Source organism: Nocardia sp. CY15 (genome assembly GCF_009829295.1).
Taxonomy (GTDB): Bacteria; Actinomycetota; Actinomycetes; order Mycobacteriales; family Mycobacteriaceae; genus Nocardia; species Nocardia sputi.
The window spans coordinates 1-55,839 of sequence record NZ_VUOT01000028.1 but is presented as its reverse complement, the minus strand read 5'-3'; the positions used below and the strand labels follow the sequence as shown (position 1 = coordinate 55,839).

57 protein-coding genes, 1 tRNA gene and 2 pseudogenes (1 of these 60 only partly in view) are annotated in these 55,839 nt (G+C 68.1%); 26 read left to right on the top strand and 34 right to left on the bottom strand.

Annotated elements, in window-relative coordinates; all coding sequences use genetic code 11:
- From GVY39_RS25895 to GVY39_RS25875, 5 genes are all read left to right on the top strand, one after another.
- Positions 1-43, top strand: the 3' end of a protein-coding gene (locus tag GVY39_RS25895; protein WP_223517562.1) for a YegP family protein. Its footprint begins 62 nt before the window's first position; the window shows 43 of its 105 coding nt (coding positions 63-105); its start codon lies off the left edge, out of view; its stop codon occupies positions 41-43.
- A 410-nt stretch (positions 44-453) separates the two neighbouring features.
- Positions 454-1,008, top strand: coding sequence for a hypothetical protein (locus GVY39_RS25890; protein WP_159929008.1), 555 nt, complete (start codon positions 454-456; stop codon positions 1,006-1,008).
- Between the two features lie 325 nt (positions 1,009-1,333).
- A complete protein-coding gene (locus GVY39_RS25885; RefSeq protein WP_159929010.1) occupies positions 1,334-1,651 on the top strand; it encodes a hypothetical protein in 318 nt (105 codons plus the stop codon).
- Positions 1,652-1,926: 275 nt separating this feature from the next.
- Positions 1,927-2,562 carry a hypothetical protein gene (locus GVY39_RS25880; RefSeq protein WP_159929012.1) on the top strand — a complete coding sequence of 212 codons (636 nt, stop codon included), beginning with the start codon at positions 1,927-1,929 and terminating at the stop codon, positions 2,560-2,562.
- Between the two features lie 176 nt (positions 2,563-2,738).
- Complete coding sequence (locus GVY39_RS25875; RefSeq protein ID WP_159929014.1) at positions 2,739-3,422, top strand: hypothetical protein; 684 nt, start codon at positions 2,739-2,741, stop codon at positions 3,420-3,422.
- A 179-nt stretch (positions 3,423-3,601) separates the two neighbouring features.
- Here the strand turns inward: GVY39_RS25875 and GVY39_RS25870 are convergent.
- Both GVY39_RS25870 and GVY39_RS25865 read right to left on the bottom strand, forming a co-directional pair.
- Positions 3,602-3,827, bottom strand: a pseudogene (locus GVY39_RS25870) (IS1380 family transposase); the annotation flags it as partial.
- Positions 3,828-4,117: 290 nt separating this feature from the next.
- A tRNA-Asn gene (locus GVY39_RS25865) sits at positions 4,118-4,190 on the bottom strand.
- A gap of 203 nt (positions 4,191-4,393) precedes the next feature.
- On the opposite strand from GVY39_RS25865, the gene GVY39_RS25860 reads away from it, so the two are divergent.
- Positions 4,394-4,639: a hypothetical protein gene (locus GVY39_RS25860; protein ID WP_043688781.1), complete on the top strand. Its 246-nt coding sequence runs from the start codon at positions 4,394-4,396 to the stop codon at positions 4,637-4,639.
- Positions 4,640-4,723: 84 nt separating this feature from the next.
- Here the strand turns inward: GVY39_RS25860 and dnaG are convergent, their stop codons facing one another.
- The 4 genes from dnaG to GVY39_RS35070 all read right to left on the bottom strand — a co-directional run bounded on the left by dnaG (position 4,724) and on the right by GVY39_RS35070 (position 9,115).
- A complete protein-coding gene (gene dnaG / locus GVY39_RS25855; RefSeq protein ID WP_159929016.1) occupies positions 4,724-6,643 on the bottom strand; it encodes a DNA primase in 1,920 nt (639 codons plus the stop codon).
- A gap of 66 nt (positions 6,644-6,709) precedes the next feature.
- On the bottom strand, positions 6,710-7,459 hold the full coding sequence (locus GVY39_RS25850; RefSeq protein ID WP_159929018.1) for a Mut7-C RNAse domain-containing protein: 750 nt from the start codon (positions 7,457-7,459) through the stop codon (positions 6,710-6,712).
- Positions 7,456-8,610 carry an FIST N-terminal domain-containing protein gene (locus GVY39_RS25845; protein ID WP_159929020.1) on the bottom strand — a complete coding sequence of 385 codons (1,155 nt, stop codon included), beginning with the start codon at positions 8,608-8,610 and terminating at the stop codon, positions 7,456-7,458. The genes GVY39_RS25850 and GVY39_RS25845 overlap by 4 nt, the downstream gene beginning before the upstream one ends.
- A 379-nt stretch (positions 8,611-8,989) precedes the next feature.
- Positions 8,990-9,115 carry a hypothetical protein gene (locus GVY39_RS35070; RefSeq protein WP_255466274.1) on the bottom strand — a complete coding sequence of 42 codons (126 nt, stop codon included), beginning with the start codon at positions 9,113-9,115 and terminating at the stop codon, positions 8,990-8,992.
- A gap of 529 nt (positions 9,116-9,644) precedes the next feature.
- Between GVY39_RS35070 and GVY39_RS25840 the strand changes: the two genes are divergently transcribed.
- Positions 9,645-11,837 (top strand): hypothetical protein, encoded by a 2,193-nt coding sequence (locus tag GVY39_RS25840; RefSeq protein ID WP_159929022.1) that lies wholly within the window; start codon positions 9,645-9,647, stop codon positions 11,835-11,837.
- A gap of 27 nt (positions 11,838-11,864) precedes the next feature.
- Here GVY39_RS25840 and GVY39_RS25835 read toward each other — a convergent pair whose 3' ends face one another.
- The 3 genes from GVY39_RS25835 to GVY39_RS25825 all read right to left on the bottom strand — a co-directional run bounded on the left by GVY39_RS25835 (position 11,865) and on the right by GVY39_RS25825 (position 14,595).
- Positions 11,865-13,124 (bottom strand): deoxyguanosinetriphosphate triphosphohydrolase, encoded by a 1,260-nt coding sequence (locus GVY39_RS25835; RefSeq protein WP_159929024.1) that lies wholly within the window; start codon positions 13,122-13,124, stop codon positions 11,865-11,867.
- Between the two features lie 7 nt (positions 13,125-13,131).
- The gene (locus tag GVY39_RS25830; protein WP_159929141.1) at positions 13,132-13,812 is read right to left on the bottom strand and encodes a YdcF family protein; all 681 of its coding nucleotides are present in this window, start codon (positions 13,810-13,812) and stop codon (positions 13,132-13,134) included.
- Between the two features lie 105 nt (positions 13,813-13,917).
- Entirely contained in the window at positions 13,918-14,595 is a 678-nt protein-coding gene (locus tag GVY39_RS25825; protein ID WP_236565678.1) for an MBL fold metallo-hydrolase, read from the bottom strand.
- A 30-nt stretch (positions 14,596-14,625) separates the two neighbouring features.
- Here GVY39_RS25825 and GVY39_RS25820 point away from each other — a divergent pair, with 30 nt between their 5' ends.
- Both GVY39_RS25820 and GVY39_RS25815 read left to right on the top strand, forming a co-directional pair.
- Entirely contained in the window at positions 14,626-16,599 is a 1,974-nt protein-coding gene (locus GVY39_RS25820) for a TPM domain-containing protein (RefSeq protein WP_159929026.1), read from the top strand.
- A 47-nt stretch (positions 16,600-16,646) separates the two neighbouring features.
- Positions 16,647-17,465 (top strand): MerR family transcriptional regulator, encoded by an 819-nt coding sequence (locus tag GVY39_RS25815; RefSeq protein WP_159929028.1) that lies wholly within the window; start codon positions 16,647-16,649, stop codon positions 17,463-17,465.
- 60 nt (positions 17,466-17,525) lie between these two features.
- Here the strand turns inward: GVY39_RS25815 and GVY39_RS25810 are convergent, their stop codons facing one another.
- Positions 17,526-18,788 carry an acyltransferase gene (locus tag GVY39_RS25810; protein WP_236565679.1) on the bottom strand — a complete coding sequence of 421 codons (1,263 nt, stop codon included), beginning with the start codon at positions 18,786-18,788 and terminating at the stop codon, positions 17,526-17,528.
- 70 nt (positions 18,789-18,858) lie between these two features.
- Between GVY39_RS25810 and GVY39_RS25805 the strand changes: the two genes are divergently transcribed.
- Positions 18,859-19,467: a TenA family protein gene (locus GVY39_RS25805; RefSeq protein WP_159929032.1), complete on the top strand. Its 609-nt coding sequence runs from the start codon at positions 18,859-18,861 to the stop codon at positions 19,465-19,467.
- Between the two features lie 78 nt (positions 19,468-19,545).
- Positions 19,546-19,935: a DUF1707 domain-containing protein gene (locus GVY39_RS25800; protein WP_159929034.1), complete on the top strand. Its 390-nt coding sequence runs from the start codon at positions 19,546-19,548 to the stop codon at positions 19,933-19,935.
- Positions 19,936-19,983: 48 nt separating this feature from the next.
- Here GVY39_RS25800 and GVY39_RS25795 read toward each other — a convergent pair whose 3' ends face one another.
- On the bottom strand, positions 19,984-21,375 hold the full coding sequence (locus tag GVY39_RS25795; RefSeq protein WP_159929036.1) for a glycine--tRNA ligase: 1,392 nt from the start codon (positions 21,373-21,375) through the stop codon (positions 19,984-19,986).
- Positions 21,376-21,594: 219 nt separating this feature from the next.
- Here GVY39_RS25795 and GVY39_RS25790 point away from each other — a divergent pair, with 219 nt between their 5' ends.
- Positions 21,595-21,945, top strand: a complete 351-nt coding sequence (locus GVY39_RS25790; protein WP_159929038.1) for a helix-turn-helix transcriptional regulator — start codon at positions 21,595-21,597, stop codon at positions 21,943-21,945.
- A gap of 3 nt (positions 21,946-21,948) precedes the next feature.
- A complete protein-coding gene (locus GVY39_RS25785) occupies positions 21,949-22,383 on the top strand; it encodes a Fur family transcriptional regulator (protein WP_159929040.1) in 435 nt (144 codons plus the stop codon).
- 281 nt (positions 22,384-22,664) lie between these two features.
- Here the strand turns inward: GVY39_RS25785 and GVY39_RS25780 are convergent, their stop codons facing one another.
- Complete coding sequence (locus GVY39_RS25780) at positions 22,665-23,636, bottom strand: hypothetical protein (RefSeq protein ID WP_159929042.1); 972 nt, start codon at positions 23,634-23,636, stop codon at positions 22,665-22,667.
- A gap of 105 nt (positions 23,637-23,741) precedes the next feature.
- Here GVY39_RS25780 and GVY39_RS25775 point away from each other — a divergent pair, with 105 nt between their 5' ends.
- Positions 23,742-24,368 (top strand): TetR/AcrR family transcriptional regulator, encoded by a 627-nt coding sequence (locus GVY39_RS25775; RefSeq protein WP_159929044.1) that lies wholly within the window; start codon positions 23,742-23,744, stop codon positions 24,366-24,368.
- A gap of 7 nt (positions 24,369-24,375) precedes the next feature.
- Here GVY39_RS25775 and GVY39_RS25770 read toward each other — a convergent pair whose 3' ends face one another.
- Together GVY39_RS25770 and GVY39_RS25765 are read right to left on the bottom strand one after the other, a co-directional pair.
- On the bottom strand, positions 24,376-24,786 hold the full coding sequence (locus tag GVY39_RS25770) for a YbjN domain-containing protein (protein WP_159929046.1): 411 nt from the start codon (positions 24,784-24,786) through the stop codon (positions 24,376-24,378).
- Positions 24,787-24,800: 14 nt separating this feature from the next.
- The gene (locus GVY39_RS25765) at positions 24,801-25,616 is read right to left on the bottom strand and encodes an isoprenyl transferase (RefSeq protein WP_159929048.1); all 816 of its coding nucleotides are present in this window, start codon (positions 25,614-25,616) and stop codon (positions 24,801-24,803) included.
- A 122-nt stretch (positions 25,617-25,738) separates the two neighbouring features.
- On the opposite strand from GVY39_RS25765, the gene GVY39_RS25760 reads away from it, so the two are divergent.
- Entirely contained in the window at positions 25,739-26,119 is a 381-nt protein-coding gene (locus GVY39_RS25760; RefSeq protein ID WP_159929050.1) for a DUF1870 family protein, read from the top strand.
- A gap of 63 nt (positions 26,120-26,182) precedes the next feature.
- Here the strand turns inward: GVY39_RS25760 and recO are convergent.
- The 3 genes and pseudogenes from recO to GVY39_RS25745 form a co-directional block, all read right to left on the bottom strand.
- Positions 26,183-26,912: pseudogene (gene recO / locus GVY39_RS25755) on the bottom strand (DNA repair protein RecO); the annotation flags it as partial.
- Positions 26,913-27,002: 90 nt separating this feature from the next.
- Entirely contained in the window at positions 27,003-27,608 is a 606-nt protein-coding gene (locus GVY39_RS25750) for a TetR/AcrR family transcriptional regulator (RefSeq protein ID WP_159929054.1), read from the bottom strand.
- Positions 27,595-28,461, bottom strand: a complete 867-nt coding sequence (locus tag GVY39_RS25745; RefSeq protein ID WP_159929056.1) for an alpha/beta fold hydrolase — start codon at positions 28,459-28,461, stop codon at positions 27,595-27,597. Before GVY39_RS25745 ends, GVY39_RS25750 begins: the two co-directional genes overlap by 14 nt.
- Before the next feature lie 148 nt (positions 28,462-28,609).
- On the opposite strand from GVY39_RS25745, the gene GVY39_RS25740 reads away from it, so the two are divergent.
- Together GVY39_RS25740 and GVY39_RS25735 are read left to right on the top strand one after the other, a co-directional pair.
- On the top strand, positions 28,610-30,037 hold the full coding sequence (locus GVY39_RS25740) for an amidase (RefSeq protein WP_159929058.1): 1,428 nt from the start codon (positions 28,610-28,612) through the stop codon (positions 30,035-30,037).
- Positions 30,038-30,675: 638 nt separating this feature from the next.
- Entirely contained in the window at positions 30,676-31,239 is a 564-nt protein-coding gene (locus tag GVY39_RS25735; protein ID WP_240679472.1) for a hypothetical protein, read from the top strand.
- A 120-nt stretch (positions 31,240-31,359) separates the two neighbouring features.
- Here GVY39_RS25735 and GVY39_RS25730 read toward each other — a convergent pair whose 3' ends face one another.
- Both GVY39_RS25730 and GVY39_RS25725 read right to left on the bottom strand, forming a co-directional pair.
- Positions 31,360-31,578, bottom strand: a complete 219-nt coding sequence (locus GVY39_RS25730) for a hypothetical protein (protein ID WP_159929062.1) — start codon at positions 31,576-31,578, stop codon at positions 31,360-31,362.
- A gap of 4 nt (positions 31,579-31,582) precedes the next feature.
- Entirely contained in the window at positions 31,583-32,062 is a 480-nt protein-coding gene (locus GVY39_RS25725; protein WP_159929064.1) for a DNA-directed RNA polymerase subunit beta, read from the bottom strand.
- A 228-nt stretch (positions 32,063-32,290) separates the two neighbouring features.
- Here GVY39_RS25725 and GVY39_RS25720 point away from each other — a divergent pair, with 228 nt between their 5' ends.
- Positions 32,291-33,628 carry a DNA-binding transcriptional regulator gene (locus GVY39_RS25720; protein WP_159929066.1) on the top strand — a complete coding sequence of 446 codons (1,338 nt, stop codon included), beginning with the start codon at positions 32,291-32,293 and terminating at the stop codon, positions 33,626-33,628.
- Here GVY39_RS25720 and GVY39_RS25715 read toward each other — a convergent pair.
- The 8 genes from GVY39_RS25715 to GVY39_RS25680 all read right to left on the bottom strand — a co-directional run bounded on the left by GVY39_RS25715 (position 33,607) and on the right by GVY39_RS25680 (position 40,269).
- A complete protein-coding gene (locus GVY39_RS25715; protein WP_159929068.1) occupies positions 33,607-34,167 on the bottom strand; it encodes a GNAT family N-acetyltransferase in 561 nt (186 codons plus the stop codon). The genes GVY39_RS25720 and GVY39_RS25715 overlap by 22 nt on opposite strands.
- Before the next feature lie 90 nt (positions 34,168-34,257).
- Positions 34,258-34,659 carry a PPOX class F420-dependent oxidoreductase gene (locus GVY39_RS25710; protein ID WP_159929070.1) on the bottom strand — a complete coding sequence of 134 codons (402 nt, stop codon included), beginning with the start codon at positions 34,657-34,659 and terminating at the stop codon, positions 34,258-34,260.
- Between the two features lie 218 nt (positions 34,660-34,877).
- Positions 34,878-35,795, bottom strand: a complete 918-nt coding sequence (gene era, locus GVY39_RS25705; RefSeq protein WP_159929072.1) for a GTPase Era — start codon at positions 35,793-35,795, stop codon at positions 34,878-34,880.
- A complete protein-coding gene (locus GVY39_RS25700; RefSeq protein ID WP_159929074.1) occupies positions 35,788-36,174 on the bottom strand; it encodes a cytidine deaminase in 387 nt (128 codons plus the stop codon). Before GVY39_RS25700 ends, era begins: the two co-directional genes overlap by 8 nt.
- A complete protein-coding gene (locus GVY39_RS25695) occupies positions 36,171-37,535 on the bottom strand; it encodes a hemolysin family protein (RefSeq protein ID WP_159929084.1) in 1,365 nt (454 codons plus the stop codon). The genes GVY39_RS25700 and GVY39_RS25695 overlap by 4 nt, the downstream gene beginning before the upstream one ends.
- Positions 37,532-38,086, bottom strand: a complete 555-nt coding sequence (gene ybeY, locus GVY39_RS25690; protein ID WP_159929086.1) for an rRNA maturation RNase YbeY — start codon at positions 38,084-38,086, stop codon at positions 37,532-37,534. The genes GVY39_RS25695 and ybeY overlap by 4 nt, the downstream gene beginning before the upstream one ends.
- 62 nt (positions 38,087-38,148) lie before the next feature.
- Positions 38,149-39,210: a PhoH family protein gene (locus GVY39_RS25685; RefSeq protein WP_159929145.1), complete on the bottom strand. Its 1,062-nt coding sequence runs from the start codon at positions 39,208-39,210 to the stop codon at positions 38,149-38,151.
- A 156-nt stretch (positions 39,211-39,366) separates the two neighbouring features.
- Positions 39,367-40,269, bottom strand: coding sequence for a LysR family transcriptional regulator (locus GVY39_RS25680; protein ID WP_159929088.1), 903 nt, complete (start codon positions 40,267-40,269; stop codon positions 39,367-39,369).
- A gap of 99 nt (positions 40,270-40,368) precedes the next feature.
- On the opposite strand from GVY39_RS25680, the gene GVY39_RS25675 reads away from it, so the two are divergent.
- Positions 40,369-41,625 (top strand): MFS transporter, encoded by a 1,257-nt coding sequence (locus tag GVY39_RS25675; RefSeq protein ID WP_159929090.1) that lies wholly within the window; start codon positions 40,369-40,371, stop codon positions 41,623-41,625.
- 120 nt (positions 41,626-41,745) lie between these two features.
- Here GVY39_RS25675 and GVY39_RS25670 read toward each other — a convergent pair whose 3' ends face one another.
- From GVY39_RS25670 to hrcA, 3 genes are all read right to left on the bottom strand, one after another.
- Complete coding sequence (locus GVY39_RS25670) at positions 41,746-42,486, bottom strand: 16S rRNA (uracil(1498)-N(3))-methyltransferase (protein ID WP_159929092.1); 741 nt, start codon at positions 42,484-42,486, stop codon at positions 41,746-41,748.
- Positions 42,487-43,638, bottom strand: coding sequence for a molecular chaperone DnaJ (gene dnaJ / locus GVY39_RS25665; RefSeq protein ID WP_159929094.1), 1,152 nt, complete (start codon positions 43,636-43,638; stop codon positions 42,487-42,489).
- A 151-nt stretch (positions 43,639-43,789) separates the two neighbouring features.
- The gene (gene hrcA / locus GVY39_RS25660; RefSeq protein WP_159929096.1) at positions 43,790-44,821 is read right to left on the bottom strand and encodes a heat-inducible transcriptional repressor HrcA; all 1,032 of its coding nucleotides are present in this window, start codon (positions 44,819-44,821) and stop codon (positions 43,790-43,792) included.
- Positions 44,822-45,036: 215 nt separating this feature from the next.
- Here hrcA and GVY39_RS25655 point away from each other — a divergent pair, with 215 nt between their 5' ends.
- A complete protein-coding gene (locus GVY39_RS25655) occupies positions 45,037-45,207 on the top strand; it encodes a hypothetical protein (protein WP_159929098.1) in 171 nt (56 codons plus the stop codon).
- 192 nt (positions 45,208-45,399) lie between these two features.
- Here GVY39_RS25655 and GVY39_RS25650 read toward each other — a convergent pair whose 3' ends face one another.
- From GVY39_RS25650 to GVY39_RS25640, 3 genes are all read right to left on the bottom strand, one after another.
- Positions 45,400-45,615 (bottom strand): hypothetical protein, encoded by a 216-nt coding sequence (locus GVY39_RS25650; protein ID WP_159929100.1) that lies wholly within the window; start codon positions 45,613-45,615, stop codon positions 45,400-45,402.
- Between the two features lie 194 nt (positions 45,616-45,809).
- Entirely contained in the window at positions 45,810-47,018 is a 1,209-nt protein-coding gene (hemW, locus tag GVY39_RS25645; RefSeq protein WP_159929102.1) for a radical SAM family heme chaperone HemW, read from the bottom strand.
- 286 nt (positions 47,019-47,304) lie between these two features.
- On the bottom strand, positions 47,305-47,712 hold the full coding sequence (locus tag GVY39_RS25640; protein ID WP_159929113.1) for an SgcJ/EcaC family oxidoreductase: 408 nt from the start codon (positions 47,710-47,712) through the stop codon (positions 47,305-47,307).
- 429 nt (positions 47,713-48,141) lie between these two features.
- On the opposite strand from GVY39_RS25640, the gene GVY39_RS25635 reads away from it, so the two are divergent.
- From GVY39_RS25635 to GVY39_RS25610, 6 genes are all read left to right on the top strand, one after another.
- The gene (locus GVY39_RS25635; protein ID WP_159929115.1) at positions 48,142-49,956 is read left to right on the top strand and encodes a nitrite/sulfite reductase; all 1,815 of its coding nucleotides are present in this window, start codon (positions 48,142-48,144) and stop codon (positions 49,954-49,956) included.
- A gap of 20 nt (positions 49,957-49,976) precedes the next feature.
- On the top strand, positions 49,977-50,693 hold the full coding sequence (locus GVY39_RS25630) for a phosphoadenylyl-sulfate reductase (RefSeq protein WP_159929117.1): 717 nt from the start codon (positions 49,977-49,979) through the stop codon (positions 50,691-50,693).
- A 181-nt stretch (positions 50,694-50,874) separates the two neighbouring features.
- Positions 50,875-51,807 carry a sulfate adenylyltransferase subunit CysD gene (cysD, locus tag GVY39_RS25625; RefSeq protein WP_159929119.1) on the top strand — a complete coding sequence of 311 codons (933 nt, stop codon included), beginning with the start codon at positions 50,875-50,877 and terminating at the stop codon, positions 51,805-51,807.
- 1 nt (position 51,808) lies between these two features.
- Positions 51,809-53,104: a sulfate adenylyltransferase subunit 1 gene (locus tag GVY39_RS25620; protein WP_159929121.1), complete on the top strand. Its 1,296-nt coding sequence runs from the start codon at positions 51,809-51,811 to the stop codon at positions 53,102-53,104.
- Position 53,105: 1 nt separating this feature from the next.
- On the top strand, positions 53,106-53,969 hold the full coding sequence (locus tag GVY39_RS25615) for a sirohydrochlorin chelatase (protein WP_159929123.1): 864 nt from the start codon (positions 53,106-53,108) through the stop codon (positions 53,967-53,969).
- 115 nt (positions 53,970-54,084) lie between these two features.
- Complete coding sequence (locus tag GVY39_RS25610) at positions 54,085-54,774, top strand: hypothetical protein (protein WP_159929125.1); 690 nt, start codon at positions 54,085-54,087, stop codon at positions 54,772-54,774.
- Between the two features lie 224 nt (positions 54,775-54,998).
- On the opposite strand, the gene GVY39_RS25605 is transcribed toward GVY39_RS25610, so the two are convergent.
- Positions 54,999-55,622, bottom strand: coding sequence for a TetR/AcrR family transcriptional regulator (locus GVY39_RS25605; RefSeq protein WP_159929127.1), 624 nt, complete (start codon positions 55,620-55,622; stop codon positions 54,999-55,001).
- Positions 55,623-55,839 lie beyond the last annotated feature (217 nt).

The following is a 55,839-nucleotide window of genomic DNA, read 5'->3' as shown; positions in this document are numbered from 1 at the left end:
CAAGACGAACGCACCGGGCGCCGAAGTGGTTGACCTGACCTGAACCATCCGCACCGCGCGGCGACCGGAATGCCACTACAGCGCGGGTGTTCGGGCAGACGACGGCCAGCTGCCCCCGGCTCCGCATCACCGCTTTCTCAACACGTTTTACACGCAACATGGTGACCGCCCACCTGGTGTTACGCCTCTGCCTGAGCCATTGTGAGCGGTGTCGATAAACCGATCGGTTCTCGACATCCCGCGGGTTTCATCCGTATGGGGTGATCCCTGCGCCTGGGAGGTGCTCATAGCCTGTGGTTGAGCGCCGCGTAGAGGTGGGAGCCACTGTGCGGGTCTGCCGTGCGCTGACCCATTCGACCGCCTCAGCCGACACAGCCTGGCATTCCGCGTGATCTGGCCGGGTTCGTGTCATGCATTGCTTACAGGCCCAGCACACGATTTGTTGGAGGGGCAATGACCAGAACCGATCCACAGAACTTCACTACCCTGCTCGACAGCATCGCCCAGCGCCGCAGCGGCGGCGATGGCGCAGTTTCGGCGCGGTCCTCCACTCACATCCCCGCCCCTGAGGTCAGGGCGGCCGGTATTCCGCAGGAGGTCAAAGACGCCCTCCAACCTGCCGAAACGGGCATGCTGGACCAGTTCAGGGACACCGTGTCCAACACGGATTCGGGCGTTCAGCGCGTCCGCGCCGGTGCCATGTCCGCCCAACAGTTTGAGGAACTGATCGACCAACTGGCGAACAGCGCCATCAACCAGTTCCAGCAGCGGCAGGACTCGACCAAGGAAAAACTCAAAGACCTCGGCCACCAGCACCCCGACTGGATGCAGACGATCCTCTCCGTATTCAACACGGTCACCGACCTCTTGATAGACGTGCTGGGCCGGAAAGTCGACTTCCTCCAATCGCTGCCCTCGAACTTCGACCAGCAGGCGAGTCGGGTGTTTCAAACCTTCGGCGACCTGGAGAATCGCCTCATAGACCGGTGGCGCCAAATCCTGGGGTGACCGCCGACGGCGGAACCTATGCCCGGCCTACCGCAGTAGCCGCGAGAACCCGGTAGCCGGAACAAGCATCGCAACACCCAAGACGGTCCCGGAGCACTCCGGGACCGTCGGGCGTACTGGAGCATGTGATGGGTATGACGTCCATCGCTGCGCACAGGTGTTGAGAATCGTTCCATTTACCCACACCCGCGCAACCCACGGCCGCCCCTTGCGAAGCACCAGGTCGAGCGATCCGCGGATGTGTCGAGAAAACCTGTCGAGAACGGTTGGCGTGTAACAAGTAATCCCACGGCTCACCAACTTCAGCTACAGCAAGCAGCTCGCCATGCTTGTGCCGGCCGATTCGGTGGAAACAGTTTTTCGCGAGGTGAATTCGATCCTCAAGGATGCGACGCCAGCATCGTGGGAGACGACGCTATGGCCCGGCACCCCTGAGGATGTTCGAGACCTATACGAGGCGATGGTCCGCACCGTGGGGACCGCCTCAGTTCTGCCAGGTGCGGTGAGTCCCGGGGCCGCTAAGGCGTTCATCGCCCTCGCCGAGAAGTGGGGGGCGAACTACAGCACGTTCATCGGGAACGCGATTCGGGGTTTGGAGATGCTGCCCGAGGGTGCGCGCGTCGAGTTGCTGACGAGCGACTAGTAACGCACGCCCAGCGAGTGGATCAGAACGTTTGTCGCGCTGTGCCTCGGCGAGGGCTCGGCCGATCTTGCTACCGCCACTCATACGTTGAGCCCATGCCGACAGCCCCGGCGCGACGCTGCCGAACGCAGTGCCTACCCTCAAACCAAGAGGCGCAACCGCAGTTTCACCGCGACTCCGCTCGATCGCCCGAATGGTTGCGCGCGCAACATCTTCGGGAGACCGCGTACCGGTCCAAGCTTCGTAGGTCTCGCCCATACCTGAAGATGGATCTCGTGACCAGCGATACCGACATCCGGTCACGCGCTGCCGTCGAGGACGATCTCAAGCCCTTTACCTCGGCTGCCTCGGCCGCCCTCGTGCTCGCCAACCGCTACGACGGCATCGACCTGCCCGGGAAGGACTGCGAACTGGTTGTGCTAGACGGGCTGCCAATCGGGAGTGACCTCCAGGAGCAGTTCCTGCACTACTCCGTCGGCGCGGTGACGGTGTTGCAGGAACGCGTCCGCGCGCGAATCATGCAGGGCTCGGGCCGCGCCACCCGCAACGCCCGGGATCGCGCCACAGTGGTAATCCTGCGCAACGATCTGATTTCGTACCTGGACAACTCTGAGGTGCACAGGGCGCTGCACCCCGAGGTGCAGGCCGAACTGGAATTCGGGCAACGCAACAGCATGGGTGAAGACACCACCTCGGCTGACCTGCTGGACCTGCTGGCGTTGTTTGAAGCGAACGGCCGAGAGTGGTCGGAAGCTGACCGCAGCATCGCCGAGGACCGCGACAAGCGCCAGGTCGTCATGCCACAGGGCACCGAGGCCCTGCAGAAGGCCGTTAAACATGAGGTGATTGCCTGGGAAGAGATTGGGAAGGGCAGTGGGAGCGGGCACTGTCCGCTATCTGCCAAGTGCTAGACCAACTCACCGGCACCGGCACCGCGAAGCGGTACGTCGCGCTTTGGAACTACCTCGGCTTCGTCATCGCACGCCGACTGGCTATGCAGACCGGTAGCACCACGTTCACCGACACCGCCCGCAACTACTACGAGGAAGCGCGAATCGCGGCTCGAGGGACCTCGTGGGCATCCACGATGACCACGCCGTCCGAACAGAGCATCGTCCCGCCGCCTCCCAGCTTGGATCCCCTCGACGAGATCGCGATGCAGACCGTGCTTGCCGACCGCCACGATCTCGCATCCCCACAACGGTTCCACACAGCGGTCACCACCGCACGGGCCGGCCTGGAGACCACCGACGACAACGATCCCTTCGAAGCCGCCCTGGTCACGCTCGGCAAGCTCGCTGGTGCCACGGAAAGCTACACCTACGACGACGGCGTGGAACAGGCCAAACCGGACGCGGTCTGGATCTTCGGCGACGTTCAGTGGGTCGTCTGGGAAGCCAAGAGCATGGCCACAGACAAAGGGTCGATCGGCCCAACGAACGTGCAACAAGCCGGTGGCCAGTTGCGGACTGTCGAGGCGGACCGGAAGACACCGGAACCGGGCGATACAGCGTGCCTGCTGGTCAGCCGCAAACCCAACGTCTTAGACAGCGCCCGCAACCTCGCAGAGGAGCACGTGTTCCTCGTGCGTCCTGATACAGCGCTGGACCTGTTCGACAAGATCGTCCGCGCTTGGCACAAACTCCGTAGTCGCGACCTGTCTGCGGTCGACACCGTCGGCGCGGCAGAGATCTTCCATTCTGAAGGTGCTCTGCCGACCCAGTGGCTCCCAGCCCTTCGCGAATTCCCGCTCCGGCGGCCTCAGCAGTAGCTCAGCTAGGCGCCTGTCCCATACCGCAAGCCCACCGCGCGCGAACTTCGGTCCACAGAGCGGTCCAGTCCAGGCCCCACGTCCCCGGCTGTTTCAGCCAGGGACGCGGGCCACTGATCCGCTCACGGTCTGTGAGGGTTCGTTTGGTTGGCGGCGAAGCCGTGGCATGGCAGGTTTCAGGCTCCGGTGTCTTTCGCGGCGCGGACCCGGTCTTCCCAGCGGGCCTGGCGGCGGTGCCGTAGTTCCGGGTCAGTGAGCTGACCACGTCTGGTGTTAGGGACAAATGCTGTCAAACGCAGCCCCGTCGACATCGGTGAACCGCAGTTGCGCGCCTGGGTGCGGTCCTTTCATTCGCGTGACCAGTCACATGCCGGTGGGCCAGCCCGACAACTGCGCCAGGGCGGTGTAGCCAGACAGATGCGCAGCCGCTCAGAACGAATAGCCCGCTTCAACTACTCACTGCCGCCCTGAGTGCATCCGGTCGTCTGCGTTCCCATATTCGATGCGCCCCGCCGAGGGCACGAGTCTGCCACGTTCAACCGTCGAGCCGGAAGCGACAAGCCGATGGGCCATACCCACAGGGAAACGGTTGCAACGTAAGGAAGTTTAGACCGGAATTCTTGGCGTATTCTTGGTCGCTGCCCGCAGACTAGAACAGGTCAGGCACGATGACCGTGCCTGACCTGTTGGTTATGCTCCCCCATCTGGACTCGAACCAGAAACCTGCCGATTAACAGTCGGCTGCTCTGCCAATTGAGCTATAGGGGATTGCCCTCGGCTCGTCCGATTGGTATCGGGCGGGCCGAGGAGAAACTTTAGCGTATGGCTGGGCGGGAGCCCAAATCGTGTCGCTACCTGCTGACTTGTCCTCGAGGGCGGGGGTGGCGCCACGGGGTGTCCGGATCGACAGGCGTGTGGGGCGTCGGGCAGGATGGGGGCGGCGAACTGGCAACTGGGAGGAGCACATCGAGATGCTGCGGTTGATCATCGGCGTGGCGGCCGGGTATGTACTCGGCAGCAAGGCCGGGCGGGCTCGCTACGAACAGATCAGCGCCGCGACCCGCGCGCTGACCGAGAGCCCGGTGACCCGCAAGCTCGTGCTCGTCGGCAGGCAGAAGCTGGCGGACAAGCTCAGCACCCGTCCCCGGCTGGAGCCGATGGAGCCGCTCGACGAGCGGACCACCGTCCTGGTGCCGCACGACCAACTCCGTCGCTGACCTGCGCCGACACCTGACGTACCCATCCCTCGCACCTGTCGGATCACGTGCGAGGGATCACGCGGAAACTGACGAGGGCGGCCGCTAGGCTCCGGTGGCGAAATCGCCGTGGTTGCCCATCGCCTGGGTGAGCAGGCTCTTGCGGTACTGCTCCAGGGCGACGAGGTCGCCGAAGAGGGCGAAGTAGGCGTCCGGTTGTTCGGTCGAGGAGACCCGCTGCAGCTTGGACTTGAGTTCGGCGATCTGCCTGCCGACCCAGGCCTCCTGGGTGCGGGCCAGCACACCGGCGACGAAGCGCGGGATGTCGGCTTCCGTCTTCACCGGCAGCGGCTCGTTGGCCAGCTCCGACAGCAGGGCGCGCACGGTCAGGTCCTCGGTGCGATCCGCGACGGCGTTGACCCACTCGGCGCCGCCGAGCCCGGCCGCCGTACCGCCCGCCTCGGCGATCAGGGTGCGAACCATCGCGTAGGCGGGATGGGTGAAGGCCTCGGACTCGAGGGCGTCGAAACCCGCTCCCGCCATCGCCGGGTACTGAAGAGCTGCGGCCAGCACCTGTCGTTGCGGCAGGAGCGTGGGATCGTTCGGCTTCGGCCGGGCCGCCGGATGTTCGGCGACCACTTCGCGCTTCGCGGCCGGACGCGCCACTCCAGCGCGGCCTCCGTCGTTGCGTGGCCGCTTGGCCTCCTCGCCGACGCGGCGCACCACGGTCTGGATGTCGTCCCAGCCGACCCAGCCGGCCAGTTTGGTGGCGTACGCCTTGCGCAGGGCGTTGTCCTTGATCTGCGCGACCACCGGCACCGCCCGACGCAGCGCCTCGACCTGCCCCTCCGCGGTGTCCAGGTTGTGGTCGGCCAGCAGGCCGCGGATCACGAACTCGTACAGCGGGGTCCGGCGGGCGACGAGGTCGCGCACGGCGGCGTCACCGGAGTGCTGCCGCAGCTCGCACGGGTCCTGCCCGTCCGGTGCGATCGCGATATAAGTCTGACCGGCCAATTTCTGGTCGCCCGAGAATGCTTTCAGAGCCGCCGCCTGGCCCGCAGCGTCGCCGTCGAAGGTGTAGATGATCTCGCCGCGCCAGAAGTTGTCGTCCATCATGAGGCGGCGCAACAAGGCGAGATGCTCGTCGCCGAAGGCGGTGCCGCACGAGGCGACGGCGGTTTTCACCCCGGCCAGGTGCATCGCCATGACGTCGGTGTAGCCCTCGACCACCACCGCCTGATGACCCTTGGCGATCTCACGCTTGGCGAGGTCGAGGCCGAACAGCACCTGAGACTTCTTGTACAGCAACGTTTCCGGAGTGTTGATGTACTTGCCGGGCATGGTGTCGTCATCGAAGAGCTTGCGGGCGCCGAACCCGATGACGTCGCCGGAGAGGTTCCGGATCGGCCACAGCAGACGCCGGTGGAAGCGGTCGATCGGGCCGCGCTGACCTTGCCGGGACAGCCCGGCCGCCTCCAGCTCCTTGAAGTCGAACCCCTTGCGGAGCAGGTGCTTGGTGAGCGCGTCCCACCCTGCCGGGGCGTAGCCGCAGCCGAAATGGTGCGCGGCCGCCGCGTCGAAGTTGCGATCGGTGAGATATTTGCGCGCGGCCTCGGCTTCCGGCTCGCGCAACTGGGCGACATAGAACTCGTGCGCGGCCGCGTTCGCCGCGACCAGCCGGGACCGCGTGCCGCGGTCGCGCTGCACCGAGGTGCCGCCGCCCTCGTAGTTGATCTGGTAACCGATCCGGTCGGCCAGCTGCTCGACCGACTCGACGAACCCGACGTGCTCGATCTTCTGCATGAAGGCGAACACGTCGCCGCCCTCACCGCAGCCGAAGCAGTGGAACAGGCCGTGGTTGGGCCGCACGTGGAACGAGGGTGACTTCTCGTCGTGGAACGGGCACAGGCCCTTCATGGAGTCCGCTCCGGCGCGCTTGAGCGCGACGTACTCCCCCACCACGTCTTCGATCCGGACGCGTTCGCGTATTGCCGCGATATCACGATCTGGAAGTCGTCCGGCCACGGCTGAGAGTCTAGGCGAACGCGGGGCCGACGCGCCCGGGCGGCTCGGCCCAGCGGGTCAGGTCCTTCAGGATCGATCGAGTTCCGCGCGGACCGCCGCGACCGTTTCGACCAGCCGAGCCTGGTGCGTGCCCTGCCAGTAGATCCGACCGCAATCGCGGCACTGCCGGAACGTGTCGTAATAGCGCCGGGTGAGCGGTTCCAGCCGGTCTTCGACCTCGGCTTTGGCGACCTCGACGACGACACCGCCACAGCGCAGGCAGCGGGTGAACGGCGCCAGGCACGCGAGGAGATCGAGCCGCCGGATCAGCTCGAGGACCTGGTCGAACGGCTGCTCGGATCGGATGTAGACGCCGTGCGTGACGTTGCGGCGTTTCAACAGCCCGCGGTCCCGGGTGAGCAGGATCCGGTGCTCGGCCGCCGAGACCTCGGCGAGTTCGGCGTCCTCGGCGTCCCACCGGCAGAGCACGTCCAGGCCCAGCAGTCGCATCAGCTTGGCGAGGCCGCCGAGATTCACATCCGCGAGGAAACGTGGCGTACGCAACGGGTGCGGGCGAACCCTGGTCACGCGGCTGATGTCGAGGGTCTCGAACACGGGATACGCCGTGATCCGCCCGTCGGGGCGCGGGCGATGGTCGAAATCGACCGATTGTCCGTCGACCAGGACCAGGTCGACCTCGGTGTGTGGAATGCCAGCGGCCTCGATGACGTCCTTCACCGTCTGGTGCGGCCGCGACGGCCGCCGCAGCGCGGTGTACCGCTCGCCCGGCCGCAGGAAGTCGTTCAGCTCGGCGTAGACCCTCAGCTCGACGCTCATTCGACGAACAACGCCATCGAGGCGGTGAATCCGTGCAACGCGTTGCGGCCCGCGATCGGCCCGATCTCGCCCGCGGCGAAGAAACCCGCGAGGGGGATGCCGTCGAGCAGATCCTCGATCGTCGTGGCATCGTGATCGGCGACCCCGAACATCCGGCGGCCGCGTCCGTTGCAGGTGAACAGCAACGCGCCGGCCGGACGTCCGGGAATTTCCGTCCGCGCCCGCTCCAGGGCCGCTCGCAGGTCCTGGTCCGCCCCGATCGCGTCGCGGACCTGGAATTGCACGGTCGTGCCGACCTCCACGACCTCGCCGACCTCGATCGCGCCACTGGACGGATCGGCGCCGAGCAGGCCACGGACCAGGAAGTCGCCTTGCCCCGGCTCGACCAGATGCTCGTCGACCACGAATCCGATCTGCAAGCCGCGCGCGAGCTGTTCCTGCTGATCGGGTGGCAGCACGGCGACGATCTCCCGCAAACGCTCGATCGGCGGCTGACCGCCGAGCCCGGTGATCACCGTGCCGTCCGCGCCGGTGACCGTGTAGGGGTAGCCGATCGGCCGGCAACCCTGCGACACGATCGGCACGCCGTGCAGTCCCGGGAGCCGCACGCCGACCGCGCCGGATGTCACCACGGTGTGGTCACGGAACAGCCGGCTGCCTTCCGGCCCCCGGCCGCCGCTCACCAACCCGCCCATGACGACGGTGCCGGGCAGGTCCGTGTTCACGTACTCCAGCAGCAGGTCGGCCGGGAACGAGTACGGGTCGGGCAGTAGCAGGTGGAAGTCGCGCGCGGCTTTGTCGAAGCGATAACCGGCCAGCAGCCCGCCACTGGCCGTGCGGAGGAAGTCCAATTGGAAGGTCTCGGCGGCGGGCAGTCCGGAGGCCAGCCACACCGCCACCGCGGGCTCGTCCTCGATCTCGCGGCGGCCCGCTACGACCGCCTGCGCCACGCATCCGATCAGGGCGGGTACCCGGACCGTCCGATGGACGCCGTACAGCACTTCCACGGCGTCGTCGGTGTGCGCGCGGGATGCGAGGAGGACAGCGAGCGACGGCGCGTCGTCCGCGAGTTGATCGCGGGCGAGCGCTGCGGCCTCCCTGCCCGCCTGCCGCGCATCGGACGCGGTGGAGAGCCCTACTCCGATCCGCACCCTTCCATGGTAGCCAACCTGGGCGGATGGGGATGTTGTTGCGGCACAGCAGATTTCATCATCGATGACGGAGTTTGCCCGCACTGTGGAGTGTTCTGGCGCGGTGCCACTCGCTCAGGGAGGCCGTCGGCGTAACTGTCTGGTGCACGTCTGGAGCTTGCCGCCTCGGCGGTGCAACATAGATTCGCGATTGTTGCGATCCGATTGCTGTTCGACAAATGTGAGCCGCCCGCTATCTTCCCAACCCCGAGAGGTCGGGCGGATCTGAGTCACAATAGCGCCACCACAGTCTGCTTTCGGCCACGCGAGATCAGAATGTCGGCGCAGGCCAGTGCACCGCGGCAAGAGCTGGATGAGGACTAGCGGGAGACATCGTGAGTCAGCCGTCGCGGATCGACACCGGCGAACTTCGCGCGATGGTCTCGACACTGGAGCGCCTCATCGCCGAGGCATCCCGGACAGTCGGCGAGTTGAAGGCAACCATCGCATCCGCCGAGACGCTCATCGGCGACCACCACGACGATTCCCCGGTTCCGGTGCGAGCCGATGCCCCGCTCGCCCAGGCCCCCGCGGCTGCACCGCCGGGCGCGTCGGAACGCAAGGCGCTGCCCACCCCATGGTCTCGCAGAGCCCCGGCGACGCCTTGGTCGCAGCGTGTCGTCAGGCCGTGCCCGACGGTGCCGAGCATCCCGATTCGAGTTTCCGCGGCGCGCGCGGTGGATTTACCGGCCGCAGAACTGTCAGTACCCTCACGGCAACAAACGGCGCCTCGTTACGCGGAATCCGACTTCCCGCGAGACCGGGGCAGCTTGGTCGACGACTCCGTGCCGGTCGAGCGAACCGTTTTCACCGGCGATTCCCAACCCACCCCCCGAGTCTTTCTCCCCGCGGACTCGGCACCGATCCGGAAGACCGATTACAGAGACCAGTCGGCGGTCATTCCGCCCACCGCGTCCACATCCATCGGGCGGTCCGGGCTCATCGACGACTCGACCCCTTTCCAGCGCACCGATGCCGTAGGACTCGGCCCACGCATGCGCGACGCCCCGACGACCGACATCACCGACTTTGCTCCCGCAGGGCAGACCGCCGCCGCGCCCCACCGCGAATCGGTCCCGAAGACGACCGAGGCCGACGGTTTCACACCTCGCCGACATATCGACTCTGCCGACGAATCCAGCCCGATCCAGCGGACCGGCCCCGCAGCGCGCACCGCGGCCGTCCAGGCGCCCGATGTCCCGGCGGTCCGCCGGACTGACATCACAGACCATCCGGCCGGGCAGCCGACCGACACCACGCCGGACTCTGCACTCGTCCGGCAGTCCGGCATCGCTGACAACTTCTCGACGAGTCCGAAAGGCCACGCGGAACGTCCTGCGGTAAGCCAGTCGGCCGACTCCCGGCCCATCCCCCAGCCGAACTCGACTGACGACAGCGACCTCAGCCGACGGCCTGAAGCCACAGGCCCGCCCACGCCGATCGACCTCAACCACCCCGGACCCATTCAGCAGGACACCGCTGACGACGCCGCGCCAGCACCGCAGATCGAGACCGAACCGGACTCGGCAGCCGTCCCACGAATCGACACCCCGCACCGCACCGAAGACCTCCACCCGATCGGCATCGCGGAGGACGCGGCCTCGACACGCCCACCCGACCCCGGTCCTTCCCTCGACACCGCCGCCGAACCGGTGGTCATCGAGCGAACCGACCCCGCGAGCCGCCCAGCACGCGCCATCGCGGACGAGGCCCCACCGCGAGGCGACAACGAGCGTCGCCCCGAACTGATTTCGCCGATCGACCTCGCGAACTGCCTGGCATCGGCTCAGCGAACAGTTTCCCGATCCACCGAGTCCGCCACCCCTTGGGGCCTGGCACCCCGCCGGCAGCCCGACAGCACCCATGACTCCGCACCCATCCGGCAGGTCGAGGCCGGACACGGCATCGCAGCCGACGGGAGGACCGACGCCGGCGCCGCCCTCCAGGAGACCGACCCCGTCCGCCCCTCCGCAGTGAGGGACTTCCCGCCCACCCAGCCGGGCGATTTCGCCGACGGCTTCGTACTCAGCCGACGGACCGAAGCCACGAGCCCGCTCGCGCCTCTGGAACACACCGCGAGCGCCAACCATCCCGGAGGCATCGAGGAGACGGGGGTCGGCGTCCCCTCAGCCTCGATCGACACCGCCACCGGCTCAGCCGCCTCTCCACGGATCGACGTGTCGCACGACAGCGATGCCATCCCGCCGATCGGTAGTTCGAAAGGTGCCCCCGCGGCCCGCCGGAACGATTCCGGACCTCACCGACGGACCGGCAGCACAAGCAACTTCGTGTCCACCCCGCGAACCGACCCCGCCTCCCTCGAGCAGAGCAAGACTCCAGTCCACCGGGAACCGGTACAGCGGACCGCTGACCCAGCAGCCCGTGCATCAGATCGGCCGGCCACCGCCCCCGCGCCGCAACGCGACCGCACCCCCGACTCCGCACCCGAGCAACGGAATGCCCCGGCACCCAGCGAGCAGACAACCACCAGGCACCGCCCTCCACCACCGCGAACCGACACCACCGAGGCCTCCGAGGCCTCCGAGGCGAGCCGGATCGCCCAGGAGATGGCGGAGCGGCACGACTTGGAAATCGTCGGGTTCGATGCCGGGAACGTCGACAGCCAAGCGGTCCGTGAGATTGTTTCCGCCATCGATGATCTGCTGGCGAAATACCCGATTCCGTTGCGGGGGATCGAACTCACCGACGATCCGGAATCGCGTCCGAGGCCGAACCCCACAACGATGACGCAGGGACCGGCTGAGGTTTGGATAGTCCTGGATAAAGCCGCCCCGCATCCGCCGGGCGGGGCGGCTCCACAGCAAACGCGAAGAGTCTTTCGGAGGCGCGGGCCTGTCGAGCGACCGATGTATACGACGGTCGTCCGCGAATTCGCGAGGGCATTGGACGTCGCGGGTGGTTTTCGAGCTCGTCAGGAAGCGTTGCGTACGTTGATCAACGAGTCCCTGCTCCGTGGCGGCAGTGGCGCCGGTCTGCTGGACCCCGGCCGGGCTCTGGTGGAGGGCTTCACCGAGGTGGTCCTGCGTGGGGATCGCGCGGGGGCGTCGGCGAAGGAACTACACGCGGCACTGGTGAAAATGGCGCGCGCGGATTCCACCGATGTGCCGGAGCACGCCGACCCGACGGAGTCCACCGATCTGCCGGAGGCCACCGACCTGACGGCGTGACCGCGCTGCCGCCGCACGCCTTCGGGTTCAGGCGTCCAGGTGGGCGGCGACTTGCTCCAGGCGGCTTTCGGTGTAGGAGGCGATCTGGTCCACGACGACGCGCACGCGGGCCGCATCGTCGGGCGCGGCATTCCAGAACGGCAGCAATTGCGGATCGAGGCTGTGCGGGGCGGTGGCCAGCAACCGATCGGCCACGGCGAGGATGCGTTCACGCTGGGCCGCCTGCCGCAAACGGTGCGCCGGGTCGGACATCACGTAGCGCAACGCGACGGTCTTCAACAGCGCCACCTCGGCGGCGACGATGCGCGGCACCTCCAGGTCGGCGGCGTAGCGGGACAACGGTTCCGGACCGGCCACCTCTTTCGTCGCCATGATCGCGGCGGTGGCGAAGCGACCGACGAGCTCGCTGGTGAGGCGCTTGAGCGCGACCGAGGCGGTGAACGTGCCGTCGTAGCCGGACGCCGCCGCGACCACCGGGAGTTCCGAGAGTCGTTGTGCGGCGGCGATCAGTTCGTCGGCCGCCAGCGAGTGCTGGAACTGGCCGAGCGCCGCGAGCGCGTCCTGTTCGCCGGGATCGGCCAGCGCGCGCAGGTCGATCCGGCCCGCGATGACGCCGTCCTCGACGTCGTGCACCGAGTAGGCCACGTCGTCGGACCAGTCCATGATCTGGCATTCGAGGCTGCGGCGCCGGTCCGGCGCGCCCTTGCGAATCCACTCCAGGCGCTCGGCGTCGACCTCGTAGGCGCCGAACTTGGTACCGGGACCGGTTCGGCCCCACGGGTATTTGATCGCCGCGTCGAGCGCGGCGCGGGTGAGGTTGAGGCCCGCGCTGGTGGCGTCGGGCTCGAGCACTTTGGGTTCGAGGCGGGTGAGGATGCGTAGGTTCTGCGCGTTGCCTTCGAACCCGCCATAGGCGTCGGCGAAGGTGTCGAGGGCCTTCTCACCGTTGTGGCCGTAGGGCGGGTGGCCGATGTCGTGGGCCAGACCGGCCAGATCGACCAGGTCCGGATCGCAGCCGAGGCCGTCGGCGATGCTACGGCCGATCTGGGCGACTTCGATGGAATGGGTGAGGCGGGTTCGCGGCGTATCCCCGTCGCGCGGGCCCATGACCTGTGTTTTGTCGGCGAGCCTGCGCAGGGCCGCGGAGTGCAGCACGCGGGCGCGGTCGCGGGCGAACTCGGTGCGGTGGCCGGTCTCGAACTCGCTGCGCGGCGGGCCGAGGCCCGCGGTCTTGGCGCCCTCGACGACGAGGCGTTCGGTGTCGTGGTCGGTGTACCGAGCGCTCATCCGGGTGTCACTGTCCCGCCGTGTAGGCGAAGTCCGCCGAGAAATGGGTGAGCTGGTACCACAGCAGGGCGCCGGTCTCCCGGGCGATGCCGTGCGCCTGGGATTCGCGGGTGTAGACGGCGGGGCCGGTTCTGGTCGGGGCGGTCCACGCCGCCAGCCCTTCGTCCCGGGCCATGGTGCGGGTGCGCAGCGAGTGCCACGGATCGCTGACCAGCACCGCCGAGGACATGTCCCGCGCCCGCATCGCCGTCGCCACCGCCTCGACACTGCGCAAGGTGTCCGAACCGGTTTCTACCGCGAGGATCTTGTCACTCGGCACGCCACGCGCCTGCAGATAGTTCTTGCCCGAGGCGGCTTCGGTGAACAGATCACCCTCCTGTTTGCCGCCCACGGTGATGACACGCGGCGCGACACCGGCCCGGAACAGTCTGTACGCCCGGTCGAGTCGCGCTTCGAACACCGAGGACGGGGTCCCGGAGTACTGCGCCGCGCCGAGCACCACGATCGCGTCGGCCTTCGTGTAGTCATCGATGCGCGCAACCTGCCACACGCGCAACGCCGTCCCTCCGACCAGCACCGCCCCCATCACCACCGAGCCGATGACCAGTCGACGCGCCCAGCGCAGCAACCCCGCCCCGAAGCCGTGCGGCCGGGCTGGGTCGGGAGCCGGGAGAGCTCGGGTGCGCATCGTTGGCAAATCCACTCCCCAAGTCTGCCAGGAGCCGCGCAACCCCTGGACCGGCAACCGTCAGAGCCGAATTCTCGCACTCGGTCGCCGTGCGAGGACGACGGTTCACCAGCCGCGCGCACGCCAGTCCGGGAGGTGGGGGCGTTCGGTGCCGAGGGTGGTGTCGTCGCCGTGACCGGGGTAGACGACGGTGTCGTCGGAGTAGCGGTCGAAGAGTTTGGCCGAGACGTCGGTGAAGAGAGTGGTGAAGTCCTCCGGCGAGGTGGTGCGCCCGACGCCGCCGGGAAACAGCGAGTCCCCGGTGAACAGGTGGGTGCGTCCCGCCCCGTCGGTGAGCGCGAGGGTGATCGAACCCGGTGTGTGACCCCGCAGGTGGATGACCTCGAAGACCAAGTCGCCGACCGTGACGGTGTCGCCCTCTGCGAGCAACCGGTCGGGGCGGACCGGGAGCGGGTCGGCGTCGAGCGGATGGGCCGCGGTGGGAGCACCGGTGGCGGCGGTGGTCTCCCGCAGCGCCATCCAGTGGTCGCGGTGCTGATGCGTGGTGACGATCAGCTGGACTTGCCCGGGCGCCTCCTGCTCGAGGAGCGCCGCGATGCGCGGCGCCTCGTTGGCGGCGTCGATGAGCAAAGCGGCCCCGGTGCCGGTGCACTGCACCAGGTAGCAGTTGTTGTCCATGCCGCCGACGGACATCTTGACGATGCGTGCGCCGGGGACCTCGCGCTGCTGCGGGTTCGAATCCGGGGACACGTGGCCGCTGTAGGAGCGATCGATGGTGATCACGAGACGATGCTAGCGAGCTAGATTCGTGCCATGTCACTGCCGCCGCGGATCCGCCTCGCTCGCTCGCTCGCGATCAGCGTCCTGCTGGCCGCGATCGCCCTGCTGGTCGCTCCGATGGTCGCGGCGGAACCTCCGCCGCGGATGAACACCTACGTGGAGGACTCGGCCGGCGCGCTCGACGAGCGTCAGCGCGATCGGGTGCGCAGTGCGGTGGACCAGCTCTACGCCGACCAGCAGATCCGGCTGTGGGTGGTGTACGTGCGCGGCTTCGACGGGCTCGCCCCGCAGGAGTGGGCCCGGCGCACCGCCACGCTGTCCGGGTTCGGCGAACGGGACCTGCTGCTCGCGGTCGCCACGCAGGACCGCGCGTACTGGTTGGAGGGCGCGCTGCCCAGCGGCGTCCGCGAAGCCGAACTCGACGGCATCCTGATCAGCGAGGTCGAGCCCGCCCTGCGCGACGGCCGTTGGGCCGACGCCGCAGTGGCGACGGCAGACGGACTGAACGCGGCGATGCGCGGTGGCGGGGTGAGCCTGCGCGCTCTGCTCGTCCTCGGCCTGCTGGTCGTTCTGGTGGCGGGCGGCCTCGTCTGGTACGCGCGCAAACGGCGCCGCGACCGGTTCGAGGCCGAGCTGGCGGCGGCGCGGCAACTGGATCCGGAGAATTCCGCGGCGCTGTCGGCGTTGCCGGTGGAGGCGCTGCACGCCCGTTCGCGCGAGGCGCTGGTGGAGATCGACAACGCGATCCGCACCAGCGGCGAGGAACTCGACCTCGCCACGGGCGAGTTCGGCGCCACCGCCACCACTGTCTTCCGCACCGCCCTCGACAACGCGAAGGCCGCTGCCGCCGAGGCGTTCGCGATCCGGCAACGCCTCGACGACGCCTTCCAGGAGACGCCGGAGGAACAGCGGTCGCTGCTGGTCCACCTGATCGGCACGGTGGGGCGCGCCGACCGGGACCTCGACGCGCGGGTCGCCGAATTCGACGCCATGCGCGATCTGCTGCTCGACGCCTCGGCTCGGCTGGAGGTGCTCACCAGGGACGTCGTCGACGTCATCGCACGGATCCCCGCTTCGGAGGCCGAGTTCGATCGGCTCGCCGCCATCCATCCGGCCGGTGTCCTCGCGCCGATCGAGGACAACGTCCGGATGGCCCGTGAGCGAATCGCCTTCGCGGAGCAGAACATCGATGCGGGGCACAACGCACTCGCCCAGCCGGTCGGCAAGCAGGGCGCGGCGGTCGCCGCCATTCGTTCCGCCGAAGCCGCGATCGGTCAGGCCCGCGCCTTGCTCGACGCGGTCGACAACGCGTCGAGCGCCATCCAGCAAGCCCGCGACGGTCTTCCCGGTGTGCTGGAGGAGTTGCGCCGCGACATCGATGCCGCCGACGAGCTCTCCGGCTACGGCGGGCCGGATCTGGCGGAGGCTCGCACCGCGGCGCAGTCGGCGCTGACGAAGGCGACGTCCGCGGGAGGCGCCGACCCGCTGGGCGCCTTCCACGACGCGGTCACCGCCGACGCCGAGCTGGACCGCGCCCTCGCCGCCGCCACCGACCGCAAACTCGCCGCCGAGGACCTGCGCCGCAGGCTCGACCGGACGCTCACCGACGCGCACACCCGGATCGGTGCGGCCGCCGACTACGTCACCACACGTCGCGGCGGCGTCGACGCCGAAGCGCGCACCCGGCTCTCCGAAGCGCAGCGCAACCTCGACGAGGCGCAGCGGCTGAGCGCGGGCGATCCGGTCGAGGCACTGCGGCGCGCGGGGACGGCGGCGGAGCTGGCGGGGCGAGCGCTGCACGCGGCTCAGGCGAGCGTGCGGGCATGGGAGGCGCAGCAGGTTCCCTCCGGCGGCGTCCACACCGGGGCTGTGCTCGGCGGGATCCTGCTCGAAGGACTGCTCCGCGGGGCGGCGGGCGGCGCTCGGCATTCCGGGGGCGGGTGGAGCCCCGGCTCGTTCGGCGGTTCCTCCGGCTCGCGGCGGATCGGTCGCGGCGGACGATTCTGACGCGGCTTGACCCGGACACCGTGTGAGGTCGTAGACCAGGACTCGTCATGTTGAGTATCGGAGATTTCGCCAGGCACGGACAGGTGTCGGTGCGCATGCTGCGCCACTACGACGCGATCGGGCTGTTGCGGCCGGACCGGGTCGACCCCACGAGCGGTTACCGCTATTACGACGCGGGACAACTGGCACGGCTCAATCGCATCGTCGCGCTGAAGGATCTCGGCTTCACCTTGGAACAGGTGCGCCGGATCCTGGACGAGCGGGTGGGCGGCGCCGAACTGCGCGGCATGCTCATGCTCCGCCGCGCCGAGCTCGAGCAGCGCATCACCAGCGACCGCGCCCGCCTGACCCAGGTCGAGACGAGACTCCGCATCATCGAGAAGGAGGGCTGCATGCCTGCCCACGATGTGGTGATCAAATCCGTTCCCGCCGTTCGAGTAGCCGAATTGACCGGTGTGGCAGCCGATTTCGAACCCGGGTCGGTCGGACCGGTGATCGGTCCGCTGTTCGAGGAACTGTGCGAGCGGCTGGAGCGTGCCCAGGTCGCACCCGTCGGTTCCGGCATCGCCTACTACGAAGAACGCGCCGACGGCACGATGCTCGCCCACGCGGCGATGCCGGTCGACCTCGATCCGGACGGCGAGCACGATTTCGCGGTGGTGGACCTGCCCGCCATCGACCAGGCCGCGACCGTGGTGCATCGCGGCAGCATGGACCTGGTCCTGGAACCCTGGCAGGCGCTCGGACGCTGGATCGACGAGAACGGCTATCGCATCACCGGTCCGAGCCGCGAGGTGCATTTGGTCTACACCGAGGACGTCGCGGGCTGGGTCACCGAGTTGCAGGAGCCCATTCAGCCGAAATAGGTACGCGTCGTGGCGGCCGTAACGCTCGGCCGCCACGATGCCTCTGCGTGCCCGCCTGGATCAGCCCGCGCAGACCGCCGCGAGAGCGGTCAGCTCGGCCCGCACTGCCGCGAGCAGGCCTTCGGCGTGCGCGCCGCCACCGAGCACGCCGACGGTCAGCTCACCGGCGAAGGTGTAGACGAGATAGGTGACCGCCGCCGACGCGCCCGCGGAGGGACGGGGATGCGCGGAGAGGTAGACGATCTCGTAGTCGGTCAACTCGAGACCAGCCGGGAGGCGGAACGCAGGAACGACGCCGGTGTTGGTCACCGCGATATGTCCGGCGAGCGAGTGCCGCCTGGTCACGCCGTAGAAGTCAGGGAAATGCAGTACCGATTGCCGCACGACGCCCTCGGCGAGATCGTGCGCCAGCCGGGCCGAAATGCGTTGTGCGAGTTCGAGGAAGTCGGCCGCCGGATCCACCTCCGCGGCGAAGGAGGCCATGCCCGCCATGTTGGTGCCCGCCGCGGCGGCGACCGGCGGCGTCAACCGGCTGCGCAGGTCCACGGGATACAAGCAGCCCAGCGGCGTCGCGCCTCCGGTGGTCTCGCGCGCGTGGGCGCGCAGCAGTGCGGCGGTGAGCAGGCCGTTCACCGTCACGCCCGTCTTGCGCCCGAGGTCGATGATGCGCGCGGTGGCGGCGCGATCCAGCTGCACACGCAGCGGGCGCGCCAGCGTGCTCGGCGCGGGCTGCGCACCGTCGGATGGCGCGTCCCTCGCTTCCGGCGGGAGCGGCTTGGTCACGTCCTCGAAGCCGGAGACCGCTGCCCGGGAGATGCCGCGCGCCGCGACATGCCACTCCAAGGATTGCGGAATCTCATGTGGGGCAACGCTCGTCCGCCCGCCTTCGACTATGCCGGTGTAGAAGTCCCACAGTCGCGACAGCAGTTCGACACAGTGCCCGGCATCGGCGACGCTGTGGTGAGCGAACAGCGTGACACGCCATTCCTCCGCGCTCGCCCTCGCCACTTCCAGATAGGCCAACTGGACCGCGGGATCCGCGGCGGGGATGCCGACTGCCGCCACGTCACCCTCCCGCACGGACACCGGAGCCCATGCCCGCTGGTCTGCGGCGAGCAGATATCCCTGTCCCGCAACACCTTCCATGATGCGGCAGCCGATCACCGGATACGCGCGCCGCAGCGTCGCGAATGCCTCGCGCAGCGCTGTCACGTCGAGCGCTCCCCGTACCGACACCGACCGGCCCGTGTAGGTTCCATGCCGCACGAACCGCTGCTCCGACGGCGCCAATACCCGAATCAGCGCGTCCTCATCCCACAACACCTCGCAAGGGTGCGGCACCGCGGACACAGGTGCAAACCGACCGGGCGGGCGGATGAGGAAGACTGCCGGTATGAGTCTCGCGGCAGAGTTGGAGAAGATCGGCCTGGCTTCGGTGGAGGAGCAGCTGGCCCATCCCACCGTGGTGGGCATCGCCGAGGGCACCTTGCCCGAATCGGTTTTCCGGTCCTGGTTGGAGCAGGACTATCTGTTCCTGCTCGACTACGTCCGAGTGTTCGCCCGCCTCGCCTGGCAGGCGCCTGCAGCCCATCTCGGCGACTTGGTCGATCTCGCGCACGCCACCTACCACGACGAACTGTCGCTGCATCGTTCGCTGGCCGCCGAATTCGGCGCCGATCTCGACGGCGCCGTCAAAGGCGCGCCGTGCGCGGCGTACACGGCGTTTCTTCTGGACTCCGCCGCGTCCTACGGCGAGGGCCTCGCCGCCCTCTACCCGTGCATGTGGGGGTACTCCACGCTCGGCGCGCGGCTGGCGCTGCGCCCGCCCGCCGAACCGCGCTACCGCCGCTGGGTCGACACCTACGCCGATCCGGGATTCGCCGCCCTCGCCCGTCGATGCGCCCAGATGATCGATGAATCCGGCGCCGACCCGGTGCGCGCGAAGGAGCTGTTCGGCGAAGGGCTGCGACACGAACTCGCGTTCTGGGACGTGCCCAGCTGATTCATCGAAGGCGAGACCGAATTACATTGCCACCGCAGATCACCCGGCGCGACCACCCGGGTGACTTAGGCTGACCCCGTGAGCAAGGACCACGTGCGGGCATCCGACGCCGATCGCGAGAAGATCGTCGACCAACTGCGGCATGCGATGAACCAGGGCAGGCTGACGCTGCCCGAATTCGACGAACGGCTGCAACAGGTGTATTCCGCCAAGACCTATGGGGAACTCACGCCATTACTGTCCGACCTTCCCGCACAACGGGAATCGCGACCGGCGCGCGGCACCGGCATTCCCCAGTGGATCATCATCATGTGGACGCCGTGGGCGTTCGTCAACGCGCTGTGCGTGGCGATCTACCTGGCCACCGGCGCGGGCTACTTCTGGCCGTTCTGGGTCGCGGTGCCGTGGGGTCTGGCGCTGCTCATTCCGACCACGATCGGCATCGTCACCCGCGGGAAGAGCCGCTGAACGACAGCGCTCCGCGGCCGATCACGACCACGGAGCGCCGCACCGGGATCAGGCGCCGATCAGGTGCTGGGCGAGATAGCCCTCGACCTTGTCCAGCGCGATGCGCTCCTGGGTCATGCTGTCGCGCTCACGAATGGTCACCGCTTGGTCGTCGAGCGTCTCGAAGTCGACGGTGATGCAGAACGGCGTGCCGATCTCGTCCTGGCGGCGGTAGCGGCGGCCGATGGCGCCCGCGTCGTCGAACTCGACGTTCCAGTTCTTGCGCAGCTGCGCGGCCAGGTCTTTGGCCTTGGGCGTGAGATCGGCGTTGCGCGAGAGCGGAAGCACCGCCGCCTTCACGGGCGCGAGGCGGCGATCCAGGCGCAGCACGGTCCGGGTGTCCACGCCGCCCTTGGCGTTGGGCGCCTCGTCCTCGGCGTAGGCGTCGACCAGGAAGGCCATCAGGGAGCGGGTGAGGCCCGCCGCAGGCTCGATGACGTACGGAATGTAGCGCTCGTTGGTGGTCTGGTCGAAGAAGCTCAGCTCGGTGCCGGAGTGCTCGGAGTGCGTCTTCAGGTCGAAGTCGGTGCGGTTGGCGACGCCCTCCAGCTCACCCCACTCGTTGCCCTGGAAGCCGAAGCGGTACTCGATGTCGGTGGTGCCCGCCGAGTAGTGCGAGAGCTTGTCCTTCGGGTGCTCGAACAGCCGCAGGTTCTCCGCGGCGATGCCGAGATCGGTGTACCAGGAGAACCGCGTCTCGATCCAGTACTTGTGCCACTCCACGTCCTCGCCCGGCTTGACGAAGTACTCCATCTCCATCTGCTCGAACTCGCGGGTGCGGAAGATGAAGTTGCCCGGGGTGATCTCGTTGCGGAAGCTCTTGCCGATCTGCGCGATGCCGAACGGCGGCTTCTTGCGCGCGGTGGTCATCACGTTGGCGAAGTTCACGAAGATGCCCTGAGCGGTCTCCGGGCGCAGGTAGTGCAGGCCCTCCTCGGACTCGATCGGGCCGAGGTAGGTCTTGAGCATCATGTTGAAATCGCGCGGCTCGGTCCAGCGGCCGACGGTGCCACAGTTCGGGCACGCGATGAGCTCCATCGAGACCGTGTCCGGATCATCGATCTTGTTCTTCAGCGCGTACGCCTCCTGCAGGTGGTCCTGCCGGAAGCGGTGATGGCAGTTCAGGCACTCGACCAGCGGGTCGTTGAACACGCCCACGTGGCCGGAGGCGACCCACACCTGACGGGGCAGGATCACCGAGGAGTCGAGACCGACGACGTCCTCGCGGCTGGTGACCATCGCGCGCCACCACTGCTTCTTGATGTTCTCCTTGAGCTCGACACCCAGCGGACCGTAATCCCACGCCGACTTGGTGCCTCCGTAGATCTCACCGCACGGGTACACCAGACCCCGGCGCTTGGCGAGGTTGGCAACGGTGTCCACCTTCGACTTGGGTGCCACGCGAGAATTCTCCATCCACTGCGAGTCGGATCAGTTGAGTTGAATGTATTCACGTGAATAGATCACATTCAACGGGTCGGCTATAGCCTATAGACCCTGCCCGACCAGATTTCGACCGCACATCCAACCCCTCGACAGCCGATCTTCCGGCGCGCCCGTTTGACATGCATACCTGTGCATATGCAAACTGGTAATGCTTTCCATTAAGGAGTTGGTGACATGACCGCCGAGACCGCCGCGGCACCGCCGCACAACCCGTACCGGTCGCCCGGCCCGGCGCCCGTTCCCTCACGCACCGTACTGGAGGACGCGGGCGAGTTGTTGCGGGCGCTGGCAGCGCCGGTTCGGATTGCCATCGTGCTGCAGTTGCGCGAGTCGCCGCGCTGTGTGCACGAATTGGTCGACGCGCTCGGGGTCACGCAACCACTGGTCAGTCAGCATCTGCGTATCCTCAAGGCCGCCGGTGTCGTGCACGGTGAGCGTTCGGGTCGCGAGGTGCTCTACGAACTCGTCGACGACCACCTGGCGCACATCGTCGTCGACGCCGTCGCGCACGCCGAGGAAGGGTGATTCGTGCCAGACAACACGGCCGCTCCACAGAAACCGGTCGGTATCCGCAGCACCAGGCAGCGCAGCGCCATCGCCGCGCTGCTCGGTGACATCGAAGAGTTCCGCTCCGCGCAGGACCTACACGACGAGCTGCGCAAACGCGGCGAGGGCATCGGCCTGACCACGGTCTACCGGACCCTGCAGTCGCTGGCCGACGCGGGCATGGTCGACGTGCTGCGCACCGACTCCGGCGAGTCGGTCTACCGCCAGTGCTCCACCGGCCACCATCACCACCTGGTGTGCAGGCATTGCGGCCGCACCGTCGAAGTGGAGGGCCCGACGGTGGAGGCCTGGGCCGAAGCGATCGCCGGCGAGCACGGCTTCACGGAGATCAGCCACACGCTCGAGGTGTTCGGCACCTGTAAGTCCTGCGGGACGGCACGCCGACGCAACGGGTGACCGACCACCGCTGCGACGCGGCCGCACGACGCGCGCGTCGGCCGCGTTCCACGCTTCGAGCCGCAGGTCGCAGCGATCCGCCCGGCTCGTTCCTGCGCATGCGGGAGTGCGACTCGATCCGATCCCCCCTGATGTGACGATCGGGCCTGCCCGCTGTCGCCACACGCGAAAGTGACCCGGCACCCCGACGGCCGGGTCACTCGAACACTCACTTTCCGCACCGCTCAGCACCGGCAGAGGGCAGTTCCCCTTCGAGAACGGCCCTCTGCCGGTGCCTCCATTCAGCCCACCGGGACCGGATCCGGCTCCGACGCCGGGTTCTCGGCCGGACGACCGCGCAGCGCGGCCACGCCGAGCAGCGCGAACGCGATCGCACTCCAGACCAGCAGCACCACGAGCGGACCGGCCGCGGCAGCGCCGTCGAAGAACGCGACCGAGCGCAGCAGCGAGGCGGCGGCGCCGGGCGGCAGCAACTGCCCGATGACGCCCCACGGCTGCGGCAACAGCTCCGGCGCCGACGTGGCCGCCGAGAACGGGTTGCCGATGAGCAGCATGAGGAGCGCGGCGAGGCCGATACCCGCGCGACCGATCACGGCGGCGAGCCCGGCCACCGAGCCTGCCACCGCGAACGAGACCAGCCCGGCAACCGAGGCGAGCTCCAGGTAGGAGCCGGGCACCACCGACAGCCAACCCTGGACGATCGCCATGCTCAGCAATCCGCCGACGACGCCGAAGGTGACCAGCCCGATCACCTTGCCGCCGACCGCGGGAACCAGCAACGCCAGGAGCACCCCCGCCGCGATGCCCGCCATCACCAGCGGCAGCACCATCGCGCCGAACGCCGCTCCACGCGGATCGTCCGAGTCGGCCGCCACCACATCCTCGACCCGGGCGGTGGGCGCGCCGGAGAGCTGTTGCCCGATCTGCGTGAGTTGCTGAGCGACGGCGGGACTCGCCCCGGAGGCAACCAGCACACGCGGCGGTCCGTCGCCGGTGACGATCGCCCCGTAGACCTCGCGGTTCTCGATCGCGGCGCGCGCGGCGGATTCGTCCACGGGCGTGGTGATCTCGAAGGCGCCCGGATTGTGCTCGGCGAGCTTGCCGGTGACCATCCCGGCCTGCGGACCGGTGACGGCCAGCGGCAAGTCACGGGGCGCGATGTTGGCCGCGGGCCAGGCGAACGCGATCAGCATCAGCGCCTGAAGCAGGGCGGCGCCGAAGCCCAGAGCGAACGCCCGCTGTGTGGTGTTCATGGCCTTCTCCCAAAAATCGAATGCTCGTTCTCTTTGATGGTGGCCTTACCGTGACACGCAGTTCGACGGGTTGTCAAGAACGAATATTCGTTTTATTTTTGAAGCATGCCCCGAGTCAGCGAAGAGCACCTGGAACGCCGCAAACAGCAGATCCTGGACGCCGCGCGGCGCTGCTTCGCCCGTAAGGGGTTCCACGAAACGTCCATGCAGGACGTGTTCGCGGAATCGGGACTCTCGGCCGGCGCGGTCTACCGATACTTCAAGAGCAAAGACGAGCTGATCACAGCGCTCGCCACGCAGACGACGGTATCCCTGCGCGTGGCCATGGACTACGCGATCAACCGCGAGCCGCTGCCCACGCCCGCCGAACTGATCATGATGATCGCCGAGGAGGTCGTACGGCGCAGCGGGCCGGACGGACCGGTGCGGCTGGCGCCGCAAGCCTGGGCACTGGCCCTGGTGCACCCAGGGGCGGCGGTGATGGTGCGCGAGACGATGTTCGCGATGCGCGCGCTGTGGGTGACTTACGCCGAACGCATGCGCGACAAGGGCTGGCTACCCGAAGACGCCGATGTCGATGCCGTCGCCAAGGCCATCATCGGCCTGCTGCCGGGCTTCATCCTCCAGCACCTCATCCTCGAGGATCTGGATCCGGAGACGCTGGCCCGCGGCGTGCGCATCCTGCTCCCCTACGGCGAAACCGCCATCGCGGCGGCAGGCGAAAGCAGCTGACCGCGGGTCAAGGCAGCAAACCCTGCCTGGCGCGGCCCGCGTTGGACAGCACGAGCAGCAGCATCGTGGTGAGGGCCTGGTCGTCCAGGCCCGCGGCGGGGAAGGTGTAGCGCAGGATGACGTCGGCGAGCTTGCCGTGGCCGATCACGGTGATCGAACCGAACTGCAGCGAGTTGTTGCGCTCGGCGACGCGCTTGTGCAGCTGCGGTTTCAGCGGCCGGTCCCAGGCCAGCACGCAGGTCAGGCTGAGCACGTCCAACCCCGGCGCGAGATTCACCGCGCGCAACGAGGACAGCGCTCCCTCGTATTCGAATCCCAGCGACCCTTCGGGGTCGACGCGCACGTCTATGCCGTAGCTCGACAGGCAGGCTCCGGCCCGCGCCTGGAGTTCCCGGTCCGGTGTCACCGCTGCGTCCATGTTCGCCTCACCCTTCACTTGGTGCCGCCGAAGCGGCGGTCACGCGACGCGTACTGGAGGCAGGCCTCCCACAGGTTGCGCCGATCGAAATCGGGGAAAAGCGTGTCCTGATAGACGAATTCGGCGTACGCCGACTGCCAGATGAGGAAGTTGGAGCTGCGGAACTCACCCGATGGACGCAGGAACAGATCCACGTCCGGCATGTCGGGTTCGTCGAGGTACTTCGCCACCGTCGCCTCGGTGACCTTCTCCGGATCGATCTCGCCCGCTGCCACCCGGCGCGCGATCTCCCTTGCGGCGTCGGCGATTTCGGCACGGCCGCCGTAGTTGACGCACATGGTCAGCGTCATCACCGTGTTGTCCTCGGTGAGCTCCTCGGCGATCTCCAATTCCTTGATCACGCTGCGCCACAGGCGCGGTCGCCGTCCGGCCCAGCGCACACGGACGCCCATCTCGTGCATCTCGTCACGACGACGGCGGATCACGTCGCGGTTGAAGCCCATGAGGAAGCGCACCTCCTCGGGGCTGCGCCGCCAGTTCTCGGTGGAGAACGCGTAGGCCGACAGCCACTTGACGCCGATCTCGATACAGCCCTCGACGGTGTCCATCAGCACCGCCTCCCCCCGCTCGTGCCCGGCGGTGCGCGGCAACCCGCGCTCCTGGGCCCAGCGCCCGTTGCCGTCCATGACCAGCGCGACATGGTTGGGCACCAGTTCCGGCGGCAACTGCGGCGGCCGAGCTCCCGACGGATGCGGCGCGGGCGGGCGGACGCCCGCGGGCTTGGGCTCGGTCGCGGCGGCGGAGTCTCGGCGGAGGATCACGGCATCCATCCTGCCTGATCGCCTCCGCAGCCCCTACCGCCACGTTGCTTCCTGACGAATTCCGCGGTTCCCACCGGCACGGGTGACTTATTCTTTTCCCTATCGTGATACTGGGGAGGGGTTTCTCGTACGTGACCGATTTACCAGGCACCGGGACCGCGGCAGGTTTCCGGGCCACACGTGAATTACTCGGCCTTCCGGTCCCTTGGTGCGCGCGGTTCTTCGCGGTCGCGGAGCGCACGGTCGAGCGCTGGGAGAAGGGGGCCTTCCAGATTCCCGACACCGTGGCTCGCGAACTCGCCGCCATCGCGGACGAGACCGAGCAGGTGATCGAGGCCATGGTCGACGCCATCGACGCCGGGGAGATCTCGCCCCGCCTGCACACCTACCGGACCAACGACGACTACTGCAAGCACGAACCGGACACCCGCTACCCGGCCACCTGGCATCGCGCGGTGTGCGCCCGCGTCATGATCGAGCTGCCCCAGGTAGAGCTTCGATTCGTGGAGTAAGCGGCTGCCGGGCCTCCGGTCGATCCGGGGCGGCCACAGACGAACTTCCTCCGGCCGTGTCCTTGGACCGCTCGACCAGCGGCAGAGTCCGCAACTGACGTTCCAGATGCCACTGCAAGTGCGCCGCGACCAGCCCGCTGGCCTGTCTGCGCACCGCGCCGGGGGTCGCCTCGACCTGCTCCCATTCCCCGCGCAACAGCGCCACCAGCAGGTCGAGCACGCCGGGGGCGGGCGTCGCCGCGCCCGGTGGACGGCAATGCACGCACACCGCGCCGCCTGCCGCGACATGGAAGGCTCGATGCGGACCAGGCGTCGCGCACTTGGCGCATTCGTCCAAGGCGGGCGCCCAGCCCGCGAAACCCATGGCGCGCAACAAGAATGCGTCCAGGATCAGTTCGTGCGGCCGCTGTTTGGCCGCGATGGCGCGCAGTGCGCTCGCGGTGAGCGCGTGCAGCCGGGGGGCGGGCGCGTGCTCCTCGCCTGCCAGGCGTTCGGCGGTCTCCAGCACGGCGCACGCGGTGGTGTAGCGCCCGTAGTCGTCGATGATGTCGGCGGCGAACGCCTCCATCGTGTGCACCTGGGTGACGGTGTCCAACGAGCGCCCCGGGTGCAGCTGCACATCGATGTAGGAGAACGGTTCCAACCGTGCCCCGAACCTCGATTTGGTGCGCCGCACCCCCTTGGCGACCGCGCGCACCAGGCCGTGCTGCCGCGTGAGCAGCGTGACGATGCGGTCCGCCTCACCCAGCTTGTGCTGGCGCACCACTACCGCCTCGTCCCGATACAAACGCACGTGGTGAGTCTAGTTGCCGCGTCTACGTCGCTGGGTGTTCGCGGCCCCCTTGTGGCGAGCCGGCGCGGATGTATGCCGTGCAGGCGGCGATCAGCCGGTCGGGCGCAGGAGCCCGGAGATGAGGAGCAGCACTGATGCCTGGGTCTGGGCGCGTGCGAGGGCGGGGTCGTCGGCGTGCGCGACGATCAAAGCGGCCTCGCTGATCACGCTGACGATGAGCTGGGCCAGTACCGGGACGGGGGCGTCGGCGATCAATCCGGCGGCGCGGGCGCGCTCGAGTTGCGCGGTGATCAGGCCGAGGCCGTGAGCGGCTTCGAATTCGCGCCAAGCCTGCCAGCCGAGCACCGCGGGGGCGTCGGTGAGGGCGATCCGCAGCATCGCAGGTCGCTGGCAGATCTCCAGGAACAGAGCGAGCCCTGCCGCCATGCCGGCCATCACGTCATCGGGATCGACCGCGGCGATGGCGTTCTCGATCTCCGCGGTGGTCTCGACCTCGATCTGCTCCAGCACCGCGAGGAACAGCCCGCGTTTGTCGCCGTAGTGGTGGTGCAGCGCGCCCCGGGTGACCCCGGCCTCGGTGACCAGCTCTTCGGCCGAGGTTCCCGCGAAACCGCGCTCGGTGAACAGGCGGCGTCCCGCCTGTTCGAGCGCGGCCCTGGTCGCGCGCGAGCGGTCTTCCTGGCTACGGCGTGGCATGCAGCCGAGTGAACTCCAGGATCGATTCCGCGAGCAACTCGGGCTGATCCTCCGGCAGGAAGGTGTAGGAGTCATCGATGAGCCGCAACGTCGCGTTCGGCAGGTCCCTGGCCAGGCGTTCGGCGAACGACACCGGGAACACCCGGTCCTCGCGCGCCCAAGCCAGCAGTACCGGAGTGTCGATGGCGGCGAAGTGGCGCGCGGCCTCCAGCGTGTACCGCCGGTGCACCGAGGTCACGAAACGCCGCAGATCTTTTCGGATCGCGGCAGAGTTACGGCTCGGCAGCAGGTAGGAGTCCATGATCTCGGGCGGGATGGGCCGCTTACTGATATAGCCGAAAGCCAACGGCAGCCGATGCAGCGCGCGGATACGCAGCGCCTCGGTGAAGAGGCGAATCGAGCCGGGGAGCTTCGCCAGCATCGGAAGCGCCGTGAACGGCTGTGGCAGAAAGCCCTCGTAGCTGTCCACCGCGGCGAGCACCACGCGGCCGATCCTGGACCGGTCGCGCGTAAGCAATATCTGGGTGATCGCGCCGCCGGTGTCGTTGGCGACCACGGTGACATCGGTGAGGTCGAGGCGTTCGAGGAACGCGGCGACGAGATCGGCGACCCCGCTCGGGGTGAGATCCGCATGCGGCAGGGGGATCGAGTGCGAGCCGAGCGGCCAGTCCGGCGCGAGGCAGCGGTACCCCGCCGCGGCGACCCCGGGCACCACTTTGCGCCACAGGTCCGCGTTGGCCAGCAGACCGTGCACGAAGACGACCGGAGCGCCCTCCCCGGTGTCGTGATAGCGAATGCGGCCGCCGGGCAGATCCACCTCGTGGGTGCGGCCGAGTGATGTGCTGGTTGCCATGAGTCCTCCGAGTCGTTGCGATTCCTCACTACTTTTACATACATACGGTATGTATGCCTCCTACCCAGGGTGGATTTCCCGGCACCGTTATGGACGCATGACCAGGTTGGCGTTACGGTTTTTCCGACCACGACGAGACGGAGCTCACATGACGGTGTCCGATCCGGCCCAGGCACCCGACACGCGGGAACTGGGGCTGACCGAACTGGCGGCCGCGATCGCAAGCGGTGCGATCACCTCGACCGCTGCGGTCGGCGGCGCGCTGGATCGGATCGACGCCGCACAGGGCACGCTCAACGCTTTCCGGATCGTGCGCCGCGAGCGAGCGCTGGCCGAGGCCGCCGACGCCGACCGACGGCTGGCCGCCGGGGAACGGCTGCCGCTGCTGGGCGTGCCCGTCGCGGTGAAGGACGACACCGATGTCGCGGGCGAGCCGACCGCGTTCGGATGCGGTGGCGACTTCGCGCCGAAAACCCGAGACGCCGAATCGGTCCGGCGCCTGCGAGCCGCGGGCGCGGTGATCGTCGGGAAAACCAATACCTGCGAACTCGGGCAGTGGCCGTTCACCAGCGCCGTGTCGTTCGGACACACCCGCAATCCCTGGGACCGGACCAGGACGCCGGGCGGGTCCTCCGGCGGGGCTTCGGCGGCCGTCGCGGCCGGTCTGGTGCCCGCCGCCCTCGGTTCCGACGGCGCGGGCTCGGTCCGTATTCCGGCGGCGTGGACGAACCTGGTCGGCATCAAGCCACAGCGCGGGCGGATCTCGACCTGGCCGGAGGCCGAGGCGTTCTACGGTCTCACCGTGAACGGCCCGCTGGCGCGCACGGTCGCGGACGCGGCGCTGCTGCTGGACGCGGCGGCCGGCCCGCACCACGGAGACCTGCACACACCGGACCCGATCCACGCCTCCGATGCCGTCGGCCGTGACCCGGGCAAGCTACGAATCGCCCTGTCGCTCCGCATCCCGTTCACCGCCACCAGAACCGCGCTCGATCCCGGAGTCGAGCAGGCCGTGCGACGCACCGCCGATACGTTGCGCGCACTCGGCCACACGGTGACCGTTGCCGACCTGCACTACGGCCTCATGATCGGCGCCTCGTTCCTGCCGCGTTCGCTCGCGGGCATCCGGCGGGTGTACCACCGGATGCCCGGCCTCGAGGTCGATCCGCGCACCGCCGCCAACGCCAGGATCGGACGCGTGCTCGACGGACCCGCCCTCTACGCGGCACGACGACTGGAACCCTTGCTGCACAAGCGGATCGGCAATTTCTTCCGCGATTACGACGTCGTCCTCGCGCCCACCACCGCGACTGCGGCGCCACGCGTCGAGGAGATCGACGGCATCGGCGTCAACGCCACCAACAACCTCATCACCGCCGCCTGCCCGTACACCTGGCCGTGGAACGTTCTGGGCTGGCCGAGCGTGAACGTCCCCGCCGGGTTCACCGATTCCGGCCTCCCCGTAGGCGCGCAGCTGATGGGCACGGCGAACTCCGAACCCCTGCTGATCTCCTTGGCAGCCCAACTGGAATCCGAACTCCAGTGGTACCGCCACCGACCCGACCCGTGGTGGTGACCTGAGCCTGAACTCGGTTCAGCCCGTGCTTGTTCCGGGCCGAGCGGACCAGCGCACGCACGGTGCCGAATCGTTCTCGGCATCCAACGGCGCGATGTACCTTGTGAGAGCGCCGAGTCCCCGCATGTGTGAGTTTCGCGGGCGCGGACCCACGCGGGTTCTATGCGCCGATGCCGCATTCTCTCGGCCGACCTTGGAACGCGAGGAGGGGCCCGATGGCCGATCGTCACATGGTAGCCGTTCATGTCGTGGTCGTGCCCGACGAGGAACTACCGATGACCGAGCGCTGCGATGGCACGTTCCCGGGCCAGTTGCACCTGAGAGGGTGAAGTTGCAGGGATCAGGCCGAGGGCGTTGTTTTGCTGATCAGATCCGAGGTGGTCGCACGGGCATATGCCCAGTTCGCCCAACACTTGAGCAGGGAAATCGCGAGGATTGCAAGAGCTGATGCCGAACACGGCGTCAGGCCCTTCGCCCGTGAAACGCAGGGTGTTGCCGAAGCACTTTCCCACGCCGACAGAGGGTTGCGCCACGCTTTCGACACCGGCGACCCGTCATTTCCCCGCCCGCTGTCGGAACCCGGGTCCGCGCCGCCGGATCGTTTCTACAACGGAGCACGCCTGTGGCAGGTCGATCAAGTGTTTCCCAGGGCTTTTCGCGGCGACGAAGCCGCAGCCGAGGACGGCTATATACGCACAGCGTCGCACAGCACCGCCGGAGACGTTGTCTACCTGACCGACGGCAGTGACATCGCCGGCGTGTACGGAACGATCACGAGCTGGACCGATGTCCGGGACGGCACGATGCGGTTCCATCCCGCGGGGATGGTGCTGGGTATCGACGCCAACCGTATCCGGGTGAATCCCATGGCAGAAGAGGGGCATTCGGCAGCCAACTTCATCGAAGGTGTCAGCGACCGCGTATACACCACCCCGGGCCGCGTAGACACATCCAAGATCGTCAGCGTGGAATTCCAAACCTACGACGACATCATCTCCAACCCCGACGTAACCCTGGTCGCCGACGGGTTCCCCGGCTTCGAGGGCATTCGGCAAGAGTCGCTACGCGACCCCGCGGTAGTCGCCGAGCGCCTCACCACCATCGCCGACGCCGTGCGCAGAAACTACCCGGCGATCGACGTCACCGTGGGCGCCAACCGTCTCTCCAGCGACGAAGCCATCAGAACGTTCCTCGCCACATGACCAGAGCAATAGCAGTCCCCCGATCGACCGTACGCGGGCGGATGAGGCGACTCGTCGGTTCTTCTCCCTTCATTACCTGCGCGGCTCGCGCCCGTGGTTGCCGCTCGAATGGCCCAGTGGTCACGGCTCCAGGTAAAGGCGTTCGTTCGGCAAACGTGGTAGCCCGGCCGGGTCGCCCGGGACCACGGTTACCGCGTCCGGGTAGTGGTAGGCACGCCAGTCCTGTATGAAGCGCGACGCCGCGGTCGCGCAAGCGGCGAACTCCAGACGGACATCGTGGAATTGGATGGACAGGTGAACGTCGTCTTCTTCGGGGCGCGGCGACAATTGGGAGTCCATGGCGTCACCGCCTGCGCTGTGGTCGGCAAGCTCGGATCGACTCGATGACGACCATGCCGGATGGGCGGAAGGCGTCGCGTGGTGGTGTCACCCAGACGCGGAATCCCGCCTGCCGCGCGCCTGGTGAGGGCAATGCGATTTGTGCGCCGAAGCGCGACACCGAAACGTTGAGCCGGAACAATTCGGCGAACAGCCGGTTCTCGTCCGGCACGTCCGGCACGATCAGGAAAGTCCATCGTTTCGAGCGTGGATGCGAAACGATCGGCCCGAGTCGCACACCCGAATCGTGCATTCGGCCTTTCACCGCAGCCCCGAGCTGATGAGGCATGGTAATCGCGCCGACGCTGCCCGCAGGCACGATGATGCTTCCGATTTCGGGTTGAACTCTGGCCGGTAGGCCGCAGGTCTCACGATAGAAGTGGCACCGCGTCAACGGTGTGTCGGCCTGCACCGGCACCAGCACCTGAGTGTCCTCCAACCCCATCCCCGCATCTCCCTGCTCGTGGTGTGATGAGCACCCGGCGCCGAGGAGCACGCGCCACCGCTCAGCCGCTAACAGCTGACCGGTGTGCCGTTGGGCGCAACGACATCGACCCGGCACTGGGTGCAGCACCAGCATCCGGTGGCGAAGCGACGTAATACAGGTACGCAGCAGGCATTTTGGTCCTACTCTTCCGGTATTCGACACGTCGAGGTGAGGGTGGGGCCAGCGATGATCGACAAGTGGACCGGCGCTGACGTTCTGGCGCTTCGGACAGCGATGCGGCTGACACAGGAGGAGTTCGCGGCAGTTTGCGGGCGTGCGGTGCGCACGGTCGGAAAGTGGGAACAGCAGGGTGATCGAGCCGCGCTCAGCCCACGGTCCTCGGACGCCATGGACACGGTGTTGGAAGGCCTCAGCCCCGAGCAGGCGTACCGGTTCTACAACGAAGGCGCATCGATGGCGCCTGCGATCGCCACTTTCTCGCCGCCGACCCGCCTACACTCGCCTTTGGACGCGGAACTGCGAACGTGGGTCGAGATGAATCGGCGTGAATTGCTCTCTTTGTTCGGTGGCGTTGCCGGTGGGCTGCCCGCTGTCGCCGCAATCTTGGCTGGCTTGGATCCGGATGAGCAACGTCGAGTCGGTGAAGTGCTTATCCGGCCCGGCCGGGTGGACAACGCGACCGTCGGTCACATCGAGGCTGCGCTGGCGATCGCGCGTTCGCAGAACAACCTTTATGGCCCCCACGCAGTTCTTCCAATGGTTGCCGCTCAGCAGGTGATCACGTCCGCTCTGCTGCGGCAGGCGCCCGGCCACTTGCGGCCGCGGTTGCTGACACTGCACAGCCAACTCGCTCAGCTGGCCGGGTGGATGCAATTCGACCTGTGCGACTTCGGTTCCGCGAATTCGAGCTACGAGCAGGCCCGCGAATCCGCGCACGACGCGAGCAACGACGCACTCGTGGCCCTCGTTCTGTGCAACCTGAGCTACCTGGCTACCTGGCGTGGGTCACCACGAATAGGGATCGATCACGCGGTGGCCGCGCAGAACTGGGCACAAAGCATCGATGATCGCCCGCTGCGCGCCTACGCCGACGATATCGCAGCGTTCGCCTACGCCTCCACAGGACGTCACCAGGCATGCGTCGCGGCACTCGATGCCGCCGACGTCATGCTGGACGATGACCGGCCAGAGACGGACTCTATCGCGTACTTCCACGGCCCAGGTCTTTCGCTGGCGTTTCGCAGCGACTGCATGTACCGGCTCGGATGTGCGGCGGAGGCACAGGATGCGGCCGAATCGTCGCTCGCGCTCATCGATGAGGGCTTCATGCGGAATCGAGCACTGGCCTACATCGACCTCGCGCATGCCCATATCGCCGGGTGGGAGATCGATGAAGCCGCAGAAGGTATCGGAAAGGCAGCCGGTCTAGCTACCGAGTGCCGTTCCGATCGGCTCATCGGTCTGATTGCTGATGCGCGATCAGACCTCGATCAATGGGCTGATGCGCTGTGCGTGCGCGAGCTCGACCAATTGCTGGCGGACTACGGACTCCTCAACTCCTGAATGTAGATGTCGAACTCCGGTGATACGAACGCTGGTGTGTCTTGCCGCCCTACCAGGTGCCATCCACCGATCGCCCGGTAGAACGCTTGGGTGTCTTCCGCCTGCGGCTGGACTGCCAGCGTCGCCCGCTGCTCGGATCGGCTATCGAGCAGAATGTCCAGCAATCGGCGGCCGATGCCGTGTCGACGCGCCGACCTCTGAACGGCGAGATCGATCACAGCGAAGGTCCTACCAGGCCATTCACGCGTGACGTCCGGAGATACCTGCTGCTGGAACCCCTCCCACCAACCGGTATCGGTGGTCAGGGTGGTTCCGTACACGAATCCGACTAGGGCGTCTGATGATTCAGCTAGAGCGATGCCGAAACCCGGCTTTGTGATCATGTCGTTGAGCATCTCTCGATGACGCTGCGACTCGGTCTCCGGCCAAACGAACGGAGGTGCCGAGAACGCTTCGTCATACAGCTCGCAGATCGCATCGAAGTAGTGCCGTGCGTCCTCGGCGATTCCGAGCCGAACCGCTGTTGCGTCGTCCTTCATGGACCCGACCATAGATTCGACCCGGCGAACATGGCAGAGAACTAGAACCCAAACATCGCTCTCGATGGCCGCCGCGAAATCGCGTCACGGTTATGGTTCCTGCCACGTTGTGGCGACCTTGTCGACGGTGACTCTTACGGTGACCCACTGCGGGTTCGGCCCGGCGAACCCAGGGTAGGGTCCGCCGGTGTACTTGTGCGAAAGCTCAGCGATCAGCACACCGTCCGGATCGTCTTCGAGTGACGCGGTGCCCTGCACCTGAACGCTGTCGTAGGGACTGGCGGCATCGAAGATCACGACAGCCGCCCTGGGATCCCGGCTCAAGTTGACTACCTTGCGGCGACTCTTCGGCAGCGCGAATACGATGTCGTCTCCGTCGCGCTTGACCCACATCACGGTCGAATGCGGCTTACCGTCCGGTTCGAGCGTGGACAATACAGCGAAGTTCTTGCCGTCGAACAGCGTTCGTACCTTGTCCGTCAACTGCGCCATCAGTCTTCCTTCGGTTCATGTTCCTCTGGTCCGGTGCGCACACTCGGCGGCCCGGTACGAGTTATGACGATGCGGGCGCGGAGAACTCATCGTCGCGCCGGCAATAACCGACCGGGATGGACAATTCGACATGACAAGTCTCGAAGACCACACGCAGTACGTGATCGTTCGAGCACTCCCAGCAGAGATCTGACAGCTTCAGGTCACTACGGATGCGCTCAGAAACCCAGTTTGCCCAGCTGCTTGGGGTCGCGCTGCCAGTCCTTGGCCACCTTCACGTGCAGATTCAGGTAGATCCGGGTGCCGAGGATGTGTTCGATCTGCTTGCGGGCGTTGGTGCCGACTTCCTTCAGCCGGGAACCGCCCTTACCGATGACGATGGCCTTCTGGCTGGGCCGCTCGACGTAGAGCAGGGCGTGCACGTCGAGCATGTCCTCGCGGTCCTCGTAGGGCAGGACCTCCTCGATGACGACGGCGAGCGAATGCGGCAGCTCGTCGCGGACGCCCTCGAGCGCGGCCTCGCGGATGAGCTCGGCCATGAGCGTTTCCTCGGGCTCATCGGTGAGTTCGCCGTCGGGGTAGAAGGCCGGACCCTCGGGCATCTTCGAGGCGATGACGTCCACGAGGACATCCACCTGCTCGCCCTTGACCGCCGAAACCGGCACCACGTCGGACTCCGGACCGAGCAGCTGGGAGACGGCGACCAGTTGCTGGGCGACTTGGTCGCGGCTCACCTTGTCGATCTTGGTGACCACACCGAGCAGCGTCGTCTTCGGCGCCATCTGCTTGATCTGCTGCACGATCCACCGGTCGCCCGGACCGATCTTCTCGTCCGCCGGGATGCACAGCGCGATCACGTCGACTTCCGAATACGTATCGCGCACAAGGTCGTTGAGGCGCTGACCGAGCAGGGTGCGCGGGCGGTGCAAGCCGGGGGTGTCGACCAGGATCAACTGCGCGTGCTCGCGGTGCACGATACCGCGAATCGTGTGCCTGGTGGTCTGCGGGCGCGAGGAGGTGATCGCGATCTTCGCGCCCACCAGAGCGTTGGTCAACGTCGATTTTCCGGTGTTCGGACGACCGACGAAACAGACGAAGCCGGAACGGAATTCGTCCTTCTGCCGCGTGTCAGCCACCGCGCACCTCGCCGGACTCGGCGCTGACCGCGTCGGCCGCGTCCGCGGAGTCGTCGACGACCTCGAACACCGCGCCGTCGCGATCGGTGAAGATGATCCGCGTCTCGGCCGAAACCTCGCGAACCGCGGCCACGCCGAAGTCGGACAACCGCCCGCCGACCACCACGGCCGCCTCGAATCCCTCCGCCCCGCTGGACAACGCGGCGGCGACGGCGGCTTGCAGCGCCGTCAGGCGCAACGCGGTCAGCGTGACCTCGCCGGCGGCGTAAGTACGGCCGTCGGTGTCACGGATCGCCGCTCCGCTCGCCCCTCCGGTGCGGCCGAGCGCGCCGCGGGCCAGCACGACCAGCTTGTTGTCCTCCGCGTCCAGTTCGGTCATTCGGTGTCTCCGTCCTCGTCGCGATCGGCCGGGATCTCCCGCTCCGATCCGTTGGCCTTACGCTTGCCATTGGGATTGTCGCCGTTGGTCTTCCCGGCGGGGACCTTCTCGCGCGCTTTGCGCACAACTACCGTGTTCACCCGCACCCGGCCCCGCGCGTCCGCGCCGCCCTCACCGCGCAGCACGAGCCCGTGCGCCTCGATCTTCGACCCGGGCAGCGGCACCCGGCCCAGCTCGTGCGCGAGCAGGCCGCCGACGGTGTCGACGTCCTCCTCATCGATCTCCAGCCCGTACAGCTCCCCGAGATCCTCCACCGGCAGCCGGGCCGACACACGGTAGCGGCCGTCGCCGAGATCCTCGATGGGCGGGGTCTCGTCGGTGTCATACTCGTCGGCGATCTCACCGACGATCTCCTCCAGCACGTCCTCGATGGTCACCAGACCCGCGATGCCGCCGTACTCGTCCACCAGCAACGCCATGTGGTTACGCCTGCGCTGCATCTCGTCGAGCAGGCTGTCCAGCGGTTTGGAATCGGGCATGAACACCGCGGGCCGCATCACCTCGCGCACCCGCACCTTGCGGCTGCGATCGGCGTACGGCACAAGGTCTTTCAGATAGACCACGCCGAGGATGTCGTCGACGTTCTCGCCGATCACCGGGACGCGCGAATGCCCGGAACGCACGGCCAGCGACATCGCCTGAGCCGCGGTCTTGTCCGCTTCGATCCAGACCATCTCCGTGCGCGGCACCATCACCGCCCGCGCCGGTGTGTCGCCGAGCTCGAAGACCGACTGGATCATCCGTCGTTCGTCGTCGGCCACCACGCCGCGTTCACTGGCCATCTCGACCACCTCGCGCAGCTCGATCTCGGAGGCGAAGGGGCCGTTGCGGAAACCCTTACCCGGAGTGATGGCGTTACCGAGGAGAATCAGCAGCCTGCTCAGCGGACCGAGCAGCGCGCCGATGAACTGCAACGGCAACGCCGCGGCCAGCGCGATGGAGTAGGCGTGCTGACGACCCAGCGTGCGTGGGCCGACACCGATCACGACATAGGACACCAGCACCATCACCAGCGCGGTGACCAGCAACGCCCAGTTCTTCGCCCAGACCGTCATCAGGCCCGCCGCCAGCAGCACCGTGGCGCCGATCTCGCACAGAATACGCAGCAGCACCATCAGATTCACATACCGCGCCCGGTCGGCGACGATCCGGCTCAGCCGCACCGCACCGGACCGCTCGGCGCGCACCAAGTCCTCGACGCGAGCCGGTGAGATCGTGTTCAGGGCGGAATCGACACCGGCGAACACCCCACCCACCGAGATGAGCAGGACCGCGAGCAGAACGAGGGTCAGGGAATTCACGCGGGACCCAGGGAGTCACCCGGTGTGGTGAAGCCCGCCTTGCCCAGCAACCGCGCGTCGCGTTCGGCGAGCTCTGCCCGCCGCCGAGCCTCGCGCAGACTCTCGTACCACTCCTCGAGCAGCCGGGCCTGCAGCGCGAACATCTCCTTCTCCTCCTCCGGCTCGGCATGGTCGTAGCCGAGCAGGTGGAGCACGCCGTGCACGGTGAGCAAGGCGAGTTCCTGATCGAGGGAATGACCCGCCTTGCGCGCCTGCCCGGCGGCGAACTCCGGGCACAACACGATGTCGCCGAGCATGGACGGGCCGGGTTCGGGGCTGTCGGGCCGCCCGCCCGGTTCGAGCTCGTCCATCGGGAAGGACATGACGTCGGTCGGGCCGGGCAGGTCCATCCAGCGCATGTGCAGGTCGGCCATGGTGTCGAGATCCACGAGCACCATCGACAGCTCCGCGGCCGGGTGCACGTCCATCCGGGCGATCACGAACCGCGCGACGCTGACCAGCTCTTCTTCGGGCACGTCGATACCCGACTCGTTGGCGATCTCGATGCTCACCCGAATAGCCTACGATCCCGGCGATCGTGTCGCCGGAGCGGAGCCTCGTCCGGCGAGACGAGTTAGCGCCGGTCCGCCCGGCTCGCCGCGCGGCGCTGGGCCCGGTTGCCGCCGTAATGCGAAGCGACCGGCGGGCGCGTCTCGGCTTCGAAGCGGTCGTAGGCGTCCACGATGTCCGAGACCAGCCGGTGGCGGACCACGTCGCTGCTGGTCAGCTCCGCGAAGTGGATGTCTTCGATTTCGGTGAGGATCTCGCTGGCGGCACGCAGACCCGAGCGGGCGCCGCTGGGCAGATCGACCTGGGTCACGTCGCCGGTCACCACGATCTTCGATCCGAACCCGAGGCGGGTGAGGAACATCTTCATCTGCTCGGCGGTGGTGTTCTGCGCCTCGTCGAGAATGATGAACGAGTCGTTCAGGGTGCGACCGCGCATGTAGGCCAGCGGCGCGACCTCGATGACTCCGGCCGCCATCAGCTTGGGAATGGCCTCCGGATCCATCATGTCGTGCAGGGCGTCGTAGAGCGGGCGCAGGTACGGATCGATCTTCTCGTTCAGCGTGCCGGGCAGAAAGCCCAGACGCTCCCCCGCCTCGACCGCGGGACGGGTGAGGATGATCCGGTTGACCTGCTTGGATTGCAGCGCCTGGACCGCCTTGGCCATCGCCAGGTAGGTCTTGCCGGTACCGGCGGGGCCGATGCCGAACACGATCGTGTTGGCGTCGATCGCGTCGACGTAGCGCTTCTGGTTCAGCGTCTTGGGCCGGATGGTCTTGCCCCGCCGGGACAGGATGTCCAGGCTGAGCACCTCCGCGGGAGACTCACTGGAGCCCTCGGTGAGCATCGATACCGTATGCCGCACCGCCTCCGGAGTCACCACGCGGTTGCGGCCGGTGAGCGCGACGAGCTGCTCGATGACCCGCTCGGCGAGCGCGACATCGGCCGCCTTGCCGGTGAGGGTCACGGAATTGCCACGGACGTGGATGTCCGCGTCGAGCAGCGTCTCCAGTTCACGAAGGTTCTGGTCGGCCGAACCGAGGAAGGGGAACACGGATTCGGGAGCGAGTTCGATACTCGAGCGCACGGTGCGCGCTGCGGGACCCGAACCGATGTCGCCGGCGCCGATGCCCGCCGCTGGGGTGGCCGGGTCGCCGATCTCGCCTTGTGTTCTCAAAAGTGGCTATAGCCTGCTTTCCGGTCTCGACTGCTGCTGTATGGAGAGAAGTTTAACGCGCCCCACCGACAGCGCCCAGTGAATAAGGCCTCCGGCGGGGCCGGACCCTCATGGGATTCCCCCACGTCGCCCTGCCCAATCCTCCGTGAAGTCACGGAAGCGCCGCACGGCGTCCGGTGGCGTCACCGCGGCGGGCCACACCAACCCGACGGCGCGCGCGGCGCCCGCGTCCGCCAGCGGCACCGTCACCGGGCCGGACAGCGGCCCAGCGGACAGCGGGTCCTCGCCCGGCAGGATCGCCACGCCCAGTCCCGCCGACACCAGCCCGGCCACCGTGACGAGGTCGCTCGACTCGAACGCGATCCGCGGCCGGATATCCGCGGCCGCGCACAGTTCCTCGAAGATGCGCCGCATCCCGAATCCGTGGTGCATCGTGACGAACTCCGCGTCGGCCACCTCGGCGAGCCGGACCTGCCGCCGTCCGGCCAACCGATGCTCCGGCGGCACCGCCAGCACCAGCGGCTGCCGCAGCACGGTGCGCCAGCCGACGCCCGCGACGGCGGGGCGGGGCGAGACGATGCCCAGATCCGCTTCGCCCGCGAGCACCCGCTCGGTCACCGCTTCGGCCGCCCCCTGCCACAGTGTCACCGTGATCCGGCCGGAGATCCGCCGGAAGCCGCTGACCAGCTGCGGCACCAGTGATCCGCCGAAGGAGTGCTGGAAGGACAGCCGCACGATTCCCCCTGCCGGATTGGCCCGATCGGCGAGAGCCTTTTTCGCCGCGTCCAGCTCGGATTGCGCACGACGGGCATGCTCGTAGTAGATCCGCCCGAACTCGTTGAGGACGATCCGTTTTCCGCGCCGGTCGAACAGTTCGACACCGACCCGGCGCTCCAACCGGGCCAGCATGCGCGACAGAGTGGGCTGGGCGAGGTGCAACCGATCGGCTGCGGCACCCACCCGCTCCAGTTCGGCGAGTGTCGTGAACCACTCCAGATCCTCGCCGAGCATCGCCCTACCTCCCTATATGTCTCACAAGCATCGAATTGCTTCCTATTATTCATTTCCTTTCCGAAAAACGGCTGATGATGCTGAACGAAAGGAGGAGCCATGACCACCGAGCGCAGCGCAGCGGCAACGGACGTCGCCCACGAACGCAGGATCACCACCGCGCTGTTCGCGGCCGGTCTCACGACTTTCGCCTCCATGTACAGCGCCCAGGCTCTGCTGCCGAGCCTCTCGGCCGCGTTCGGCGCGACGCCTGCGCGGGCGGCGCTGGCGGTATCGCTCACCACCGGCTTCCTCGCGCTGGCGATCATCCCGGTGAGCGCACTCTCGTCCCGGATCGGCCGGACCGAAGTGATGACCGGCTCCGCGATCGCGGCGGCGGCGATCGGATTGCTGCTACCGCTGAGCCCGTCGCTGGAGTTGCTGCTCACCGGACGAGCGCTGCAAGGCATCGCGCTGGCGGGCGTGCCCGCCGTGGCGATGGCCTATCTGGCGGAGGAGATCGGCGGGGACGGGCTGGGCACCGCGATGGGCGTCTACGTGGCAGGCACCACGATCGGTGGGCTGGCCGGGCGATTGATTCCGGCGTTCACCTTGGACCTGGCGTCCTGGCGGTGGGCGCAGGCAGTGGCCGCGATCGCCGCCGCCGGCTGCACGGTGTGGTTCCTCCGGTGGCTGCCGCCGTCTCGCGGCTTCGTGCCGCGGCCCGCCGGAATGCGCACGGTACTCGGCGATCTCGGGAGCCAGTTGCGTCATCGCGGGTTGCTCGCGCTGTTCGGGCTGGCGTTCGTCCTGATGGGTGGATTCGTCTCGGTGTACAACTATCTCGGCTACCGGCTGACGGCCGCGCCGTTCGGGTTGCCGGAAGCACTGGTGGGGCTGGTGTTCGTGCTGTATCTGGCCGGCACCGCGGCGTCGGCGGCGTCCGGTCGGCTGACCGACCGGATCGGCAGGCAGTGGGTGCTCACCGTGTCGCTGTGCCTGATGACGATCGGGCTCGTGGTGACGATTCCCGACCACCTCGGCACCGCGCTCCTCGGCGTATTGCTCTACACCGCGGGATTCTTCGGTGCGCACACTGCGGCAAGCGCATGGGTGGGCGCGATGGCGCAAGGCAATCGGGGCGCGGCCTCGTCGCTGTATCTGTTCGCCTACTACCTCGGCAGCGCGGTCGTCGGCGGTGCGGCAGGCATCGTCTACGCCCGCGCGGAGTGGCTCGGCCTGACCTGCGGCATCGGTGCGCTGATGGTCATCGCGGCACTGTTGCTGTGGGTATCGCACCGATCGCAGCGCCGCGCGCGCAGACCATGCACACGAATCCCGCGCGGGAATCGTCGCCGGTCGAGGCTTGACCGCTGAGCCGAGATGTCCCGGGACACCGCGGCCGAACTATCTGGCCGTGCGCGTATTCGCGGGCCGCTGCCGAGTCGGTTGCCCAGGTGAAGGCTGTGATCGTTCTCCGCGACTCGGATACCGAGTTCACCAACGCGGGGTCAGGGCGCCTAGAGCGCCCAGCGCGACCGCTGCCGCGGTGGAGGTACGCAGCACCGTCGGACCGAGCAGAGTCACGTCCGCGCCCGCCTCGGCCAGGGCGGTGAGTTCGGTGTCGTCCAGCCCGCCTTCCGGGCCCACCACGAGGACGATTCCGGTCGCGTCGGCGAAGGGCAGTTCGGTGAAGCGGGCCGTGCCGGACTCGTGCAGCGCCGCGATGATCGCGCCGTCGGCCTTCGCCGTGCGGACCACCTCCAGCAGGTCCTTGGTGCGGTGCAGGTCGGCGACCTCGGGGATGTAGGCCCGGCGGGACTGACGGGCGGCCGAGCGGGCGGCGGCCCGCCATTTGCCGACGCCTTTGGCGGCTTTGCCCTCCCAGTTCGCGACACAGCGCGCGGCCTGCCACGGGATGACGGCGTCGGCGCCCGCCTCCGTCATCAGCTCGACCGCCAGCTCCGAACGGTCGGACTTCGGCAGCGCCTGCGCGACGGTCACCGGCGGCGCCTGCGGGGCCGCCAGCACCCGGTCGCGCACCGCGAGCTCGAGCCGGTCACGGTACGCGGCGACGACTTCCGATTCGGCGAGCACACCGCGCCCGTCGGAGAGGGTGATCGGCTCGCCGACCCGGATGCGGCGCACCGTGGCGGCGTGCCTGCCTTCCGGGCCGTCGAGCACCGCGACCGCGCCCGGCTGGGGCACCTCGTCGAGGTAGAAGACCGTCGCGGCCACCTAGCGTCCGCTGAACGAGGCCCGCAGCCGCGCGAACAGGCCGCTGTTGTGCTCGGACTGCGCCGACATCACCTCGGCGCGCTCGCGGTCCCGCATTCCCTTGTATTTGCGCAGGAGTTCGGTCTGCTTGCTGTCCAGCTTGGCCGGGATCACGATGTCCAGGTGCGCGAGCAGATCGCCGCGCGCGCCGGAGCGCAGCCGCGGCATGCCGTGACCGCGCAGCACCGAGATCTCGCCGGGCTGGGTGCCCGCCGGAATGGTCAACTCGGTCGGACCGTCCAGGATGGTGTCGATCACCACGGTGGTGCCCAGCGCCGCGTCGACCATCGGCACCCGGATGGTGCAGTGCAGATCGTCACCGTCGCGGACGAAGACGTCGTGCGGTTGCTCCACGATCTCCACGTACAGGTCACCCGCGTGACCGCCACCCGGGCCGACCTCGCCTTGCGCGGCCAGCCGCACCCGCATGCCGTTCGCGACGCCGGCGGGAATCGGCGCGGCGATCTCGCGGCGCGCGCGCACCCGGCCGTCACCGCCGCACTTGTGGCACGGGTCCGGGATGGTCTCGCCCGCGCCCCGGCACGTGGGGCACGGGCGCGACGTCAGCACCTGGCCGAGGAAGGATCGTTGCACGGACTGGACTTCGCCCGCGCCGCCGCAGGTCTCACAGCGCACCGGCTTGGAGTTACCGTTGGTACCCGAGCCCTGGCAGATGTCGCACAGGATCGCGGTGTCCACGGTGAGGTGCTTGGTCACGCCGACCGCGCACTCGGCCAGGCTGAGCCGGGTGCGGATCAGCGAATCGGCGCCCGGCTGAACCCGGCCACGCGGCTTGCGCGCGCCGGTCGTCCCGCTCATGCCGCCGAAGAACGCCTCGAACACGTCGCCGAGCCCGCCGAAGCCCGCGCCGTTGAAGCCGGCCCCGCCCGCGCCGGATTCCATCGGGTCGCCGCCCATGTCGACGATGCGCCGCTTCTCCGGATCCGACAGCACCTCGTAGGCGGTCGACACTTCCTTGAACTTGGCCTGCGCCGCCTCGTCGGGGTTGACGTCGGGGTGGAGCTCACGCGCCAGCTTGCGGTATGCCCGCTTGATCTCCTGATCGGTCGCGTTCTTCGCGACGCCGAGCAGTCCGTAGTAGTCCCGTGCCACTTGAGTTCTCTAGTCCTTGGTCGTTCTCGACAGTGCCGCCGGTGCCCGCGCCGGATTCGAAACGCGCCGACAACAGCATTAGTCTTGTGCACTCAACTTTATCCGCCCGAAGGGTCGAGCGTAGCAGTGGCATCGCCGACCGGTGTTCAGGTCAGCGCTCGGCGAGGACCTCGCCGATGTATCGGGCGACGGCCGCGACCGACGCGATCGTGCCGGGATAGTCCATCCGCGTCGGGCCCAGCACACCCATACCGCCGAGCACCGCTCCCGCCGCGCCGTAGCCGGTCGACACAACAGACGTCCCGCGCATCTGCTCGACCTGCGTCTCCTCGCCGATGCGGACCGTGACCGTCCCCGGCTGCTGGGCCGCCGCGAGCAGCTTGAGCACGATCACCTGCTCCTCCAGCGCCTCCAGAACCGCCCGCAAGGAGCCGGGGAAGCCGAAGTCGGCGGCGTTGCGGGTGAGGTTGGCGGTGCCGCCGAGCACCAATCGTTCCTCGGGATGTTCCACCAGCGTCTCCACCAGTACCGTGGACACCCGCACCAGCACGTCGCGCAGCCGCACCGGCGCGCGCTCGGGCAGCTCCGCGACCGCCGCCGAGGCCGAGGCCAGGCGTTTGCCGTCCATGGCGCCGCCGAGCATGCCGCGCAGCGCGGCCAGATCCTCGTCGTCGATCACGGCGCCGAGGTCGACCAGTCGCTGATCGACGCGGCCGGTGTCGGTGATCACCACCAGCAGCAGGCGCGCGGGATTGAGCGCGACCACCTCGATGTGACGCACCGTGGACGCCGAGACCGTGGGGTACTGCACGACGGCGACCTGCCTGGTCAGCTGGGCCAGCAAGCGGACGCCCCTGCGCAGCACGTCGTCGAGGTCGACGCCCGACTCCAGGAACTCCATGATCGCCCTGCGCTCCGCCGCCGACAGCGGCTTCACCTCCGAGATCCGGTCCACGAACTGCCTATAGCCTTTGTCCGTCGGGATCCGGCCGGAACTCGTGTGCGGCTGTGTGATGTAGCCCTCGGCCTCGAGCACCGCCATGTCGTTGCGCACCGTCGCGCTGGAAACACCCAGATTGTGCCGCTCGACCAGCGTCTTCGACCCGATCGGCTCCTTGGTCGCGACATAGTCCGCGACGATCGCGCGCAGGACCTCGAAGCGCCGATCCTCGGTGCTCGACATCGGCCCCACCTCCTCGCTGACTCTCCGGTCTCGCCGTAGCCGGCGCAGACGGCCCACCTCATCGCCCACCTCATCGCAGGCGAATCCCGGGTGGTCTGTCGATCCAGTCTAATTGTCGGCAGCCGGATCGCCGCTCGGCAACGCACCGCTCGGCGCGACGGTCAGCGGCTCCGACCACCGCGAGCCACGGCGCCGGGTCGGGGGACCAGCGACGCGTGTCCGACATCCCGCTTTCCCCGCTCAGCGCCTCCGTCCTGCCCGACCTGGTCGATAACGAACGCGGCGCGGAACATATCGCCAAGGCGGACAACATGATTCGGCAGCTCTACAAGATCTGCCCGGAGCGGAGTACCGCCTCGAGCAGCGGATCATCAGTCAGCGGCTGAAGCAGGTGCGCCGCGCTGACCAGGCCGGAACCGAAGCGCCGCACGATCATCATGATCGCGCGGCGCTGAGGTATTCAGGATCCGTCGACATCGGAGATCCGTCGCATTCCGTCCGGCGCTTTCGCACCGCGTACGGAGCTCTGGCTACCGAAATGACACAGGACCGCGGCGGTCGTGGACCAGCCGTAGCGGTCAGCCGCAGTCGCCGACTTTCGCCTGCTTGCCCGCCAGGGCGTCGAGACCGAGCATCGCCAGCAGCGACTCGCAGTCAGCGGCGTTCTGCGCGTAGCTGGCCACGGTGCGGGCGGCGACGGCGCATTGGCGCGCATTCTCCGCTCTCTCCGCTGCCCGCGCCACCGCGAACTCGCCCGGCTCATGGATAAGAGTGATGTGTCGTGCCGACGCCATTTGTCTCCTTGGGGTTGGTCGCAGACTACGCGGCCGGTGGGCAACGCGGTACCGGAATGGAATGCGCGGTTCGCCGGACCACCGAACGGTGGTGCGGAATCGGGCTCGTCCGACAGGAAGCGCAAACGCTCGCGATCCATTGGGCCAGTTGCTTTTCGCGAGGCCGGTGTGCATACCGCCTCGAGTGGCGCGCATCAGTCGAGCAATTCGCGGACGACACCGTCGGCGAGGAGGCGGCCGCGATCGGTGAGGACGAGCCGGTCGTCGTCGGTGCGCAGGGCCAGGCCGTCGGCGACCACCCGGCCCACCGCGGCGATGGCGGAGGACGCCAGATCCGCCAGGGGCAGGCCGGTGCGCAACCGCACGGCGAGCATGACTCGTTCGGTGTACCGCTCGTCGTCGCTGAGCGCTTCCCATCCGGCCGCGGGCAGACCGCCCTGGCCGACTCGGTCCGCGTATCGCGCGGGGTGTTTGACGTTCCACCACCGCACTCCCCCGACATGGCTGTGCGCGCCGGGACCGGCGCCCAGCCAGTCGCCGCCGTCCCAGTAGCCGAGATTGTGCCGGCAGACCGCCGCCGCGCCTGCGGCCCAGTTCGAGACCTCGTACCAGTCGAGCCCGGCCGCGCGGAGCCGGGCGTCGATCCGTTCGTAGCGCGCGGCGAGCACGTCGTCGTCGGGCGCGGGCAGTTCGCCGCGGCGCACGCGCCGGGCCAGCGCGGTGCCGTCCTCCACGATCAGCGAATAGGCCGAGACGTGGTCGACACCGGCGTCGAGCACCGCGTCCAGGCTGGCGTCGAGATCGGCGTCGCGCTCGCCCGGCGTCCCGTAGATCAGATCCAGATTGACGTGCTCGAAGCCGGCGGCACGCGCTTCCCGCGCCGCGGCCACCGCCCGGCCGGGGGTGTGTGTGCGGTCGAGCACCCTCAGCACGTGTTCCGCGGCGGACTGCATGCCCAGCGACACCCGCGTGAACCCGGCCTCCCGGATGCGCCGGAAGAACTCCGGCGAGGTGGATTCCGGATTGGATTCCGTGGTGATCTCGGCGTCGGCGGCGAGGCGGAACTCGCCGCGCACCGCGTCCAGCACCGCGGCCAGACCGTCGCCGCCCAGCAGCGAGGGCGTTCCCCCGCCGACGAACACGGTGGACACCTCCGGTGTCGCGGTGGGCAGCGCCGCGAACTCCCGCGCCGCGGTCGCCAGCTCGCCGCGCAACGCCGTCGACCACGACTGCGGCGAGGCCGAGCTGCCGAGCTCACCCGCGGTGTAGGTGTTGAAGTCGCAGTAACCGCACCGCGTCGCGCAGAACGGCACGTGCACGTAGATCCCGAACGGCCCGTGGCCGAAGTCACGCACCACCGGTGCGGACGTATCGGTGCTCGCGGACGCGGCGGAAGAACTCACCTGTCCAGTGTGAACGCCACGGTGTTCACGCCGACGTCCGGGACTCCGCCGGGCGTCGGCGAGTCTCCGGTTGCGACCGATGCGCTCACCGAGCACCCGACCCTCGTATCCGTGGGATCACCCCGGTGATCGGCCCGGTGATCGGCCCGCAGCGCAGACCAGGCGCACCGTGACCAGTCGCCGACATCGCCGGCCACGGGAAGCGCGCGGCGATCGAACCGCCGCGCCTTCTCCTCGGCGAGCGCGGCGCACCGTCGGCTGACCCTTCGCGCGGCTAGCGACCGGGTCAGTCCGTCACGATGGGAGTGTTCTGGTTGGCGGTGAGCACCCAGCGGCCGTCCTCCTTGGACATCACATACATCGGGGTGCCTTCCCTGTCCAGGTCGCCCGCGGGGGTGAAGTAGCGCTGGCGCACCTTGACCGCCGCGACGTCGGGGCGGATGAACAAGACGTGCTCGACTTCGTAGGTCGCCTTGCCGTGCGCACCGGACCCGGGCAGCACCGCGGCGGTGAACTCGGCGATGGCGGCGCGCCCGAAGAGGCGCTTGCCGTGCCCGGTGGTCCAGATCGCGTCCTCGCGGAACAGAGCCGCGAATTCCTCGACCGACTCGGTGCGCTGAACGTGTTCCACGGTGGCGACCACCGCGCGGATGGCTTCGATCTCGGCGGCGGTGTCGACAGTTGGTGTACTCATGGTGGCCAGCCTCCTACCTCGAGCTGACTCGAGGTCAAGCGGCGTGCGCGGTCTCACTGACGACCCAGCGGACGTATCACGCGCCCGGTTCGGCGCGCGAACTATGACAGCCGTCACAAACCGGGTCGAGCGTCCAGGGAATTTCCCGCCAAGATGCGGGGAATACCGGATGCGGGGTCGGAAGGCCAGCGCTGACGTGGCACAATGGGCCGCATGCGCGCTTTGGGAGTACGACTTGTGGCACGTCGCCACGTCGATTACAAGCGCGTCTGTAGCGCCTGCTGTCTGTCCGGTTCCCTCCGGTAGTTCAGCGCGCCCGATCCCCGGCCTCCGGCGATCCCGACTCCATCGGCCCGCTGACACCGCAGGTGTGAGTCAGCCCCTCACGCCCTCAGCAGGATGTACCACCCACCCCGCAGGAGCGACCCCATGACGTCGAGCACCGACGCCGGTCCGACCGATCAGCCCACGCCCGGATCCGAGCCCGGGCCCCGCGCGCGCCCCGAACGCCCGGCATCCGAACGCCGGGTCCGCCCGGACCGCCCGCGTCCCGAGGCGACTTCCACGGGACCGCGCGCCCGCACCGGCAAGCCGGTGCGCCGCAAGGCCGAGGGCCAGTGGGCGCTGGGCTACCGCGAACCGCTGAACCCGAACGAACAGTCCAAGAAGGACGACAACCCGCTCAACGTCCGCGCCCGGATCGAGAACATTTACGCCAAGACCGGATTCGACGGCATCGACAAGGGCGATCTGCGCGGCCGGTTCCGCTGGTGGGGTCTGTACACCCAGCGCGAGCAGGGCTACGACGGCAGCTGGACCGGTGACGAGAACATCGACGTGCTCGAGGCCAAGTACTTCATGATGCGCGTGCGCTGCGACGGGGGTGCGCTGAATGTCGCGCAACTGCGCACGCTCGGGCAGATCTCCACCGAGTTCGCCCGGGACACCGCGGATCTGTCCGACCGGGAGAACGTGCAGTACCACTGGATCGAGGTGGAGAACGTCCCCGAGATCTGGAAGCGGATCGAAGCGGTCGGCCTGAAGACCACCGAGGCGTGCGGCGACTGCCCGCGCGTGGTGCTCGGTTCCCCGCTCGCGGGCGAGTCGCTGGACGAGGTCATCGACCCGACGCCCGCGATCGAGGAGATCGTGCGCCGCTACATCGGCAAGAAGGAGTACTCCAACCTGCCGCGCAAGTTCAAGACCGCGATCTCCGGCCAGCAGGACGTGGTGCACGAGATCAACGATGTGGCGTTCGTCGGCGTGGTGCATCCCGAACACGGCCCCGGTCTGGATCTGTGGGTCGGCGGCGGCCTGTCCACCAACCCGATGCTCGCCAAGCGGGTCGGCGTATGGGTGCCGCTGGAGGAGGTGCCCGACGTCTGGGAAGCCGTCGTGTCGCTGTTCCGTGACTACGGCTACCGCCGCCTGCGCACGAAGGCGCGCTTGAAGTTCCTGATCAAGGACTGGGGCATCGAGAAGTTCCGCCAGGTGCTGGAAGACGAGTACCTGAAGCGCAAGCTGATCGACGGCCCCGCGCCGCAGCAGCCGACCAAGCCGATCGACCACGTCGGCGTGCAGCGGCTGCGTAACGGGCTCAACGCCGTCGGCTTCTCCCCCATCGCGGGCCGGGTGTCGGGCACCGTCCTGACCAAGGTCGCCGACGCGGTCGAGCGGATCGGCTCCGATCGCGTCCGATTCACCCCGTACCAGAAACTGATCGTGCTCGATGTTCCCGACGACCAGGTCGACGCGCTGATCGAGGAGCTGGAGCCCCTCGGCCTGCAGGCGCGGCCCTCGCTGTGGCGGCGCAACCTGATGGCCTGCACGGGCATCGAGTTCTGCAAGCTCTCCTTCGCCGAGACCCGCAAGCGGTCCCAGGCGCTGGTGCCGGAGCTGGAGGAGCGGCTTGCGGATCTGAACGCGCAGCTGGACGTTCCCATCACGATCAACATCAACGGCTGCCCGAACTCCTGCGCCCGCTCGCAGATCGCCGACATCGGGTTCAAGGGCCAGCTGGTCGACGACGGCGCCGGGAATCAGGTGGAGGGCTTCCAGGTTCACCTCGGTGGCAGCCTCGGCTTCGACAGCGCTTTCGGGCGCAAGCTGCGTCAGCACAAGGTGACCACCCAGGAACTCGGCGACTACGTCGAGCGGGTGGTGCGCAACTTCGTCAAACACCGTGCGGATGGCGAACGGTTCGCCCAGTGGGCGGTCCGCGCCGACGAGGCCGACCTCAGATAAGTGTCGACGGGAGATCAACTGTGACCACCGAACTCGTGGAGAAGCTGTCCGAGGACGAGCTCCGTGCCATCGCCGAGCGCGGGGCCGCCGAACTGGACGGCGCGTCGGCGACCGAACTCTTGCAGTGGACCGAGGACACCTTCGGCACGAACTACATCGTGGCCTCCAACATGCAGGACGGCGTGCTGGTGCACCTGGCCGCGGGAATCCGCGCCGGCGTTGACGTGCTGTTCCTGGACACCGGCTACCACTTCGCCGAGACCATCGGCACCCGCGACGCGGTGGAGGCCGTGTACGGAGTGAACGTGGTCGACGTTCGGCCGGAACATACAGTGGCCGAACAGGATCAGCTGCTGGGCAAGGATCTGTTCGCCCGCGAGCCGAACGAGTGCTGCCGGTTGCGCAAGGTCGTCCCGCTGCAGAAGTCGCTGGCCGGATACAACGCCTGGGTCACCGGCATCCGCCGGGTGGAGGCCCCGACCCGGGCGAACGCACCGCTGATCTCGTTCGACGAGGGTTTCGGACTGGTGAAGATCAACCCGATCGCGCCGTGGTCGGACGAGCAGATGCAGGACTACATCGAAAAGCACGGCATCCTCGTCAATCCCCTGGTGGAGGAGGGGTACCCGTCCATCGGCTGCGCTCCGTGCACCCGGAAGCCGGAGCCGGGAGCCGATCCACGCAGCGGGCGTTGGGCCGGTCTCGCCAAGACCGAGTGCGGGTTGCACACAGCATGACCGAGTCAGGGCCCGGAGGAGGCAGCCTGCGTAACCACGCAGGGCCCCCTCGGGCATGCACGAATAGACACAGCATGACCGAGTCATGGCCCGGAGGAGGCAGCCAGCGTAACCACGCAGGGCCCCTCGGGCATGCAGAAAAGAACACAGCATGACCGAGTCAGGGCCCGGAGGAGACACCATGACCGAAACCATTCGACGCGAACGCCATCTCGGCATCAGCGATTTCGACACCCTCGCCGCGCTGGAGTCCGAGGCGATCCACATCTTCCGTGAGGTGGCGGGCGAGTTCGAGCGGCCGGTGATCCTGTTCTCCGGCGGCAAGGACTCCACCGTGCTGCTGCATCTGGCGCTGAAGGCGTTCTGGCCCGCTCCGCTGCCGTTCGCGCTGCTGCACGTGGACACCGGGCACAACCTGCCCGAAGTGCTCGAGTTCCGGGACAAGGTCGTCGAGCGCTACGGCTTGCGCCTGCACGTGGCGAAGGTGGAGGACTACCTGGCCGACGGCAGGCTCACCGAGCGCCCCGACGGGATCCGCAACCCGCTGCAGACCGTTCCCCTCCTGGACGCGATCAGCGAGCACCGTTTCGACGCCGTGTTCGGCGGTGGCCGCCGCGACGAGGAGCGCTCGCGCGCCAAGGAGCGGATCTTCTCGCTGCGCAACGCGTTCGGCCAGTGGGATCCGAAGCGGCAGCGCCCCGAGCTGTGGAACCTGTACAACGGACGCCACGCGCCGGGCGAGCACGTGCGCGTGTTCCCGCTGAGCAACTGGACCGAACTGGACATCTGGCGCTACATCGCGCGCGAGGACATCGATCTGGCGAGCATCTACTACACGCACGAGCGTCCGGTGTACCTGCGCGACGGCATGTGGATGACGCCCGGCGTGTGGGGCGGCCCGCGCGACGGCGAAGTGCTGGAGACCCGGTCGGTGCGCTACCGCACCGTGGGCGACGGGTCCTCCACCGGCGCCATTCTTTCCGACGCGGCCGACAACGAGGCGATCCTCGCCGAGGTCGCCGCGTCCCGACTGACCGAACGTGGCGCGACCCGTGGTGATGACCGGGTTTCCGAAGCCGCGATGGAAGACCGCAAGCGAGAGGGTTATTTCTGACATGTCCGACCTATTGAGGCTGGCCACCGCCGGTTCTGTCGACGACGGCAAGTCCACTCTGGTCGGACGCCTGCTCTACGACACGAAATCCGTTCTGGCCGACCAGATCGACGCCGTCACCCGCGCGTCGGTGGACAAAGGTCTGGCCACACCGGATCTGTCGCTGCTCGTGGACGGGCTGCGCGCGGAACGCGAACAGGGCATCACCATCGATGTCGCCTACCGGTACTTCGCCACTCCGCGCCGCTCGTTCGTGCTCGCGGACACCCCCGGGCACGTACAATACACCCGCAACACCGTGTCCGGCGCGTCCACCGCGCAGTTGGTGATCCTGCTCGTCGACGCGCGCAAGGGCGTCATCGAGCAGACCCGCAGGCATGCCGCCGTGCTCGCGCTGCTGGGTGTGCCGAAGCTGGTGCTCGCGGTGAACAAGATCGATCTGGTGGACGACGCCGCCGGCGTGTTCGCCGCGATCTCCGCGGAGTTCAACGAGCTCACCCGCACACTGGGCTGGTCGAGCGAGGACGTGCTGGAGATCCCGGTCTCGGCGCTGCACGGCGACAACATCGCCACCCGCTCGGACAACACCCCCTACTACGACGGCCCCTCGCTCATCGAGCATCTGGAATCGGTGCCGGTCGACGCCGACAGCACCGGCAATCACGCTTTGGGCTTGCGGTTCCCGGTGCAGTACGTGATCCGCCCGCGCACCGCGGAGCACCCGGACTACCGCGGCTACGCAGGGCAGATCGCCGCGGGCGCGGTCGCTCCGGGCGACGAGGTCGTGGTGCTGCCTTCGGGCATCCGTACGACCGTGGAGCGGATCGACACCCCCGACGGCGAGCTCGCGGTGGCGCAGGCCGGACGCAGCGTCACGCTCATCCTGGCCGACGATGTCGACATCTCCCGGGGCGACATCATCGCCTCGACCGCCGACGCGCCCGAGCCCGTCGATGCCTTCGACGCCACCGTGTGCTGGCTGGGTGACAAGCCGCTGCGCCCCGGCGCGCGACTGCTGCTCAAGCACGGCACCCGGACCACCCAGGCGATCGTCGGCACGCTGCTGGAGCGTTTCGACGAGCAGCGCCTGGCGGCCGATCCCAACCCGGAGTCGTTGGCACTCAACGACATCGGGCGCATCTCGGTCCGGGTCGCCGAGCCGATCCCGGCCGACGACTACCGGGCGAACCGGCACACCGGCAGTTTCCTGCTGATCGACCCGGCCGGCGGGAATACGCTGGCGGCCGGTCTGGTCGGCGACGTGCTGTCCGCCGTCGAGGTCGGCGCCGGAGCCTGACATGGCTGTGTCGCGAGCTCTTTCCGGCGCCTTGCCGGTCGTGCGCGCGAGCGCACCGGGCCGCTCGGGTTCCGCGACAGCCCGGCTCGGTCGCCCACCGGCGGTACTCGGTGACAGCCCACGGCCGCCCGCGCTGATCGCGGTCGCTCACGGCAGTCGCGATCCACGCTCGGCGGCGACCGTCGCGGAGGTGGTCGCCGCCGTGGCGGTCGCTCGGCCGGATCTCGACGTCCGGACGGCGTTCCTCGATCTCACCGCCCCGTCGGTCGAACAGGTCGTGGCTGCGGTCGCCGCCGAGGGACACACGCACGCGGTGGTTACCCCGCTGTTGCTCGGCAGCGCCTTCCACGCCAGGGTCGACCTGCCCGGCCTGCTGGCCGCGGCCCGCGCCCGTCATCTCGGGCTGCGCCTGACCCAGGCCGACGTGCTCGGCGCGGGCCCCGGGCTGATCGAGGCGTTGCGCGACCGGGTACTCGCCGCCGGTGGCGAGGCCGGGCACCTCTCGGGGGGCCGGCGTCTCGGTGTCGCGGTCGCGGCGGTCGGATCGTCGTCGACCGCCGCCAACACCCGGACCGCCGAAGTCGCCACCCGCCTGCGCGCCCGCACCGGCTGGCACACCGAGATCTGCTTCGCGACCACCGAACCGTCGGTGACCGAGGCGATTTCGCGACTACGCGCCCGCGGCGCGGACCAGGTGCTGATCGCGCCGTGGTTCCTCGCACCGGGACTGCTGACCGATCGCCTGGCCGACGCCGCGCCGCAGGCCATCCACGCGGACGTTCTCGGCGCGCATCCGGCCCTCACCCAGGTCATCTTGGACCGCTATCACGCGGCGATCGCGCAGACCCGCGCGCTTTCTGCCTGACCGGACGTTCTCGGAGAAGTCTTCCGGTCTCGGATGATCGCGGACACGCTTGCTTCCGAATCGTCCGCGCCGACCCACGCGCGCGTCCGACGGACACTGATGCTAGGAACTCGGGATGGCCGAAACGTCTTTCCGCACCACCTCCTGCGCCAGCCACGGACATCCCGAGTTCACCGTCGTGATCACCGAGACGCAGTTGCCGGGCATGGAGAGCTGGCTGCTGTCCTACTTGGAATCCTCTGTGGCGGAGGGCACGCGGTATCACCCCGGTGAGACGATCCGGATCGGCTGGAATCTGATCCGGGTGCGCGGGCGCGACGACGGCACGCTGGGGCTGGCCGAACGCGCCGATGCGCAGACCTGGGTCGAGCAGGTCGATCGCACGCTGCGCGACGTCTGGTACCAGCGCGAGGTGGCGGCAGGCGTAGGCCTGGCCGAGCGCCTCGACTTTCCGGGCGAGGACCAGCAGGCGATCGTCTCGTCGTGCGGGCTCGAGTCGCCCGTGCTGGTTCTGGCCCGCACCGAGCCGGACGACCCGGAGTTCTCCGGCTGGTCGGTCGAGTGCTTCGAAGACCACGCACACCGCTCGTCGTACTACACCACCCTGCTGGAACTGGCCACCGCCATGCCATTCGCGGTGCAGTTCTTCGCGCTGCCGGTCTCGACCACGGTGCTGATCGAGAGCCCCGGCATGACCCCGACCGGCACCATCCGCCCGCACATCGTGGACGCGGACGGCGTCGAACTGTCCCCGATCCCGGGCTCCTACCTGGACCACCTGGTCAACGGGACGCCGAGCGGCTAGCGGGTCGGCGCATGCGGTGGTGACGCCACTGGTGCCTTGCGCTACCGGCGGCCGACGCCGTTGCCAACTCACGAGGGCAAGGCACTCGCCTGCGCCGACTCGACGCCATCCAACTCCGAGGGGCTGGCCTGGTCACCTCGCAGATGGGATCGGCGGACGACGGCCCGTAGGGCCATTTCATGCCTCCGCGGCGGCGCGTCCACCACGAGTCGAGCGGTGGCGGCTCAACCGAGCAGGTCGTCGACTATGGCGCGCGCGGTGGCGACGCCCCGCTCGTCACCCAACTGCCGTGCGTTGTGCGCCGCGGCGATGACCGCATCCAATTCGAACGCGACGGCATCGGCGGCGCGGCCGCCGAGATGCCCCTGCTCCTGAGTACGGTGAATCTCCTTCACCAGCCACGCGAGCCAGTCCCGACGGTCTTCGGCGATGGCATCGCGCACCGGTCCCGGCTTGCTGTCGAATTCGGCGAGGGTCGCCACCCGGAAGCACCCGCCGGGGAATGCCGGGTCGGTCACCTGGCCGAACCAGCGCTCGACCAAGGCGCGCAGGCGCGGTAGTCCCGCGGGCTCGCTCAGGCTCGGCGTGATGACCGCGTCGATGAAGACCTGCCGCGCGGATCCGACCGCCGCGAGTTGCAAGCTCTCCTTGCTGCCGAAGAGGGTCGCGATCCCGCTCTTGCTGAGCCCCAGATCCGTGGCCAGTCGGCCGATGCTGATGCCGTTGAGCCCTTCCACGGACGCCACGTCGGCGGCGCGGCGAGCGATCGACGCCCGTGCCCGCGCCCCTTTGGCCAGGCGCTGATCGGTGTCGCGAGGCTGACCGCCTGCGGTGACGGACTTGGTCATACAGGTCATTGTTCCACTCCGCCATTGCACATACGAACGTATGGTCGTACGTTAATTGAACGAACGATCGTGCGTTTTGTTTCCCACTATCCGAAGGAATCTCAATGACCATGTCAAGCCGCAGCTCGGATTCCGTTGATGCTCGGGGGCTGGGTGTCGAAGGGGCGGTTGTCGCGCAGCAGTGCCCACAGCACGTCGACCAGGCGCCGGGCCAACG

What these genes read in the sequence shown, in the direction of transcription:
- GVY39_RS25890 (WP_159929008.1), top strand. Translation starts at nt 454, where the DNA reads ATGACCAGAACCGATCCACAGAACTTCACTACCCTGCTCGACAGCATC.
- GVY39_RS25885 (WP_159929010.1), top strand. Translation starts at nt 1,334, where the DNA reads ATGCTTGTGCCGGCCGATTCGGTGGAAACAGTTTTTCGCGAGGTGAAT.
- GVY39_RS25875 (WP_159929014.1), top strand. Translation starts at nt 2,739, where the DNA reads ATGACCACGCCGTCCGAACAGAGCATCGTCCCGCCGCCTCCCAGCTTG.
- GVY39_RS25860 (WP_043688781.1), top strand. Translation starts at nt 4,394, where the DNA reads ATGCTGCGGTTGATCATCGGCGTGGCGGCCGGGTATGTACTCGGCAGC.
- GVY39_RS25850 (WP_159929018.1), bottom strand. Translation starts at nt 7,459, where the DNA reads ATGAGCGTCGAGCTGAGGGTCTACGCCGAGCTGAACGACTTCCTGCGG.
- GVY39_RS35070 (WP_255466274.1), bottom strand. Translation starts at nt 9,115, where the DNA reads ATGAGCGTCTCGGCGGATGCGATGGTTGCCTTCAACTCGCCGACTGTC.
- GVY39_RS25840 (WP_159929022.1), top strand. Translation starts at nt 9,645, where the DNA reads ATGCGCGACGCCCCGACGACCGACATCACCGACTTTGCTCCCGCAGGG.
- GVY39_RS25835 (WP_159929024.1), bottom strand. Translation starts at nt 13,124, where the DNA reads ATGAGCGCTCGGTACACCGACCACGACACCGAACGCCTCGTCGTCGAG.
- GVY39_RS25830 (WP_159929141.1), bottom strand. Translation starts at nt 13,812, where the DNA reads ATGCGCACCCGAGCTCTCCCGGCTCCCGACCCAGCCCGGCCGCACGGC.
- GVY39_RS25820 (WP_159929026.1), top strand. Translation starts at nt 14,626, where the DNA reads ATGTCACTGCCGCCGCGGATCCGCCTCGCTCGCTCGCTCGCGATCAGC.
- GVY39_RS25815 (WP_159929028.1), top strand. Translation starts at nt 16,647, where the DNA reads ATGTTGAGTATCGGAGATTTCGCCAGGCACGGACAGGTGTCGGTGCGC.
- GVY39_RS25805 (WP_159929032.1), top strand. Translation starts at nt 18,859, where the DNA reads ATGAGTCTCGCGGCAGAGTTGGAGAAGATCGGCCTGGCTTCGGTGGAG.
- GVY39_RS25790 (WP_159929038.1), top strand. Translation starts at nt 21,595, where the DNA reads ATGACCGCCGAGACCGCCGCGGCACCGCCGCACAACCCGTACCGGTCG.
- GVY39_RS25780 (WP_159929042.1), bottom strand. Translation starts at nt 23,636, where the DNA reads ATGAACACCACACAGCGGGCGTTCGCTCTGGGCTTCGGCGCCGCCCTG.
- GVY39_RS25775 (WP_159929044.1), top strand. Translation starts at nt 23,742, where the DNA reads ATGCCCCGAGTCAGCGAAGAGCACCTGGAACGCCGCAAACAGCAGATC.
- GVY39_RS25770 (WP_159929046.1), bottom strand. Translation starts at nt 24,786, where the DNA reads ATGGACGCAGCGGTGACACCGGACCGGGAACTCCAGGCGCGGGCCGGA.
- GVY39_RS25765 (WP_159929048.1), bottom strand. Translation starts at nt 25,616, where the DNA reads ATGGATGCCGTGATCCTCCGCCGAGACTCCGCCGCCGCGACCGAGCCC.
- GVY39_RS25750 (WP_159929054.1), bottom strand. Translation starts at nt 27,608, where the DNA reads ATGCCACGCCGTAGCCAGGAAGACCGCTCGCGCGCGACCAGGGCCGCG.
- GVY39_RS25745 (WP_159929056.1), bottom strand. Translation starts at nt 28,461, where the DNA reads ATGGCAACCAGCACATCACTCGGCCGCACCCACGAGGTGGATCTGCCC.
- GVY39_RS25740 (WP_159929058.1), top strand. Translation starts at nt 28,610, where the DNA reads ATGACGGTGTCCGATCCGGCCCAGGCACCCGACACGCGGGAACTGGGG.
- GVY39_RS25730 (WP_159929062.1), bottom strand. Translation starts at nt 31,578, where the DNA reads ATGGACTCCCAATTGTCGCCGCGCCCCGAAGAAGACGACGTTCACCTG.
- GVY39_RS25725 (WP_159929064.1), bottom strand. Translation starts at nt 32,062, where the DNA reads ATGGGGTTGGAGGACACTCAGGTGCTGGTGCCGGTGCAGGCCGACACA.
- GVY39_RS25720 (WP_159929066.1), top strand. Translation starts at nt 32,291, where the DNA reads ATGATCGACAAGTGGACCGGCGCTGACGTTCTGGCGCTTCGGACAGCG.
- GVY39_RS25715 (WP_159929068.1), bottom strand. Translation starts at nt 34,167, where the DNA reads ATGAAGGACGACGCAACAGCGGTTCGGCTCGGAATCGCCGAGGACGCA.
- GVY39_RS25710 (WP_159929070.1), bottom strand. Translation starts at nt 34,659, where the DNA reads ATGGCGCAGTTGACGGACAAGGTACGAACGCTGTTCGACGGCAAGAAC.
- GVY39_RS25700 (WP_159929074.1), bottom strand. Translation starts at nt 36,174, where the DNA reads ATGACCGAACTGGACGCGGAGGACAACAAGCTGGTCGTGCTGGCCCGC.
- GVY39_RS25680 (WP_159929088.1), bottom strand. Translation starts at nt 40,269, where the DNA reads ATGCTCGGCGAGGATCTGGAGTGGTTCACGACACTCGCCGAACTGGAG.
- GVY39_RS25675 (WP_159929090.1), top strand. Translation starts at nt 40,369, where the DNA reads ATGACCACCGAGCGCAGCGCAGCGGCAACGGACGTCGCCCACGAACGC.
- hrcA (WP_159929096.1), bottom strand. Translation starts at nt 44,821, where the DNA reads ATGTCGAGCACCGAGGATCGGCGCTTCGAGGTCCTGCGCGCGATCGTC.
- GVY39_RS25650 (WP_159929100.1), bottom strand. Translation starts at nt 45,615, where the DNA reads ATGGCGTCGGCACGACACATCACTCTTATCCATGAGCCGGGCGAGTTC.
- GVY39_RS25640 (WP_159929113.1), bottom strand. Translation starts at nt 47,712, where the DNA reads ATGAGTACACCAACTGTCGACACCGCCGCCGAGATCGAAGCCATCCGC.
- GVY39_RS25635 (WP_159929115.1), top strand. Translation starts at nt 48,142, where the DNA reads ATGACGTCGAGCACCGACGCCGGTCCGACCGATCAGCCCACGCCCGGA.
- cysD (WP_159929119.1), top strand. Translation starts at nt 50,875, where the DNA reads ATGACCGAAACCATTCGACGCGAACGCCATCTCGGCATCAGCGATTTC.
- GVY39_RS25620 (WP_159929121.1), top strand. Translation starts at nt 51,809, where the DNA reads ATGTCCGACCTATTGAGGCTGGCCACCGCCGGTTCTGTCGACGACGGC.
- GVY39_RS25615 (WP_159929123.1), top strand. Translation starts at nt 53,106, where the DNA reads ATGGCTGTGTCGCGAGCTCTTTCCGGCGCCTTGCCGGTCGTGCGCGCG.
- GVY39_RS25610 (WP_159929125.1), top strand. Translation starts at nt 54,085, where the DNA reads ATGGCCGAAACGTCTTTCCGCACCACCTCCTGCGCCAGCCACGGACAT.
- GVY39_RS25605 (WP_159929127.1), bottom strand. Translation starts at nt 55,622, where the DNA reads ATGACCAAGTCCGTCACCGCAGGCGGTCAGCCTCGCGACACCGATCAG.